This window comes from Burkholderia sp. NLJ2 (assembly GCF_049487195.1).
Lineage (GTDB): Bacteria > Pseudomonadota > Gammaproteobacteria > Burkholderiales > Burkholderiaceae > Burkholderia > Burkholderia pyrrocinia.
The window spans coordinates 173015-230685 of record NZ_CP137809.1 but is presented as its reverse complement, the minus strand read 5'-3'; the positions used below and the strand labels follow the sequence as shown (position 1 = coordinate 230685).

Genomic DNA, 57671 nt, shown 5'->3' with positions numbered 1-57671 from the left:
TTTTGAGAAGGATAAATGCTTTGCTGAAGCGGATTTAAATAAAATGAAATCCGACGAGTCGCCGCCGGAGAGCCGGCCGGCTGCGTGATTGCGTGCCGGACACACTGGAAATCAGCAGGTTTTGACGAACATCAACGCGAAGACACCCAGGCGAAATCCGCCATACATCCCGAAAATACTCCAATCGACATAACGGGAAGAATATCGACAACCCATCTGGCGGGATTCGAAATATGCTCCTACAATTCCGCTCGCATCGATACCGGCAGCCGCGACCATTCACGACGCGACCACGGCAATCGTCCGCGTCTTTACCGGCTCAGTGATCAAAACAACGAACGCCGTGTAATGCGCCAACCGGTTGCCTGCCGCGCAGTCCGGCCCAGTCCGAATACCGATGCGAGCGTGCGATGCGTTTGCGCGTCGTCATAGAGCGGCTTCCGACGATTCCCTCGAACCGGGCAGGCCACCCGCGGGATCGCAGCCAGTCGCCTTTCCAGAACAGGTGCACGATGTCCCCATCGATCTCCGCATTGAGCGACGCCCATCTCCTGATCGTCGACGATCAGCCCGACCAGCTCCGTTTGCTGATCGACATCCTGCGCGGCACGGGCTGCCGGATCAGCATCGCATCCGACGGGGCGCAGGCGTGCCAGCGCGCGCAGGCGCTGATGCCCGACCTGATCCTGATGGATGTCCGCATGCCGCGCATGGACGGTTTCACCGCATGCCGGCTGCTTGCCGCCGATCCGCTGACGAGCGCGATTCCGGTCATCTTCCTGACCGTTGCAGGTGAATTGCACGAGCGCCTCGAAGGGCTCGAAATCGGCGGCGTCGATTACGTGGTGAAGCCGTTCGAGCCGGCCGAAGTGCTCGCGCGGATTCGCGTGCAGCTTGCACGGACCACGCGCGAGCGGCCTGTCGATACGGAGAATCCGTTCGCGGCCGGCAAGGACGACGACATCATCGTGCGCGCGGCGATTCGCCACCTGTCGCGGACGCTGAGCGATCCGCCGACGGTCGAGCAACTGGCGCGTGCGGTCGGCACGCATGAAAAGCGGCTGTCGCGCGCGTTTCGCGACAATCTCGGCCAAACGGTGTTCGAGTACCTCCGGCACGAGCGGCTGCGGATCGCGCAGGATCTGCTGGATTCGACGTCGCTCAGCATCGCCAGCATCGCGAAGGAAATCGGTTTCTCCACGCCGGCGAATTTCGCGACCGCGTTCCGCGAACGTTTCGGCATCACGCCGACTGAGTGGCGGCGCCAGCGCCACGCGGGCCGGCGCGCTGCGAACCGCGAGCCGCAACGCGGCGCATAGCCGGCGTTCTGCGTGCTCGCGACGACCTGCTACCAGTTGTATTTCGCGCTGGCCAGCACGGTCCGCTCGTTGCCGAACACGCACACGGCGTACGACGAGCAGCCGCTGACGTAGCGACGGTCGAACAGGTTCGCGACGTTCAACGCGAACCGCCAGTGCTGCATCTCGTAGTGCATCGCCAGGTCGTACAGCGTCGTGCTCGGCACCGTCAGCGAATTGTCGGGCGCGCCGGCCAACGCGCTCTGGTAGCGCACGCCGGCGCCGATCCCGAGGCCCGACAGCGCACCCGTATGCCAGGTCCAGTCGGCCCACATCGACGCCATCTGCCGCGGCAGCGGCACGGCCACCGGCCAGTGGTTCAGCGAAGCGTCGTTCGCCTGCACGTTCTTGACGTCCTGATACACATACGACGCGACGATCGACAGTTCGCGGGTCACCTTGCCGACCGCGCTCAGCTCGATGCCGCGCGAGCGCACCTTGCCGGTCTGCACGGACGTCGTGCCGGTGGGGTCGAGATTCACCGGCGTCGGCGTCACGACGTTGGTCTGGTCGATCTGGTAGACGGCCGCGCCCAGCATCAGGTTTTGGCCGGCCGGTTGCCAGCGCAGCCCGGCCTCCGTCTGCGTGCCGCGCGTCGGCTTCGGCAAGCCGCCGCCAACCATCCGCACGCCGATGACGGGATCGAACGACGTCGAATAACTCACATACGGCGACAGCCCCGCATCGCCCTGATAGGTCAGCCCGACCCGCCCGGAGAACGCACTGACGTCCTGCCGCGTCTGCGTGCCGGCCGTCCGGCCGTCGAACCGTGCATTCACGCGATCCTCGCGGCCGCCGAGCGTCATCGTCCAGCGCTGCCAGCGGATCTGGTCCTGCGCGTACACCCCGACCGCGTTCATCGCCGTGTACTGGTCGACGTGGCCGAGCGACGTCGGGCCGGAGAAAATCGCGGCCGTGACGGGCCGATAGACGGGGTGGTACAGGTTCAGCGACGGCGCCAGTGCGAGCCATACGCTGTTGGTGGTCGTCTGCCGGTCGAACTGCACGCCGAGCAGCAGCGTATGTTCGAGCGGCCCCGTGCCGAAGCGCGCCTGCGCGTGGTTGTCGATATCGAGCCGGCTGTAGTTGAGCTGGAACAGCCCCGCGAAACGCATCATGTTGGTCGTGCTGCGGGGCACCAGGCCGTTGCCGAACACCGTCGCATCGTCGAGCGACAGGTGCGACCAGCGCACGTCCTGGTGCAGCGTCCATATCGCATTCACGCGGTGCTCCAGCGCGTAGCCGAGCGACCATTGCTTCTTCCGGTAGTCGTTGAACCCGGGATCGCCCATGTAGATGTCCTGCGACAGGCGACCGTTCGGGTTCGGCAGCACCGTGCCCGATGCCGGCAGGAAGTTCGACGAGATATCGCCGTGGTCCTGCAGGAACGACGCGGAGAACGTCAGCGACGTGTCGGCGTTCGGCCGCCATCGGAACGACGGCGCCAGCGCGACGCGACGGTCGCCGTTCGGGCCGGTCACCGCATTGCCGTCGCGCGCCACGCCGACGAAGCGATACGCATACCGGCCATCCGGGTCGAGCCGGTCGCCGACGTCGAGCATGAATTGCTTGCGCGCATCGTTGCCGATCTGCACGCCGGCTTCGCGCACGCGTTCGCCGTCGGCGAGTTTCGTGTGTGCGTCGACGATCGCGCCGGGCTCGCCCGCGCCGTACAGCACCGACGTCGGCCCGCGCAGCACCGCGATCGAGTCGATCGTGTACGGGTCGACACGCCAGTTCGCGATGATGGCCGTATTCGGCGCGGGCACGCCGTCGACGTACAGCGTCGGCGTGAAGCCGCGCAGCGCCGCATACCAGTCGGTCCGGCTGTCGGCGCCGAACGTCGCGAAGCCCGGCACGTAGCGCAGCGCCTGGTTCAGGTCGGCCGCGCCGGTCATCTCGATCTGTTGCGCGGTCACGATGTTGATCGTCTGCGGGATCTCGGCCACCGGCGTGTCGGTCTTCGTGCCGGCGGTGGTGCGCAGCCCGACGAGCCCGACGGACGATCCGCCGGCCTTTCCCGTCACGTCGATCGGCGGCAGCACGGCCGTCGCCGTGCCGGCCTGCGGCACCGCTGCGGCGTTCGACGCCTGCGCGTGCGCGCCGCCCGCTGCGGCCACGCACAACGCTCCCCCGGCAGCGATCGCCCATGTGCGTCGCACCGCCCCTGTCTCCGTCCACATCGTTTCAATACTCCGTCGTGCTGTCTTGGCCCGTTCGGCCGGATCGAGGTACGGTGCGCCGCCGGCGTCCGTCCTGCGCTGTCTTGATTGTCGTGCTGCCGATGTCGGTCGTGCGCGTGTCGGCATGCATTGGCCAACGGCGCCGTTCGCGAGCGCAGCGATCATACCGGTCGAACGTGGCACGGTCTTTAAAAATAAAATGCGTGGCCGTTTGAAAATGCGCATTCTTCGATTCATGCCGTCTCCGATCGCGGCATGACGGCATGACGGCATGCGAAGTCGCACATCGCAAACCTTCCGGGCACGATCCGCCGCCACGCGCCGCCCCCTGGAACGCCGCTCAGCGGAATGGGTAACGTGCCGGTTCGACGGAGAACGCGCCGAACGGACGGCGGGCGCGCCACGCCATCGCCGGCGTAGCGCGCATGCCGGCCGGATCAAATCGGCGAAGTCGGCACGACGGATTTCAGCGTCGTGAACGCGGAGCTGCAGTCGTACGGCGTGGACGTGCCAGGCGTACCCGTGACCGTCACGTCGTTCGCGCTCGACGTGACGATCGAGCCGGAGAAGCTCACGGCGCCCGGCCCGAGCGCGTAGTGCGTCGCGGCGTCCTTCTCGAACGTCGGCTGCGTGCCGTCGAACACGACGTTGTTCAGCGCGATGCCGAGCGGAAAGTGCTGCCCGTTCGCTTCATAGCCGGAGAACGTGACCTTTCCGCCGCCGAATTTCGCGCTGCCGACGTCGTGAAAGTCCTGGACCGCAATGTTCGTGAAATCCGGATACAGCGTGCCGGTCGACGAACTGTAGAACGGATCGAATACGAGCGGCCGTGCAACGTTTCTCATGCAGACCTGCGCGAAACGCACGTTGGTCACCCGGCCGCCGCGCGACGAATCGGACTTGATCCGCAGGCCGTTGCCGTTCGGGCTGTCGAACCCGTCCATCGTCAGGTCGCGCACATCCACGTCAGACACGCCGGCATTCGTTTCGCTGCCGATCGACATGCCGTGCCCATAGTAGAAATGGTTGTGCGCGATCGTCAGTTGCGTTACGCCCGGCGACGCACTCGACTTCACGGCGACATGATCGTCGCCGGTGCTGATGTACGAGAACGCGAGCAGCACCTGGCTCGACTGCCCCGGATCGAAACCGTCGGTGTTCTTCGCCGTGTCGGGCGTGAAGCAGGTGGCGGGTGTCGTCTCGTCGGGCTGCGTGCCGCTCGGGCATGCATAACCGCTGCGCGTGTACACCGCGCTCGGCGTGACGATCTTGATGCCCCACGCGATCACGCCGGTCACGCCGTTCGTCACCACGTGGAAGTTCGGCGAGTTCTGCAGCGTGATCCGGTACAGCGTGAAGTTGCTGCCGCCCTTCACTTCCAGCAGCCGCGGGTTCTGTTGGTTCAGGCCTTGCGTCTTGTTCTGGTACGCGACGTCCCACCACGTGCGCAGGCCCGCATTCGGCCCGCTCGTCAGCAGGCTGCCGCCGCGCCCGTCGATCACGCCGTCGCCGACGATCGCCGCGTTCGCCGTGCCGGACGCGCTGATGAACGGGTTGCACGATTTCTTGCTGCTCGAGGTCGCCGTGCCGCACGTGCCGACGCCGTTGTCATACAGCGCGGGATTGCGCGACGCGAACAGCGTGACGCCCTTGTCGAGCCACAGCGCGACGCCCGATTTCAGCGTCAGCGGCCCGCTGATGAACGCCGTCTGGCCGTTCGCACCGGCCGTCAAATGCACGGCGGAGCCGGCTGCGCAGTGCGTGATCGCGTTCTGGATCCGCGCCGTATCGTGCTCGGCATTCGACGCGGTCGAATCGAGCGCATCGACCGAGCCGCCGACCGGCGCGAGCTGCGCCGCGACGGTGCCGCAGACGCTCGTCGGCAGCGCCGGCTCGCTGACGGTGCCCCATTGCGTATCGACCGTCGTCGCGGCCGTGGCCGGCACCGCCATCGCGCCCACGCCGGCCAGCGCGGCAAGTGAAGCCATCCTTACCGCGCGTCGCGCGAATCGATCGTCAAGGACTGCGATCCTTCTCGTCATCGTGTTGTTCTCCGGTTTTTTCATACGTCGAGCGACGCCGGCCTGGCTGCGCCGGCATGAAGTCGTACCGGCCCGAGAACCGGCATGCGATGCGCAGAACATCACCTTATTGTCAGTTGTGTGATGACATTAAAATAATGGTCTGGCATCGATCGGCACACGTGAAGTGTCTCCTGGTTGCGGGCCGGCGACGATAATATCTCGCAAACGTATCAATCACCATTCTCCTCCGTTTTATTAGCATGTTAATTGACTGATTTGCGGCAATTACTACCGGATCGACGAGTTGTTTCGTAACAACTTTTTATTCTGGAACGGTGATGCTTCCGCTACACTCCGCGCCGTTATGCGATGACTGATTTCATCGCGCCAGAACGCGTACGGCGCGCGCAGCACGAGCGGCCCGAACACGCGTGCGACGGCCGCGCCGATCGTCAGCCAGTAGCACAACCCTCTCCCACACACCTGCGACGAGCACGAGCCCCGTGTGACCGAGCACGGTGCGCGTGATCGTCGCGATGATCGCGCCGCCGATTCCGCCGACGGTCTATGCAGGCACTGCGAACGAATGGGCAATCATGTCGGCAAACGACAGCTCAAGCAGCGTGAATCCGACCGAAATCCACAGGCAGGACACCTGCAGGATCCACACGATCGGCCGCTTGCCCACCCGCCACGAACACCTGCCGGCGATCCGGCACGCATGCAGCAGCACGGTCGCGCCCGCGGCGGCGATCAGCAGACCATCCGGCATGCCGAGCGCGTCCGCAAACCGCGTCAGCGCAACCGCGGCGCGGCGAGATCGTCCACGATCCTGAAACGCCGGACCGTGAAGCCGGCAATGCGCCCTCTTTCGCGCCTCGCCAGATAGTAGGCAACGCATGCGTTCTTTGCGTGTGCGACAGTGGGTGCGCTACGCTCGATCCGGCCTCGCATCGGGGCCTGAAATTTAAGCGCTTAAAACTTCAAAGCCGACGACCCCGTGCCCGATGGGGTCCACACATGGAGGATGACGATGAACAGACGATCGATGTTGCGCTGGAGCGTTTCAACCGCGGCGCTCGCGTGCCTCGACCTGGCCGGTCCGCTGCCGGCCTTCGCGCAACGCACCGCGCGCGCTGCGACGGCGAGCCGGTTCGCGATGGGCGCCGACGTCTCGACGCTGCCGGAACTCGAAGCCCATGGCGCGACCTTCTTCGACCTTGACGGCGCCCCGCGCGACTGCCTGAAAATCCTGCGCGCGCACGGCGTCGACGCGATCCGCATCAAGGTCTGGAACGATCCCGGCAATCCGGACTTCTTCCCTGCCAACCAGAGCGCCGCGGCCGGCTACAACGACGCGGCGCACGCGATTGCGCTCGCGCGGCGCGCGGCCGCGCTCGGGATGCGGATCCTGATCGACTTCCACTACAGCGACTGGTGGGCCGACCCGGGCAAGCAATACCCGCCGCATGCGTGGGCCGGCAAGAACCTGGCCGACACCTGCGCGCTCCTGTCCGCGTATACGACCGACGTGCTGCGCCGGCTTGCACGCGCCGGTGTGCGGCCCGAGTGGGTGCAGATCGGCAACGAGATCACGGGCGGCATGCTGTGGCCGCTCGGCAAGTACGACCAGTGGGACAACCTCGCGCAGTTGCTGAAGACGGGCCACGATGCGGTGAAAGCCGTCGATCCGCGCATCAAGGTGATGCTGCACCTCGACAGCGGCGGCAACAACGCGACGAGCCGCTGGTGGTTCGACAGTGCGACGCAGCGCGGCGTCGCGTTCGACGTGATCGGCCTGTCGTACTACCCGCAATGGCAAGGCTCGCTCGACGACCTGCGCAACAACGCGAACGATCTCGCGGTGCGCTACGACAAGGAGCTGATCGTCGTGGAAACCGCTTACCCGTGGACGACGAGCGACGGCGATTCGGAGCCGAACTCGATGACGAACACCGGATCGACCACGTTCCCGCCGTCGCCGGCCGGTCAGGCGCAATTCCTCTCGGCCGTGCGCGACATCGTGAAGGGTGTGCCGGGTAATCGCGGCGCGGGCGTGTTCTGGTGGGAGCCGGAATGGATCCCGACGCCGGGCGTCGGCTGGAAGCTCGGCGCGGGCGACCAGTGGGACAACAACACGCTGTTCGACTTCCACGGTCACGCGCTGTCGTCACTCGACGCGTTCCGGCAACGCTGACCTGCCGCCGCACTGGCGCACTGCGCGTCAGTGCGGCGCATCGAAGCGGCTGCGCGGCCGCTTCGACGCACCCGTTGCACGTGTCGCACCGGCCCGCGGATTGCGCGCATCGCAAGCGAGCAACACCAGCGCCACGAGTGCGAGCGCGCCGCATCCGGCGAACGTCGCACGATAGCCGAACAGGTCGACGAACGCGCCCGACAGGACACCCGACACGATCGAGCCGACGCGCGCCGTACTGAAGAACATCGCGGTCGCGGTGCCGGGACGCGTCGGCATCAGGTCGCACACGCGCGTCATGCCGAGGCACGACGTGATCGCGACCACGCACGCGCTCAGCAACTGCAGCGGCAGGATCGCATCGACGTGCGTCACCGCCGCGAGCCCGGCGAAGTACGCGGCATACACCGCCGCGCAGCCCGTCAGCCAGCGCGCCTTGTTCAGCCGCGCCGAACGGATGCCGAGCCACAGCATCATCGGGATCTCGAGCAACGCGGCGAGACCGAGCGCGGCCGACACGTTCGTCGGCGTGCCGCCCAGCCCGCGCACGATATACAGCGGCAGCACGATCATCGTCGCGTTCGCCGCGAGCCCGATCAGCATGAGCGCGGCAAGCGTGCGCAGCACGACCGCACGCGGTGCGGCGACCGCCGGCGGTGCGGCGACCGCCGGCGCTGCCTCGTCCGGCGGCACCGGATCGCCGCCGGATACGCTCGCCGCGGCGGACCTGCCCGCATCGGCCGCCGCAGGCCGGCGCGCGGGCTCCGGAATGTGCGCGACGATCACCGCGCACACGAAAAATCCGGCCGCTGCCGCGAGAAAGAGCCCGGTGAAGCCCGTCTGCGCTAGGATCAGCGCGCCGAGCGCGGGGCCGAATACCCATGCGACCGACAGCATCGTGCGCAGCGCGGCCGACGCCAGCTCGCGCTGCGCGCTGCTGTCGACCGGCAGCACCGCACGCGCGAACGAGAAGATCTGCGACAGCGACACGGCACCCGCGCCGAGCAGGATCGTGCCGGCCGCGATCACGGGCGTGGGCGCACGGAGCACGCACAACAGCGCGAACCCGAGCGCGGCGGCCGCGAGCGACACGACGAGCAGCGGCCGGTGCCGGTCGCGGCGATCGGACCAGCGGCCGGCCCACGTACTCGCGACGACGCCGCTCGCCGCGATCAGCGTCATGAACACACCCGCGAGAAACGGCGACATCGCGACCGCCTCGACGCCGAACAGCGACAGGTACGGCGCGGTAAACGACATCGCGACGCCAAGCATCAGCGCCGCGGCGGACAGCGGAACGAAATGCGCGATCCCGGCCAGGCCCGCGAAATGCAACCGTAGCGACCGTAGCGACCGCATCGCGTCAGTCCGGCTCGATCCATGCGGCCACGTCGACCGCGCCGAGCTCCGGGCCGCCGAGCACGAATCGCGCGCCGGCCGGCGCGGGCAGCGTGCACGGTGCGTCGCCGTAGTTCAGCGCGAACACGACGCGCCCGCGCCGGCGCAGTCTCAGGCCGTCGGGCAGCACCGCCACGGGCAATCCGGCACCGCGTGCGCAACGGCCGACGATCGCACGCAACATGGCGCGATCGAAGCACGCGGTCGCCATCGTCACGTGAGCGCGCCGCACCAGCGCGGGCACGCCGTCGTCGAATGTCGCGAGCACGTCGATTCCGGCCGCCGCGTCCGTGTCGACGTGGTCGCGCCACTTCACCGCGTGCCCCTCCACGCCGTCGAACGCAACACGCGGCACGAGCGACGGCCGCAACGATTCGACCTGCGCGATCCGGATCGGCAGCACGTCGCGCAGCTTGCCGGGCGCCAGGCCCGGCACGATCGAGAATTCGGCCGTGCGCGAACCCGTGCGCGGACCGAACAGCCAGCGCGCGCCGCTGCGGGCGACCTGCTCGACGACACGGTCCGGAACGACCGGCAGCGTCGGCGCGACGACCAGCGCATAGCGCGACACGTCGGCATCGGCCGCGACGATATCGACGTCGAGCCCCAGCTCGCGCAGCGCGCGATACCAGTCGAACGCGTGCTGTTGATAATCGAAATCGACGCCGTGCGGCTGGATCCGGATCATCCAGTCGGCCTCGTAGTCGAACAGCAGCGCGACGCGCGCCGAAGTGCGTTCGCCCGCAACGAGCGCGGGATCGAGCGTCGCAAGCTCGTCGGCGACGCGCGCCACTTCGTGCCCGCCGGGCGACAAGCGGTCATCGGGCGTATTGAGCCCGGAATGCAATTGCTCCTGCGCATGCGGATACTGCCGCCAGCGGAAATACGACACCAGCTCCGCGCCGTGCGCGAACGCTTCCCACGTCCACAGCCGCACCGCGCCGGCGTGCGGTACCGGGTTGTACGGCCCCCAGTTGACGGGCCCCGCCTGTTGCTCCATCACCCACATCCGGCCGTTGCCGACCCCGCGATACAGGTCGTGCGAGAACGCCGACACGTCCGGGTGGCCCGTGCGGGCCCAGCGATGCTTGTCCTGCTCGTCGAACGGCAGCACTTCGGTACGCGGCACCGGATAGCTGTCCCACGCGGCGACATCGAGGCCACTGCGCGCGAACGCGTAGTGATCGAATTCGGTGAAGAATCCCATGAAGTTGTGCAGCACGTCGCACCCCGGCGCGTGCGCGCGGATCGCATCGACCTGCACCGCATGAAAGCGCGCGACCTCGTCCGACTGAAAGCGCCGGAAGTCGAGCACGTGGGCGGGATTCGCGTCGGTCGGCGTATGGCGCGGCAATTCGATCTCGTCGAAGCCGCGATATTCCATGCTCCAGAACACGTTGCCCCATGCGCGGTTCAGCGCGCCGATGTCGCCGTAGCGCACGGCGAGCCATCCGCGAAAACCCGTCAGCGCCGCGCGCGTGTAGCTCGGCAACGTGTTGTGGCAGCCGAGTTCGTTGTCGGTCTGCCACGCGATCACGGCCGGATGCGTGCCATAGCGCCGCGCCATCGCGTCGGCGATCCGCACGCAGTGTTCGCGATAGACGGGGCTCGAGATGTCGTAGTGGCGACGCGAACCGAACTGCCGGACGGCGCCGTCCGCGCCGACCGGCAGGATCTCCGGATGACGGTCGACGAGCCATTTCGGCGGTGCCGCGGTCGGCGTGCCGAGCACGATCTTCAGGTGCTGGCGTGCGAGCGTGTCGATCGCTTCGTCGAGCCACGCCCAGTCGTAGCGGCCGGGCTCCGGCTCCATCCGGCTCCACGCGAATTCGGCGATCCGCACGCGGGTCAGGCCGAGTTCGGCCATCCGCCGCGCGTCGCGATCCCATTGTTCGCGCGGCCAGTGTTCGGGGTAGTAGCAAACGCCGAGGTGCATCGTGGATTCCTTGCAGGAAGAGGAAGGGTTGGACGGCTTCAGCCTTTTGTCGCGCCGAACGTGAGCCCCGCGACGAAGTGCTTCTGCATCGCGAAGAACATCGCGACCGACGGCAGCGCGGCGAGCACCGAACCGGCCGACACGAGGTTCCAAGCGGTGGTCCACTGCCCCTTGAGCGCGGCGACGCCGACGGTGATCGGCGCCGCGTCGTCGCCTTGCGTGAGGCACAGTGCCCAGAAGTAGTCGTTCCACACGAACGTGAACACGAGGATCGCGAGCGCCGCGAGCGCCGGCCGCACGAGCGGCAGCACGACGCGCCAGTAGATCGCCCACTCGGACGCACCCTCGACGCGCGCGGCTTCGATCAGCTCGAACGGCAACTCGCGGATGAAGTTGCGCAGGAACAGCGTGCAGAACCCGGTTTGAAACGCGGTATGGAACAGCACGAGCGCCCATACGGTGTTGTAGAGCCCGATGCCGAGCATGATCTGGCGCACCGGAATCATCAGGATCTGGATCGGCACGAAATTGCCGGCGACGAACAGCCCGAGCAGCACGACGTTGCCGCGGAACCGGAAGTTCGCGAGCGCATGGCCTGCAAGCGACGCGAGCAGGATCGATGCGGCCACCGACGGCAGCGTGATCAGCATGCTGTTCGCGAAGTAGTGGAGCATCGGCGTCTGCGTGAGCGCAGCGCCGTAGTTGTCGAAGAATGCGAACTGCTTCGGCCAGCCCCAGTAGTTGCCGGCCATGACCTCGTCGGTCGAACGAACCGATGTGACGAGCACCGCGAGCAGCGGCACGAGCCACAGCACGAGCGCGCACGGCAGCGACAGGCGGTACAGCCAGCGGGACGAACGTCCCCAGCGTGATACGGGCATCGGGTACATGAATCGCAATCCTTATGATTCAACGCGCACCAGCTTGCGCAGCTGCCACACGATATAGACGAGCATGATCGCGAACAGCACCACCGCGATCGCGGCCGAATAGCCTTCGCGGTAATACTTGATCGCCTGGTCCACCATGAAGTACGCGAGCACGGTCGAGCTGTCGAACGGGCCGCCGCCCGTCATCACGGAGATCAGGTCGAAGCTGCGCAGCGCGCCGATCACGGTCAGCACCACCGCCATGAAGGTGGCGGGGCGCAACTGCGGCAGGATCACGTGCCACAGCAGCGTGAAGCCGCGCGCGCCTTCCATCCGTGCGGCCTCGACGATTTCGGCGTTGATGCCCGTGAGCCCGGTCAGGTAGAGGATCATGCAGAACGGGATCTGCGGCCACAGCGCGGCAGCGATCACGCCGTAAGTCGCATAACGCGGATCGCCGAGCACCGGGATCCCGTGTCCTACGATCAGCTTGAGCAGCCCGAACGTCGGGTCGTAGAACCACGAGAACACCAGGCCGACGACGACACCCGGCAGCACGAACGGCGCGAAGAACAGCGACTTCACGAGCCGGATCCCGAACACGTTCTGGTTCAGGTACAGCGCGAGCGCGAGGCCGAGCGGCGGCGCGGCGAGGAACAGCACGAGCCACAGCACGTTGTTCTTCAACGCGACGTAGAACGTGTCGGACTGCAGCAGCTCGCGATAATTGTCGAGCCCTGCGTACGTCATCGGCGTCATCCCGTCCCAGTGATGGAAGCTCAGCCAGATGCTGCTGACGATCGGATACAGCACGAACACGGTGAAGAGCGCGAAACCCGGCAGCACGAACAGCAGTGCGGCACGGTTGCGCCGGCGCGCGAGCGACGCGCGCGCATGCCGCTGCGGGCCGGCGTCGCGACGCGCGACGCCTTCGGACAGGCTGGTTGACATGATGTGACCTTCGACGAAACGAACATGACGACGACAACGGAACGCCGGACCGGCCAGGGCCGATCCGGCCGGCACGCTACTTCCGGTAGATGCGCTTGCGGGTCTGTTCGAGACGCTGGAGGATCGCGTCGAGTTGCGTCGGGTCGGACAGGAACTGCTGCATCGCCTTCATCCCCTCGTCCGCCATTTCCTTCGTCATGTCGCGGTCGTAGAACTGCGCGATGCCGCCCTGCGTCGTCGCCAGCGTATGGAAGCCGATCTTCGAGATGGGGTCCTGCGGCTCGGGCGCCCGGTTGTTCGACGGCAACTGACCCATGCCCTTCGCAAACTCGCCGTTGATCGCAGGCTGTCCGATGAACGCGAGCAGGCGGCGCGCGTCCGTCTTGTTGTGCGCCTTCGCCGGGACGACCATCACGTTGACCGGGCCGTCCTCCGCGAGCGGCACCGACGCGTCGATCACCGGGAAGCGGAAAAAGCCGATCGGGTTGTGCGCCGCGCTCAGCAGGCCCGCCGAATACCACGTGCCCATCAGCGTCATCGCGGCCTGACCGTTGACGATCAGCGGGCTCAGCGAATCGACGTCGTAGGACAGCGCGTTGTCGATGAAATACCTGTCGTCGATCAGCTTCTTCCATGCGGCGTACACGGCACGCACGCGCGGATCGGTATAAGCGACGTCGCCCGCCATCAGCTTCTGGTGGAACGCGTAGCCGTTGATCCGCAGGTCGAGGTAGTCGAACCATGCGGCAAGCGTCCACGCATCGCGCGCGGCCACCGCGATCGGCGCGATGCCCGCCGCCTTCAGCTTGCGGCATGCGTCGAGAAACTGCGGCCAGTCGGCCGGTTCGCCATGAATGCCGGCCTTCTCGAACAGGTCATTGCGGTAGAACAGGCCATAGGCGTCGTAACCGAGCGGCAGGCTGTAGACCTTGCCGCCATAAGTCGACGACTGCTTCACGGCCGCATACGTCTCGTTCCAGCCGTTCTTCTGCCAGTCCTGGCTCAGATCCTCGATCAGCCCGCGCTTCGCGAAATAGGCGAGCCGCTCGCCGTTGTTCCAGCTCAGCACGTCGGGCGGATCGGTCGCGAGCCAGCCGGACATCTGCACCTTGTACGCCTCCTCGCTGACGTAGCTGACCTTCAGGTCGATGTCCGGATTCGCCTTGCGGAACTGGTCGAACACCGCTTGCCACGTCGCGCGCTGGTTGCCACGCGAGGCTACATTCACCTTGAGCGTGCCCGCGTCGACCGTACCCGCCGTCAGCGCGGCGGCGGTCGTCAGGGCAAGCAGCACTCGGCTCGCACGAAGTCTCATCGTTGTCTCCTGGTATTGGTGTGATGGATGCCGCGTCGCGCGCGGCGGATCGGCGCCGCGCCGCTAGGCGAACATCGCCTCGGCACGAACGGCCGGCACTGCGATGCCCGCCTCGTCGAACAGGTGGCAACACGACGGCGGCACGCGAAACGCATGGCGCTCGCCGCGCCGCAGCGTGGCCTGCCCCGGCAGCTTCGCGAGCAGCGGCACGCCGCCGGGGTGGTCGAGATGCACGTAGGCGGCCTCGCCCAGTTGCTCGACCAGCGCGACATCGCGCACGATCGCGGGCAGCCCGGCGTCGCCGGCCGGGCCGGCGGACAGATGCTCGGGACGGATGCCCAGCGTCATGCGCGCACCGGGGCCGATGCCGGACGGCAACGGACGGTCGTGCAACGTCAGCACCTCGTCCGTGCCGTCGACGCGCAGGCGGCATCCGTGTGCATCGCTCGATACGACGGCCGCCGGCAGGAAGTTCATTCGCGGCGAGCCGATGAAGCCCGCGACGAAACGGTTGGCCGGCCGGTGATACAGCTCGAGCGGCGCACCGGCCTGCGCGATGCTGCCGAAGCGCGCGACGTCGTCGCCCGCGTGCAGTAGCACGATCCGGTCGGCCAGCGTCATCGCCTCGATCTGGTCGTGCGTCACGTAGACGGAGCTCGACTGCGAGAAGCGTGCATGCAGGCGCGCAATCTCGACACGCGTCTGCCCGCGCAGCGTCGCGTCGAGATTCGACAGCGGCTCGTCGAACAGGAACACGCGCGGCTCGCGCACGATCGCGCGGCCGATCGCGACGCGCTGCCGCTGGCCGCCCGACAGCGCCTTCGGCTTGCGCTCGAGCAGCGCGTCGAGCTGCAGCACGCGCGCGGCCTCGGTCACGCGGCGGCGAATCTCGTCCTTCGGCACACCGGCGATGCGCAACCCGAAGCCGATGTTGTCGAACACGGTCATGTGCGGAAACAGCGCATAGCTCTGGAACACCATCGCGACACCGCGCTCGGCGGGCGGCGTGTCGTTCATGCGCGCGCCGCCGATCCGCAGTTCGCCTTCGCTCGCGTCCTCCAGCCCTGCAATCATCCGCAACAGCGTGGATTTGCCGCAGCCCGACGGACCGAGAAACACGCAGAACTCGTGCGACGCAATCTCGAGGTTCACGTTGCGCAGCACCGGCGCATGGTCGCCGTAGCGCTTCGAGACGTCCTTCAATGAAATGGCGGTCATCGCGCCCTCCTCCCCTGAATCACGCGCGTTGAATTGGAAAATTTAAACGCTTAAATTCCGATGGCGCGATCGGCCCGGTTCGCCGTACCATGTCGTCTCCTTCATGTGATGTGTCGAGAAATTAGCGTATCGCCTGTCCCTGCGCAACTTGTGGGACACACTCCCAGAATATGAGCAAACATACCCCCGCTTCTCCCTCCCCGTACGACGCTGCCCGACCGGCCGGGGGCCGCGCATGGTGACGCTCGCGGAAGTCGCGCAACGCGCGAACGTCACCGCGGCGACGGTCTCGAACGTGCTAAGGAATCCGCAGAAAGTGAAACCGGCGACCGTCGAGCGCGTGATGGCGGCGATTCGCGAACTCGGCTATCGACCGAATCTCACCGCGCGTGCGCTCGCCGAAGGCCGCACGTCGACGCTCGCGCTGATGCTGTCGAACATCACGAACCCGTTCTATCCGGAATTCGTGCTCGCCGCCGAGCGCGAGGCGCGCAAGCGCGGCCATTACCTGCTGGTATCCAATACCGACGACGACCCGGCGATCACGCGCAACTACCTCGAGCGGATCGCCGGCACGCTTGCGGCCGGCGCGATCGTGATGAACACCGACCTCGCCGAGGCCGAACTTGCCGACATCGCGCGCCATGGCGCGTCGATCGTGCTGTGCATGTGGGAGCACGTGCATGCATCGCGCACACTCCCCTGCGTGACCGTCGATTTCGCGGCGGCGGGCGCGCTCGCCGCCGCGCACCTGTCCGGGCTGCGGCATCGCACATTCGGCGCACTCGTCGGCAAGGGTTCGGGCGGCCCGCAGTCGATGCGGCTGCGCGGCTTCATCGACGAACTCGCGGCGCGCGGCCATGCGCCGGACGCGGTAACGACCGTGTCCGCACACGATTCGATCGAGGGTGGCTACGAGGCGGCCGCCGCGCTGTTGCGTGCGAAGCCCGGCCTCACCGCGCTGTTCGCGACCAACGACCTGATGGCGATCGGCGCGATGCAGGCGGCGGCCGATCTGGGCCGGCGCGTGCCGGACGACCTTTCGATCGTCGGCATGACCGATATCCAGCTCGCCCACCAGTTCCGCCCCGCGCTGACGACGGTCCGCTTCCCGACATCGTTGATCGCCGCGCGCGCGATCGCGCTGACACTCGACATGATCGACGGAATCGAGCCGACCGCGGCGGTGCATACGATCGGTACGCCGGAGCTCGTCGTGCGCGAATCGACCACCACGGCGCCGGCCCGATGATCGGCGGACGGGCGCGCTGAATGCGAGCCCGCCGCTTCCTCCATCAAACCCGCACCCGCCGCATCCTGAGCGTCGCCGACGGCGACTCCCCGAACGCCCGCTTGTACTCGATCGCAAAGCGCCCGAGGTGCGCGAATCCCCATTTCAGCGCGACGTCGGTGACCGACGCGAGCCCCGGCGTATCGTCGGCCAGCAGTTCCTCGCGCACATGTTGCAGCCGCAACTGCCGCACGAAACCCATCGGCGTGATTCCGTGGCGATTGCGGAAGCCGGCGAACAGCGTGCTCGGGCTGACACCGGCAAGCTCGGCGAGCCGTTCGATCGTCAGCGGCTCGTCGAGATGCGCACGGATGTATTCCTCGACGCGCCGCACGTAGAACGGCGCGAGCGCCATCGGCAGGTGCCGCGTGCCGTTGCGCGCGCTGTTCGGCTGGCCGTGCAGCAGCAGGTTGAGCAACGTCGATTCGAGCTGCTCGAACGCGAGCGGGTGACGCAACGGATGCGTGTCCGTCGCGATCGCGCCGGCGAGGATCGGCAGCATCTGGGCCAGACACGTCCCCTGCGACGACGACAGGCTGAACGCCGGTTCGAATTCGACCGGCGCGCGCCGGTCGTCGCCGAAATGCCGCTGCGCGTGGCGCTCCATCACCTCGCGCTCGATGCGCAGGATGACTTGCGGGCATGCATCGCCCCACCGCATCTTGAGCGACAGCGTCGGCGAGATCAGCGACGCGGTGCCCGGCGACGACACGAAGCGCGTCGCGCCGCACTCGATCTCCGCGTCGCCGCGCAGCGGGATCTGCAACAGGAAGAAGTGCTCGAGCGGCCCGGGCTCGATGCTGACGCCGCCGCCGTAATCGAGCAGGTTCAGCGACAGGTTGCCCCAGCGCGCGTGATGCATGCAGCTGTGCAACGCGCGCGACTGGCCGGTCGGCGTGAGCCGGTGCGGCTTGAACACATCGGCGACGCGTGCGCGTACCTCGTCGACATCGTCCGACTGCAGCATCAGGTTGTCGTGATTGAAACAGGCGGCGTCGGCAAGCCAGCCGGTTTCGGAAATTTGCGCCATCGAAGTTCTCCCGTCATGCTCGATCGCACTCGCGCCGTGCATGCGTTCCCGGTATTGGGGAATCCCGTTGCACGATCCGGATGGCGCCCGGAGTATCCGGACAGTCCGCCATCGGAACACGCAAGTCCCGCGCAAACGACGCAAGAATCGGACCGTTCGCGCATCGTAGAAAACTGTGCGGGGCTGCCGTATCCGCACATACCCGCAGTCGGCCGCGCGCCCGCCCTGGCGCGGCGGCCGGATCGTCAGGTTTCCGGAATTCGCGGATACCGGCCGAAGAAAGCGGATAGAAGCGCACGTTTCGTCCGCCAATACTGGGCCCGTCACTGAAACGAACAGCATGGAGGGACAGATGAAAGGACGTCACATCGAGATTCCGTCGCAGGACGGCGGAACGTTTCGCGGATACCTGAGCACGCCGGCCGGCGGCAGCGGGCCGGGCATCGTGCTGTGTCACGAGATCTTCGGCGCGAACGCGACCATGCGCGAAACGGCCGACTACTACGCGGAGGAAGGCTACACGGTGCTCGTGCCCGACCTGTTCTGGCGCCAGTCTCCGGGGATCGAACTCGGCTACGCCGCGGCCGATGCCGAGCGCGCGATGGCGCTGTATCGCGAATTCGACGAGGACAAGGGCGTCGAGGATATCGGCGCCGCGCTGGCCGTGCTCACGCAACGGCCGGAATGCACGGGCGAAGCCGGCGTGCTCGGCTACTGCCTCGGCGGCAAGCTCGCGTATCTCGCCGCGTGCCGGCTGCCGCGCGTGGCCGCCGCGGTCAGCTATTACGGCGTCGGCATCGAGCATGCGCTGGACGAGGCCGCACACCTGCGCGGGCGGCTCGTGCTGCAGATCGCGGGGCAGGACCGCTTCTGCCCGCCCGACGCGCAGCAGCGCATCGCCGACGCGCTGTCCGGGCGCGACGGCGTCGAAGTGTACGTCTATCCGGGCGTCGATCACGCGTTCGCGCGCATCGGCGGCGACCATTTCGACAAGGCCGCGGCGGTCATGGCGCATCAGCGATCGATCGCCGCATTCCGCGCCGCGCTCGGCCCGCACTATGACCTCTCGGCGCTGTGGGAGAAGCATCTGCTGCACGAATTCGACACGCGCAACGTCGACGCGACGATGGCCACGATGGTCGCCGAACCGTACGTCAACCATATTCCGACGCTGACGGGCGGCGTCGGCTACGACGAGCTCAAGCGCTTCTACACGCATCACTTCGTGCATGCGAATCCGCCCGACACCACGATCACGCCGATCTCGCGCACGGTCGGCGCGAGCCAGATCGTCGACGAGCTGCTGTTCTGCTTCACGCACACCACCGAGATCGACTGGATGCTGCCGGGCGTCGCGCCGACCGGCAAGCGCGTCGAGATCCCGCTCGTCGCGATCGTGAAGTTTCGCGGCGACAAGCTCTATCACGAACACATCTACTGGGATCAGGCGAGCGTGCTCGTGCAGGTCGGCCTGCTCGATCCGGCCGGCCTGCCGGTCGCGGGCGTCGAAACGGCGCGCAAGCTGCTCGACGAGACCGTGCCGTCGAACGGCCTGATGCGCCGCTGGCAAGACAGCGAGCCGTCGACGGGCGCGCGTTGACGCGGCCCTTCCCTCACCCAACGACAGATACCGGGAGATACCCCATGACAGCCCTTGCTGGCAAAGCCGCGATCGTCACCGGCGGCGCCACGCTGATCGGCGCCGCGGTCGCGCAGGACCTGACCCGCGCCGGCGCGTGCGTCGCGATCCTCGATCTCGATACGGAGAACGGCGCGCGCGTCGCCGATTCGCTCGGCGAACGCGCGATGTTCGTCGCGATCGACATCACCGACGACCGCGCGATCGAGCGAGCGGTGTCGGCGATCGCCGAACGGTTCGGCGCGATCGACGTGCTCGTCAACCTCGCGTGCAGCTACGTCGACAACGGCATCCACGCGACCCGCAACGACTGGCTCGCCGCGATGGACGTGAACGTCGTGTCCGCGGCGATGCTGGCGAAGGCCGTTCACCCGCACATGGTGCGGCGCGGCGGCGGTGCGATCGTGAACTTCAGCTCGATCTCGGCCCAGTGCGCGCAAACCGGCCGCTGGCTGTATCCGACGTCCAAGGCGGCGATCCGCCAGCTCACGCGCAGCATGGCGATGGATCTCGCGCCCGACCGCATTCGCGTCAACTCGGTGTCGCCGGGGTGGACGTGGTCGCGCGTGATGGACGAGATGACGCGCGGCGACCGCGCGAAAACCGATCGCGTCGCCGCGCCGTTTCATCTGCTCGGCCGGGTCGGCGATCCGTCGGAGGTCGCGCAGGTCGTGACGTTCCTGTGCAGCGACGCGGCGAGCTTCGTGACGGGCGCCGACTACGCGGTGGACGGCGGCTATGCCGCGATGGGCCCCGAACAGGCGGTGCCGGCCATTCCGCGCCTGGCGGAATGATCGCTGCCCGCCGCCGCTTCCCGCAACCATTCCGGCCGGAATCCGGCCACCCGAGGACACTCTCATGAGACGCATCGCTATCGTCGGCGCCGGCCAGTCCGGCCTGCAACTCGCCTTCGCCCTGCTCGACCGGGGCTACCACGTCACGCTCGCGACCAACCGCGACGCGGAGCAGATCCGCGCGGGCAAGGTCATGTCGAGCCAGTGCATGTTCCATACCGCGCTGCAGATCGAGCGCGATCTCGGCCTGAACACGTGGGAGGAAGCGTGCCCGTCCGTCGAAGGCATCGGCATCGCGGTGCCGCACCCGGACGGCAACGGCCGCAAGGCGATCGACTGGTCGTCGCGGCTGACCCGCTATGCGCAGTCCGTCGACCAGCGCGTGAAGATGGCCGACTGGCTCGACGGCGTTCGGCGCCGCGGCGCGGACGTGCGCATCTGCGACGTCGGCGTGCCCGAACTCGAGGAACTGGCGCGCAGCCACGATCTCGTGCTGCTCGCGGCCGGCAAGGGCGAAATCGTCAACCTGCTCGGCCGCGACGACGTGCGCAGCGCGTTCGACCGCCCGCAACGCGCGCTGGCCCTCACCTACGTGAAAGGGATGACGCCGAGCCAGCCGTATTCGCGCGTGCGCTTCAACCTGCTGCCCGGCATCGGCGAGTACTTCGTGTTCCCCGCGCTGACCACGACGGGCCCGTGCGAAATCATGGTGTTCGAAGGCATTCCGGGCGGCCCGCTCGATTGCTGGGCCGACGTGAAGACGCCCGAGCAGCACCTCGACAGGAGCCTGTCGTTCCTGCAGCAGTATCTGCCGTGGGAATTCGAGCGCTGCCGCGACGTCGAGCTCACCGACCCGAACGGCACGCTGTCCGGGCGCTTTGCGCCGACGGTGCGCAAGCCGTTCTTCCGGCTGCCGTCGGGCCGCACGATCTTCGGGATGGCCGATGCGGTGGTGGTCAACGATCCGATCACCGGGCAAGGATCGAACAACGCCGCGAAATGCGCGAAGGCCTATTTCGACGCGATCGTCGCGCGCGAAGCCGCGCCGTTCGGCGAGGACTGGATGCAGCAGACGTTCGAAGGCTACTGGGCCTACGCGCAACATGTCGTGCGCTGGACCAACTCGCTGCTCACGCCGCCGCCGCCGCACATTCTCGAACTGCTCGGCGCGGCCGGTCAGTTGCCGTCGCTCGCCGCCGCGCTCGTCGACGGCTTCGACGATCCGCGCCGGTTCTCGCCATGGTGGTTCGAGCCGTCGGCGTGCGCGGCGCTGATCCGCGAACACAGTACCCGTTCGGAGTAACCGACATGGAAACGACCGTTACCTGCAGCCCAACCATCGACCCGAAGCAGTTGCGCGCCGCGTTCGGGCAGTTCCCGACCGGCGTCACCGTGATCACCACGTGCGCGGCCGACGGACGCAAGGTGGGCCTCACTGCCAACTCGTTCTCGTCGCTGTCGCTGGATCCGCCGCTCGTGCTGTGGAGTCTTCGCAAGGTCGCGCCGAGCCGGCCTGATTTCGTCGCGGCCACCCACTTCGCGATCAATATCCTCGCGCACGACCAGATCGACCTGTCGCGCCGCTTCGCGACGCCCAGCGTCGACAAGTTCGACGGCGTGCTTCACGTGGATTCGGACAGCGGCGGCGTGCCCTGCCTCGACGGCGCGAGCGCGCGCTTCGTGTGCCGCAACGTCGGTCACTACGAAGGCGGCGATCACCTGCTCTTCATCGGCGAGATCGAGCAGTTCGACGCGTTCGGCAAGGCGCCGCTCGTGTTCCATGCCGGCCAGTATCGCGCGATTGCCGATCATCCCGATCTTTCACGCACCATTTGATTAGTTATACAAATAAATATCCAGGAGGTGGTGAACATGAAATTCGGCTCTCGCCTGCTCGTCGTCGCAGGCCTCGCGATCGCCGGCATGGCCGGACACGCGCCGGCCCACGCGACCGACCTGCCGTCGGTCAATCTCGGCATGACCAGTTTCCTCGACGGGATGCCGCCGGCAGGATCCGGCTGGTACGGCACGCAGTACCTGCAGTACTACACGGCCGGCCGCATCAACGACAATGCCGGCAACAAGGTCGGCCTGCCGAAGCAGGACATCGACCTGTTCGCGGGCTTGAGCCAGCTCGTCTATCAGTCGCCGCTGACGTTCGCCGGGATGCATCCGGGCCTCGACGTGATCCTGCCGTGGATTGCATCGGCGCGCACCGACGACGGCATCGGCAACGTCGCGCTGAATTCGCGGGCCGGTTTCGGCGATCTGCTGATCGGCCCGTTCATCCAGTTCGACCCGGTGATGGGCGCGCAGGGCCCGCGCTTCGCGCAGCGCGTGGAATTCCAGTTCATCGCGCCGACCGGCGCGTACGATCCATCGCGCGCGATCAACCCGGGCAGTCATTTCTGGTCGTTCGACCCGTACTGGGCGGCGACGCTGTGGCTGACGCCGAAATGGACCGTGTCGTGGCGCCTGCACTATCTGTGGAACGCGACCAACCATCGGCCGGCCACGTCGCTCGGCCCCGACGTGACGTCGACCCGGGCCGGCCAGGCGATCCATGCGAACTTCGCGACCGAGTATGAAGTGCGCCCGGGCTTGCGACTGGGGCTCAACGGCTACTGGCTGCGCCAGACCACCGACATGAAGGAAAACGGGCAGGACGTGCCCGGTACGCGCGAGGCCGTGCTGGCGATCGGCCCGGGCGCCATGTATAGCTTCTCGCCGCACGATCACCTGCTGTTCAACACGTACTTCGAGGTCCATGCGCGCAACCGGCCGCAGGGGACGCGGATGGTGTTGCGTTATGTGCATCACTTCCAGTGATGCCCGCGACCGGATGAACGGGCTGCACGGCTATCGTCAGACAAAAGCAGTGCGTGCTGCCGGCATGGACGCGCCTGTCCTATAGTTTTGGAGAAGGCAAGGAAAGAAATCCGTCACGAACAGGGAGGTCCGCGCGATGGTGACTTCAACACTCTCCCGGTTCGTGTCGAGCGCGTCGAAACGGCTGGTGCACGGCATGGTTGCCTTCGCACCGGCCGCGATCGTCGGCATCGCCCTGTCCTCGTGCGGCGGCGACGGTTCGCCGACGTCCAGCGGGCCCGCGTTCGCCAACGCGGCGCGCCCGCAGATCAACGCCTTGCTCGCGGACACGTTGACGTCCGGCGCGGTCGTCTATGTGCAATCGCCGCAGGGTAACTGGCTCGAATCGTTTGGAACGGCCGTGCGAGGCACGAACACGCCGATACCGACGAACGCGCACTTTCGGGTCGGCAGCGTGACGAAGACGTGGACCGGCACGGTGATCCTGCAACTCGTACAGGAAGGCAGGCTGAGCCTGGACGACACCGTCGGCAAGTACGTCGCCAACGTGCCCAACGGCAATACGATCACGATCGGGCAGTTGCTGACGATGCGCAGCGGCCTCTATAACTACTCGACCAGTCTCGCGTTCAACCAGACGCTCGATTCGCAGCCGGACAAGGTGTGGAGCACGGCGGAACTGCTGGATATCGCCAAAGGGCAGCCGGTCTATTTCGCGCCGGGCGCCGATTTTCGCTACTCGAACACGAACACGGTGCTGCTCGGGCTCATCATCGAGCAACTCACCGGCATGCCCGCGGCCGATGCGATGAACGCGCGACTTTTCGTGCCGCTCGGCCTGGCCAATACGTTCCTCCCGCCGCAGCAGAACACGGCGTTGCCGGCGCCCGCGCCGCAGGGCTATCAATGGGGCACCAATGCGGAGACGACCAACAGCGACGCGCTGTCGACCGAACGCCAGGCGGCCGCGAAAAACGGCACGCTGCAACCGACGAACGTGACGAACGTCAATACGTCGTGGGCGTGGACGGCCGGCTCCGGCATTTCAACCGTGACGGAACTGGCCGCCTACGTGCAACGGATGGTCGGCGGCGGCTACCTGAACGCCGACCTGCAAGCGCAACGGCTCGCCAGCTGCACGCCGCTCGATCCGTCCGACCCGAGGTCGGCCAGCTACTGCATGGGCCTGGCCAAATTCGGCACGTTCTACGGGCACACGGGCGAGATACCGGGCTTCAATACCTTCATGGGCTACGATCCCGCAACGAAAACGACGATCGTCGCGTGGGCGACCACGGCTGCCGCGCCCGACGGGCGCGCGCCGGCCAACGTGATCGCGCAGATCATCATGGGCGAGCTCAGCAAGGCAGCGGAAGTGCCGAGCGAGGGACGGCCGTGAGGCGGTAACGCGGACCCGACCTGCTTCGCCACCTGCTTGCCGGTGCTTGCTTGTTCATGTTTCCCCCGGCCTTGATCGCGCGTGACTGGCCTGTTTTCCGTATTGTCGGGCAGTCGCTTGAACTGGATTAATTCAGCGGCGGGCGTTCATCGTATTTCCGTCGCCTTTAACCGCGCCGGCGCAATGCCGGCAACGGCCTTCAGCGTTAGCAGTAGGGGGCAGCCGATGAAGGCGGTGGACTACGGCTTGTTCCATGGCCAACCATGGGTCCAGGATGCATTGACGCCGCTATGGTCAACCTGTCTCGCGGCGCCGCCTGGGGAGGGAGCCTCCATGAAGCCGGTGGCCGTGCCGGCCGACGCGTATGTCAGGGCCGGCACGCAAAAACCTTGTCGACGCATGCGAATCGGCGCGCGTCCGCCGCTCACGGCGCGATGCTGACGAACGTCGGCAACAGCACGCGATAGACGTGAATCATCGCCGGCCCGAGCAGCACCATCATCAGCGCCGGAAAGATGCAGAAGATCAGCGGGAACAGCAGCTTCAGCGCGATCTTCGCGGCACGCTCCTCCGCGCGCATGCGCCGCCGCGTGCGCAGCATGTCCGACAGCACGCGCAGCGATTCGCTGATGCTCGTGCCGAAACGGTCGGCCTGGATCAGCATCGCGCAGAACGACTCGATGTCCTCGACGCCGGTGCGCAGCGCGAGATTGCGCAGCGCCGTCTCCTTCGTGAAACCGGAACGCATCTCGAGCAGCAGCAGGTCGAGTTCGCTTGCGACCACCTCGCTGTTGAACCGCAGCTCCTCGCTCACCTTCATCAGCGCCGCATCGAGCCCGAGCCCCGCTTCGACGCACACCGTCAGCAGGTCGAGCGCGTCCGGAAAATCCTCGAAGATCTTCTGCTGGCGCACCTTGACCCGCTGCGACAGCACGATGTTCGGGATGTAGTAGCCGATCCCGGCGAGCATCACCAGGATGACGGACAACAGCGCGCGCTCGTCGCCGAGCGCGGTCGTGATCAGCGCCAGCAGCGCCACGCACGGCAACGCGAGCGCGAGCATCGTCTTCGCGGTGAAATACACCGCGGCCGCGCTCGGGCTGCGCCACCCGGCATTCATGAGCCGGATGCGCAGCGGCGAATTCTCCCAGCCCTCCTTCGGCACCGACAGCTTCGAGATCGGGGTGGACAGGTCGACCAGCTTCGCGACCCAGCGCGACGTCAGGTCGTCGCCGTCGCCCGGGCCCGCAACGGCACCCGTGCCCGCACCGGCCCCGCCGGCCTGCTGGAGCCGGCGCTGAATGCTGCGCGGCGCGAACAGCAGCATCGCGACGAGCACGCCGCCGGCCACGAAGATGAACAAGCCGCCCAGCATCACGGCCTGGACCACGCTCAGGTTTTGCATGACAGCCTCGCAACGGTTCGTTATTCGATTTGCACGTCAGACGCGAATCCGGACAATGCGACGGATCCAGAACAGGCCGAACAGCATCGACACCAGCATCGTGCCGACCATCCGGATCCCCGCCGGATCCTCCCAGAGCACGGACAGGAACTCGCGATTCACCAGCGCCATCACCGCGGCGGTGCCGAACGGCAGCAGCCCGAGAATCCACGCCGACATCCGCCCCTCCGCCGACAGCACGCGCACCTTGTCGAACAGCTTGAAGCGCTCGCGGATCAGCGCGGCGATGCTGTCGAGCAGCTCGGCCAGGTTGCCGCCCGTCTCGCGCTGGATCAGCACCGCGATCACGAAGTAGCGCAGGTCCTGCACCGGCACGCGCGTCGCGAGGTTCATCAGCGCGTCGTGCAGCGACACGCCGTAGTTGACCTCGTCGAACGTGACGCGGAATTCACCGCCCATCGGATCGGGAAACTCGTCGCCGACCATCCCGAGCGTGCTCGTGAACGAGTGACCGGAACGCAGCGCGCGCGCGATCATGTCGCAGATGTCCGGCAACTGCCGTTCGAGCTTGCGCATCCGGCGCGCGCGGCAGCGCAGCACGTACATCGTCGGCACGCATGCGGCAAACAGCGCGATCGGCAGCGCGGCGAGCTGCGGCAACGTGGCGAAGCTCAGCGCGAGCCACGCGAATGCCGCGAACACCGTGCTGAGCACGATCAGCTTCGGGAGCGTCCAGTCGAGGCCCGATTGCTGGAGCACGAGATCGAACGAGTGCACGCGCGGCATGCGCAGCAGCAGCCGGTCGAACGGCTTCGAATCGTCGAGCATCCGCTTCTTCAGGATCGACAGCCGCTCCTGCTGCACGTTGCCGCCGGCCGACATCGCGCGAATGCGCGATTCGATCCGGCGCGCGGCGGTGCCGTGCCGCGCGTTCCACCATTGATAGACGCCTTCGATCGCGAGCACGACCGCGACGAAGGTGAGAATCACAAAACCGTAAAAGATCGTGTTCATGTAGCCTCCCCGGCAGCAAACGGCGCCATGTCGTCAGTTCGACTCGTAGCGCTGGGACGGGTCGTACAGCGAATCCGGCAGGTTGATGCCGAATGCCTGCAGCCGCTCGACGAACTTCGGCCGAACGCCGGTCGCGCAGAAGTGGCCGCGTACCGTGCCGTCGCGATCCACGCCCGTGCGCTTGAACGTGAAGATCTCCTGCATGTTGATGATGTCGCCTTCCATCCCGGTCAGTTCCTGGATGCTGACGATCTTGCGCTTGCCGTCCGTCAGCCGCGCCGCCTGCACGACCACCGAGATCGCCGACGCGATCTGCTGGCGCATCGTCTTCGGCGGCAGCGACAGGCCGGCGACGCTGATCATGTTCTCGAGCCGCGTCAGCGCATCGCGCGGCGTGTTCGCGTGGATCGTCGCGAGCGAACCTTCGTGGCCGGTGTTCATCGCGTTGAGCATGTCGAGCGCTTCGGCGCCGCGCACTTCGCCGAGGATGATCCGGTCCGGCCGCATCCGCAGCGCGTTGCGCACGAGCGTGCGCTGCGTGATCTCGCCCTTGCCCTCGATGTTCGGCGGGCGCGTTTCGAGCCGCAGCACGTGCGGCTGCTGGAGCTGCAGCTCGGCGGCGTCCTCGATCGTCACGATCCGCTCGTTGCGCGGAATGAAGCCGGACAGGATGTTGAGCAGCGTCGTCTTGCCGCTGCCCGTGCCGCCCGACACGAGCACGTTCACCTTGGCGCGCGACAGCGCGTCGAGCAGCTCCGCCATCGGCGGCGTCAGGCTCTGGTAGCGCACCAGGTCGTCCATCTTCAGCGGGTTGACCGCGAAGCGCCGGATCGACATCAGCGGCCCGTCGATCGCCGACGGCGGGATGATCGCGTTCACGCGCGAGCCGTCCGGCAGCCGCGCGTCGACCATCGGGCTCGATTCGTCGATGCGACGCCCGACGCGCGACACGATCTTCTCGATCACCTTCATCAGGTGCGCGTCGTCGTAGAACGTCACGTCGGTCAGTTCGAGCTGGCCGCAGCGCTCGACATAGACCTGCCGGTACGTATTCACCAGGATGTCGGAGATGCTGGGGTCGCGCAGCAGCGCTTCGAGCGGGCCGAAGCCGAACATCTCGTCGTACACGTCGATCGCGAGCTGCCGCCGCTCGATGTCGTTCGCGGGCATCCGCTCGTCGTCGAGGATGCGCGAAATCAGCGAGGAGATTTCATGGCGGACCTGCTCCTGCGGCAGCCGCGACAGGCGCTCCAGTTCGACGCGTTCGAGCACGGCCTGGTGAATTTCGCGGCGCAGCTTCTGGTATACGTCGCGTACCGACGAATGCGCCGGGCCGGCCGGTTCGCTGCCCGCCGACAGCGGCAGGGCCCGGTGCAACGACATCTGTTCGCGCAATGACATGATGGTTCCCCGAGAGATTTACATGGACTTGAGCTTCGGCGCGGCCTTGCGGCCGAACAGCCGGGACATCAACGGTTCGCTGCGCGCCGCGCTGTGTCCCGCGCGCACTTCGCCTTCGACGAGTTGTTTCGCGCAACCCTGCAACGCACGCGCGACCGCGGTGCCGCGCGCCAGCCGCGACACCGGATGCCCCTGGTTGATCGCTTCGAGCACGGTGTCGGCGTCGTCGGGAATCGTGCATGCGGCATGCAGGCCGAGCACCTCCTCGAGCGCGGTGCGGGTCCGGTCGCTCGCGCGCGTGGCGCGGTTCACGATCAGACGGAGCTGGTCGGTCGAGTAGCCGAGCGACACGAGGATCTCCAGCAGCCGGCGGCCGGCGCGCACATGCGGCATCGCGGGCTGCAGCACGATCTGGATCTGGTCGCTGCGATCCAGCGCGACCATCGACAGCGGATTGATGCCGACGCCGACGTCGAAGATCACGAAGTCGTAGCGCGGCGCGGCGACGCCGAGGATCCATTCGAGCGCGTCCTCGCGCATCTCGGCGGCCTTGACCGGGTCACCGGCGCCCGCGAGCACGTGGAAGTTCTCGGTCACGTGCGCGACGCTCGCATCGAGAAACGCGCTGTCGAGCCGCTCGATCTGCGCGCAAAGCTGCGGCAGCGTCGACGGCGGGGTTTCGTCGCTGACGAGGAACGCGGCGTCGGCGAACTGCTGGTTCAGGTCGATCAGCAGCACGCGGCGCTTGAAGCCTTCGGCGATCTCGAACGCGATGTTGCTGGCCACGAAGCTCGTGCCGGCGCCGCCCTTGCACGACATGAACGACACGATCCTTGTATCGTCGGTGTCGCTGCGCGTGCTTTGCGCGGCGGCGCGTTCGAGCGCGTTGCCGAGCGCCTGCGGATCGAGCGGCCACTGCAGCACGTCGCGCGCGCCCGCGCGCATCGCGTGCAGCAGCACGTGCGGCGACGCGTCCGCCGTCACCAGGATGCAGGTCAGGCCCGCGTGCGCGCGGCAGATCCGCTCGATCGCCGACAGCTCGGACGAGTCGATCGACGTGCCGTCGACCAGCAGGATGTCGAATGCGTCGAGCCCGTCGGTGCGATGCTCGATCTGCGACGGGCGGCCGGTCGCGCGCGTCGCGCGATAGCGTCCGCAGTCGGCCACGAGGCGCGCGATCTGCGTGAGCCGCGCGGTATCGTCGGAAGCTACGAGGATGTTGATCATGTCGTGTGCCTCGTCTGTTCGATTAGTTGCAGGCGGTGCCGCCGGTCGCGGAGTTCAGGCTTTCGCGCGGCAGCGTGGTCGTGAACGGCGGCATCGTGACCGTGACGTTCACGAACGGGATCATCGTCTTGACCGTGACGTTCGTGACGCTGACGGTCACGAACGCGCACGAGGTCACATCGCAGCTTGCCGGCGTATAGCTGACCGCCACGTTCGCGTCCGACAGCAGCGGCAGCAAGGACTTCACGCGCTTCACGACACCTGCCGCGTTCACGTCGCAGACCACCGCCGTGCGTGCGCCGAGGCGCACGGCCTCGCTCGCGGTGTTCCAGTAGAACAGCACACGGCCGAATTCGAAGATGCCGATCAGCAGCATGATCAGCACCGACGCGATGAGCGCGAACTCGACGACCGCCGAGCCGCGTTGGGCGCGCCGGCGCGACAGCGGAAAGTGGCGCGCGTTCATGACACTTGCCTCATCACGGTAATGATGTTGCCGAACGTGATCGACTTCAGCCCCGGGTACGCGGGAATCGGCTGGTACTTGTAGCCCGTGACCTTCACTTCGACGACGTTGATCGCGCCTGTCGCCGTGCCGCTCGCCGCGTTGTTGTTCGAGTCGTAGGTCGGCAGGTTCGCGAACTGCGCCGGGTCGGACGCATCGCTGCAACCGGTCGTATGCTGCGCGTCGCAGATGGTCACCATCGAGGTCGTGAGCCCCGGCACCAGCTCGGTGCCGGATTTGCCGCACGTCGTGCTGCCGTAGACGACGAGACACTGCGCCGCCGACACCGGATACGCGCTGTCGGTCGGCAGCCAGATCGACAAGTAGCGCGCCGCGTCGCGCGTCGCCTTGGTCAGCGTCTCGTACTGGTAGATCGCGCGGCCGAACTCGGCCACGCCGGTCGCGAGCAGGATCATCGGCATCAGCACGAGCGCGAACTCGACGGCGACGGCGCCACGGGTGCGCGAACGGCGAAACGGGGGCCTTTTCATGATCGCCTCTCCCTATTGAACGAGCATCGGCACCTGGACCCCGGACGCGCTGCCGTCGCCGGGCAAGCCGTGCGTCGCGCACGGATTGCTGCCGGAGACGGACGAGCCGAGGTATTCGAGGTGGGCTATGATGGCGCCGCTGCCGGCGCTGAACGGCAACGGATCGAGCATCAGCACGCAATCCCATTGCGTGACGTGCACCGTGCCGCTGCTGCCCTTCAGCGACGAGCAGTCGCCTTCCGGCGCGAGCGCGACACGGCGGTCGCCGCCATAGGTCTGGTAGTTGCTCGCCGTCGCGGTACCGTTGGTGGCGACCCCGCTGCCCCCCGGCGGCGCGCCGTCGCCCTGGTAGGACTTGAAGGTCGTGCGGTCGGTCACGAACTGCGTGTACGCATCACCCTTGATGCCCGCCGTTCCGGGCGGCCCGTAGTTCGGGCCGACATACGCGTAGCCGGTGAAGTCGGGCTGGCCGCTGGACCCGTTCGCGCCGTTCGTATAGACGCCGAAGCGCGTATTCCAGGCGCGCAGCGACGCCGACTTCAGGCCGGTGGTGCCGAGGTCGGGCGGGCTCTTGATATTGCAGGTGTTGCCCGACAGCTCGCCCGCGAGGGTCGTTTCGCTCGTCGAGCCGTCGAGCGCCGCCCAGCCGAAGTTGCCGGGCCCGTAGCTCGAACCGGACGGCGACGTGATCCAGTCGCCGACGTTGTAGGACGGCGCGCCCGTCGCACGGCACACGAACACCGGGATCGCGCACGCTGTCTGCCCGCCGCCGACCGTCGCGATCGCTTTCGCCGACACTTCGGCCGCGTTCGCGAGCTTGGTGCCCGGCAGCACGTTCAGCACTTCGATGAACCAGTGCGCGATGTTGCTCAACGTCGCGGTGCATTGCACGTACTTGATGTTCGCCGGCGTCGTGACCGAGTTCTTCGCCAGGAACGGATTGGACAGCGAGTCGCTGAACGTGACGTTCGAGTTCGTCGCCATCTGCACCGACTTGTTCTGGAAAAACACGAAATTCAGGTGGCCGGCGGCGATGCCGTCGGCCTCGGCCACCTGCAGGCTGATGGCCGAAGTCAGGTCGCGCGCGGCCGACAGCGCGCACGCATCGGCGCTGTTCTGCAGTTCGCTGCGCGTGACGTACAGCTTGCCGAGGTCCAGCGCGAGACCGACGAACCCGATCATCACCGCCAGTGCGAGACCGACGATGATCGCGACGGCGCCGCGCTGGCGCTGGAGGCCGCGACGCGTGACTTTCGGATAGCGAGCTGCGCTGGACATGGCGTTCTCCCTGAGCGTGCTGTCGTTACTGGCTGGCCTTGCCGATGCCGATGACGAACGCATTGGCAGGCGGCTGCATCTGCTTGAACGACTTGTCGTAGTTGTCGAGTGCGGCCGCGGCGGCACTGCCGTCGACGCCGGACACCGACGCCGATGTCGCGTGTTCGGCGGCATGCGGGTCGATGATCTGGGCCTGCATCACGGTGCGGACCGAGTCGCCGAAGCGGCTGTCCCACACCGGGCTCGACGACATGCAGCCGGCAAGCGCGAACGCGAGCGGTGCGGCAAGCGCCGCGCGGCGCACGAATACGAGGTAGGCGGATTTCATGAGCTTCCCCTTGGATGGCTTCAACGATCGGTGGAATGGGGTTCCGAGCGCGCGACCTGCGCGCGGGCAACCGCGGGCACCCGGTGCTTCGGTTGCGCCGCCGGCGTGGCCGACGCGTCGGGGCCGGCCGCCGCGAGGCGCGCGGCGGCGGCTTCGATGCGGGCGATACGGGCCGCGTTTGCCGCGTCGGGCCGCGGCGCGGTGGCCGCTACCGGCGCGGGCGCCTTCTGCGGCTCGGCCGGCACCGGCGGCTGTGCGTCCGTGCCTTGCGGCGCGCGCGGTGCGGGCAGCGCGGCGGATGCGGCTGGCGCGTCCGATTGCGGTGCCGGAGCCGGCCCCTGCGCGGGCGCCTGAGCGGGTGCCGGTGCAGGTGCCTGGGCCGGTGCCTCCGGTGCAGTCGCCGCGCCTTTTGCCGGTTGTGCGCCCAGCGGGCGGACGCCACGCCGGCCTTCCATGTTGCCCGTCGCGTACACGTCGACTTCGTTCGGCTTCGAGAAGCTGTCGGTCGGCAGCGGCACGTCCGCGGTCTGCAGCGGCCTCACCAGGTGCGGCGTGATCAGGAAGATCAGCTCGGTGCGGTCCTGCTGGAACGACGTGCTGCGGAACAGCGCGCCGAGCACCGGCACTTCGCCGACACCCGGGATCGCCTTCAGCGCGCCGCTCGCGTTGTCCTTGATCAGCCCGCCGATCGCGAACGATTCGCCGTCGCTCATCTGGACCGTCGTCGACGCACGCCGCGTCGTGATCAGCGGCAGGATCGACGTGCCGCCGATGTTGGACGCACTCAGCGTGACGCCCGTCTGCGACAGCTCCGACACTTCCGGTGCGACCTTCAGGCTGATCCGGCCGTTCGCCAGCACCGTCGGCGTGAACTTCAGCGCGACGCCGAACTCCTCTTCCTGCAGCGTGATCGTCGAAATGCCGTTGCCGCTGCTTTGCGGGATCGGGATGAAGATCTTGCCGCCTGCGAGGAACGTCGCTTCCTGGCCGCTGATCGTCACGAGATTCGGCTCCGCGAGGATCTTGACGAGGTTGTCGGTGTTCTGCGCGTCGGCCGCGATGCTGAACGGCTTGTTGTTCGCCTTGCTGAAGGCGACCGCGCTCGAGACGCCCGCAAGCAGGCTGCTGACCAGCGCGCCGCTCCACGAGCCGAACCCGCCCTGGATGTTGAGTGCGCTGCCCATCTGGTTGATCAGCGTCTTCGACACCTCGGCCACCTTCACCTCCAGCATTACCTGCTGCGGCGACGTGACGCTCAGCATGTTCAGCACGCCGCCGCCCGACTTGCCGCCCCCGGCGGGGTCGCCCGCGCTGTCGCCGTAGGCGTGCGCGATCTGCACGGCCTGCTGCGCGGCCTGCGAGCTCGACACGCTGCCCGCCAGCACGATCGTGCCGGCGGCGGTCGACACATGGATGTCGCGCTCGCTCGGCATCAGCTGCTGCAGCGATGCCTGCAGGCCGCCGGCGTCCGCGCCGACCGCGACGTCGATCACGCGGCAGGCGCCGCTCTTGCCCTGCACGATCATGTTCGTCGTGCCGACCGACAGCCCGAGGATGTACAGCGTCTGCGGCGACACCATCGTCGCCTGCGCGACGGCCGGATTGCCGATCGTCCGATTGCGGACCGGCTCCGGCATCGGCACCAGCAGCGACTTGCCGAGCGGCACGCTGACGCTGGTCGACTCGCGCACGGCACCGATGCAGTTCGGCCCGCGCAGCGGCCCAGCCGTTGCGGCGGCCGCGGCGACCGGTGCCGGCGCCATGCTGATCGTCATCTGCATGGGCCCCTTGCCGACCGCGGCCGGCGCGCTGGCGCCGCCCTTCGTCAGCACGCCCGCCTCGATGCCTTCCTGTGCCAGTGCGCCGTAGACGGTCAGCCATCCTGAACAGAGGATCGCGGCCATCATCGTGCCCCGTGCGACGCGCGTCCGCAGTGGGCCGGTACCTGTACGTTGCGGTTTGATCTTCATTTTGTCTGATCCCCCGAGAGACCGGCGCCATGCCGGTTGTCGACTTCCAACGCCGCCGTGCCCTGCTGGCGGCCGATCTGTTTATCTGGCTGTGTTGATCTGCTTCAGAAACATTCGACGCTGCCCTTCACGCCCGACAGCACGCCGACGCAGTCGCGCCGCGCTTGCGGTGCCGCGTGCGATGCGACGTGCACCGTCCGCACGCGTGTGGCAACGGGAAGCGGCGGCAGGTCGGGTACGGGCGGCTTGCCGAGCAGCGTCAGCTTGGTCGCGCCATCCGTGTTCAACGTCTTCTGGTCGACCTGGTTGCGCAGCACCAGCGACAGCGTGCCGACGCTGCGCGCGAGGTCGAGGCGTTCGGCCTGGTCGGGCGTGACTTCCAGCGTGACCGCGTTGACGACCTTCGGTGCGGTGTCGTCGCGGCTGACCTGCTGCGCGACGGCCAGCACCAGGATGTGCTCGAGCACGATCTTGGAGATGCTCTGCCCGTCGGTCTTGCCCTGCTGCTCCTGCGTGTTGACGATCACGTCGACGTAGGTGCCCGGCAGCGCGAAGCCCGCGACGCCGACCACGTCGTTCACGCGCACCGTGATCGCACGGCTGCCGTCGGCGATCACCGCGGACAGCCCGCCCTTCGTGCCGAGCGGTGCGAGCTTCGACTCGATCACCGGCTCGCCGCGTGCCAGGCTGGTCCGAACGACGCGTCCTTCGAGCGCCTTCGTATCGGTGAATGCGCCGGTCGGCACGCTGCCCGACGGCCAGCTCACCATGTGGATCTGGTTCGCCCCGAGCGGTTCGCCCAGGTTCAGGTCGATGGCCGCCACCGCAACCGGCGTCACCGAACTCGTGGATGTCTGCACCAGCCAGTGGGACGCGAACACGACCGCGGCAAGACCCGCGACCATCGCGACGACCAGCATCATGAGCGCTCGACTGTTTTTCATGGCAATGCTCCTCGACGAATCGTGAAAGAAACGGCTCAACCGGTAATGAACGTACGTCCACCCCGCTCAATGGGCGGCGGATGGCTGCCGTCCCGTTCGGGCGCTGCGCCGAAATAACTCGCCCACGCGTCGTACAGCGCGTCGTGCGTCACCTCGAGCGGATCGCCGCGGTAACGCGCGCCGGCGGCCACGAGGCGCAGCAGGTCCGCCGGAAAGCACGCGAGAAACGCCTTGCCGGTCGGCAGATGCAGCCGGTGCAGCAGGAACTCGAACGCATCGTGCGCCGATACGAGACCGAGCGAGGCGCAGGCCGCGTCGTACACGGCGCGGTAGTCGTCGATCGACATCGCGCCGACGTGAAGCTTCGAGCCGAGGCGGCGCAGGAACGCTTCGTCGCAGAACTGCTCCGGCGCGATGTTGCTCGAGAACACCGGCCACACGTCGAACGGCAGCACGAAGCGGTTGCCGGATTCGAGCGTCAGGAAATCGACGCCGCGGTCGAGCGGGCGCAGCCAGCGGTTGAGCAGGTCGCGCGGCTCGACGCGCTGGCGGCCGAGATCGTCGATGACGTACATGCCCATGTTCGCCTTCATGTGCGGCGGCGCCTGGTAGAAGCCGGCGGCCTCGTCGCGGCGCAGGTCGAGCTCGGCGAGCGTCAGTTCGCCGCCCGACATCACGATCGGCCGCTGGCACAGGCGCCAGCGGCGATCGACCGACTGGCCGCCGGATTGCGGCCCCGCGTCGACATGCACGAGCGGGTCGTAGATCTGGATCACTTCGCCGGCCGCGCAGATCGCGTGCGGCACCGGCACGCGGCCGTGCATCAGCGCGCCGAGCCGCTCGGCGAGGAAGGTCTTGCCGCTGCCGGCCGGGCCGTAGATCAGCAGCGGACGGCCCGCGTTCAGCGCCGCGGCCGCCGCGTCGAGCACCGACGTGTCGATCACGATGCCTTCGAACGCGGCCCACACGTCGCTCTGGCCGATGTGCAGCTTGCGCACCGAATGCGTGCTCAGGCATTCCAGATACGCGTCGAGCGTCACCGGCGCGGGCCCGCTGTAGCCGCTGCGTGCGCGTTCCTCGAGCGCGAGCACGCGGCCCGCGTCGGTCAGGCGGAACGTCACGTCGAGATCGGTCGCGCCGCGATGGGTGAGCTCGACGAGATGCTCGCGCACCAGGAACGCGAAGACGTCGTCGAGCACCGCGAGCGGCAGGCAATGCCGCTCGACCAGGTCGCCGTACGACGGGCGGCCGAGCACCAGCGTCGACTTCAGCACGAGCCCGGCGACGAACGCCATGCTCAGCCCGGTGTCGTCGAGCGAGCGCGGCGCCGCCGGCAGCTGCGCGCCCTTCTTCGTATTGGCTTCCCGCGACGGCAACGGATCGGGCAGTTTGGATACCTGCGCGTCGCGTCTCGGTTCGGTGTGGTTCGTGGTCATGTTCGTTTCGTCCTCGTTGCGGGCTCGTCGCGCTATGCGCACGTCGCGAACAGCATGCCCAGCGTGCCGGCTGCGATTGCCACGCCGTACGGCAGCGTGCCCACCGACGCGATGTCCGCGGGGCCGTCGGCTGCCCCTGCGCGCGCCCCTTGCGAACGGCGTGCGATCAGCACGCGGACGTTCGCCCACATCTGGCGCATCCGCCCGCGCAACAGCGCGAACGCGATGGCACCGATCCCGCCGGCCACGAAGGTGGCCAGCACGATGTAAAACGTCATTTCCGCGCCGACCCAGGCGCCGATCGCGAGCATCAGCTTCACGTCGCCGGCCGCCATCCCGCGCAACAGGTAGAACGGCATCAGCAGGCCGAAGCCGGTCGCTGCGCCCGCGAGCCATCCGAGCGCACCTGCCAGGACGCCGTGCAGCATGCACTGGGCGACCAGCGCGCCGGCCAGGCCGACCGCGACGAGGCGGTTCGGAATGCGGCGGGCCGCGATGTCCGTGCTTGCCGCGGCGACCGCGAGCAGCGTCACGCACAACGGAACCGGGTAAGGCGGCGCAACAGGTAACATGGCGAACCTCACGGATCGAATCGATGGATCAGGACATCATGCCCAGCGCGGTGGTCACGGCAGCCGACACGGCCGTGGCGATCGCCTCGTACGTATCGTTCAGCGAGTCTTTCAGCGTGACGACGCTGCCCAGCACCGCGACGGCGAACATCGCCCCGAGCAGCGCGTATTCGATCGACGTCACGCCCTGCTCGTCGTCGATCCAGCGACGACATACGACACGCACCTTGGCTTGCATGATGGTCTCCGGTTCCGGGTTGATCAGATGACCGGGGACGGCTCGAGCACTGCACCGGCCGAGCCGTCCACGGCATGGTCCATCAGAGACCGGCAACCGCCGAATCCAGATCGGCCGCGATCGTGCTGAACACGGTTTTGAGGTCCTTGCCGACCGTCGTCAGCGCGGCGATGATGCCGATCGCGATCAGCGCGGCAATCAGGCCGTATTCGATGGCGGTCACGCCGTCTTCATCGCGGACGAAACGGCTGGCTTGTTGAATGAACTTGGACATGATGATCTCCTTGCGTGGTGACTTTCAAAGCCCTCGCGTGTCGGCTGGATCGATTGATCTGGCTTCGATACGTCGAGGAAAGGTGTTGATGCCGTGTGGTGCCGACCAACGATTCGGACGAGCCGTTCGTCGTACCGTCCATCAGATTGCTGCTACTGCCGAATCCAGAGAGGCGGCGATCGTGCTGAACACCGTCTTCAGATCCGTACCGATCGTCGACAACGCGGCGATGATGCCGATTGCGATCAGCGCAGCGATCAAGCCGTATTCGATGGCCGTCACACCGCCCTGATCCTGGATGAACCAGGCAATCTTCTCGATGACTCTTGACATGAGCTTCTCCTTTCGGACTACTACTAAAAACCCTTCGTCGGTCGAGACGTCGGGGGTGGCACCACCGGCACTACAAGAAAATCGAAACGCGACGCTCAGCTGCGAGGACAGGGATGCACACACCTGTCCGTGCGAACGGATTTCAGAAAGAGGGAACGCAAGAGATGCGCGTACGGTTCGACCAGCCGGATAAACCGGGCAGGCAGATCGACCTGAACGGCGTGACTGCCGGTCGGCGCATGGAATCCAGTTGAACGGGAGACAGACTCCCGGCAATGCGGTAATTCGTGTCTAACGCGGCCAGCCGGCCGCGTTGTGCTGTGGTCTTTCATTTTTATTCCCCATATGCTGCCATGCCGATCTTCTTGTTGCCCCTGACGCTACCGGGTCTCATCGATCGATCGACGAAGTTCTCGCGGTTCATCGACCTGGAGCTGCGTGTTCCCCGACGCGCTCCGGCCTTCCTTTCCGCAGGTGATTCCGAAGCCGGTTCCGTCCGTCTGTTCCTGGAACCGCCCGGTCGTCACGCCGTCGACTGCCGTGCCAACGCTTACGCAAAGAGCGGACCATCCCGAGCGAAATCGAGGCGTATCAAGGGTTCCGGCGATCCGCGGGGGGGCGCGTCAAGGGCACGACGGTCGAAATGTTTCAATCTTGATATAGGTTTCCCACCAGGCGAGGTGCACCGAAACGCGCGTCGTCGCGTTGCACAAAGGGTCCAAAAAATTTTCTCGGGACTTTCCCGAACGCGCGCAGCCGGTTGCGTTTCACGGGATCGGCGGGACGCGACACCGCTCGAAAACGCGGAATGTTTCAAGCCAGAAACATGAAACCCGGCCGGGTCGTTTTCTCATACCTGAAAACGCGGCTTTCGCGCCTGTCACCGAATGATCGACGTCCCGGCTCTCGGTGCGTGGTTTGCATCACGCGATTTTTTCTCCAACAATGGGTTCACCGGACAACGCCATTCAGAGCGAGTCGATCCGGATGCAAGACAACATGAAACGGCTGCGACTGACCAAGCAGCCTTCACCACAGACGGGGAATCATGTACACAGCCAATCGTGGGACGCGCGATCGCGCCATACGCTGTGCTCAATGGCTGACAGCCGACCGGATCGTTCCGTACAGCTGCATCATGCTGATGCTCTTCGCCGCGCTGCTGGCCGTGTGGGGCGTCGTGACGAACGGCTTCACGTCGAGTGCCATCGCCCGCCCGGGCGTCGACTTCTCGGTCTTCTGGACCGCATCGCATCTGGTGTTGCAAGGCCATGCCGCAGCGGCCTACGACCCTTCGTCATTCCTGCAGGCCGAGTTCGCGCACTTCGGTGCGTATCTGCAGCATCGGCCGCTTCCCTGGCTCTATCCGCCGACGATGTTGCTGTTCATCGCGCCGGTTGCCCTCGTGCCTTTCCTGCCCGCTTATTTCCTCTTTTTCGCGGGCAGTCTTTTATGCTACGCGTTCGCCGTCTCGCGCTTGTCGGGATTGCGCGCGCATCTTCCCCAGCCGCGCGCCGCGGCGCTCGTCGTGGTCGCGTATTCGGCAGTGTGCATGTCCACGCTGTTCGGCCAGAACAGCGTCCTGACCGCCGGCCTCGCCGCGCTCGCGCTGCATCTGCTCGGCAAACGTCCGATTGTTGCCGGCGTGCTCATCGGGCTGCTCGCGATCAAGCCGCAACTCGCCATCGTGTTCCCGTTCGTGCTGATCGCGGCGCGGGCGTGGCGCACGTTCGCAGCCGCCGCGATCAGCGCGGCGCTGTTCGCGGCGGCCGGGATTGCACTGGCCGGCCCCGGCGCGCTGCACGGACTGGCCGACACCATGTCGACCGTACGCGACCAGCATTTCATGCTCCCGTCGTACTGGCTCGCGTCGCCGACGCCGTTCGCCGCGTTGCGGCTCGCGGGTGCGCCGGTGGCAGCCGCGCTGGCCGCGCAAGCGGCGGTCGCGCTGCTCGCGATCGCCGCGGCCGTCGACGTATGGCGCCGCACGCGCGACATGCGCCTGCGCGGCGCGGTGCTGGCGGTCGCGACGCTGCTGACGACGCCGTATCTGTGGAACTACGAACTGACGTGGCTCGGCATCGCGATCTTCTGCCTGATCGCGCACGGCCTCGACGAAGGCTGGCTGCCCGGCGACCAGGGCATCCTCCTGCTCGCGTGGCTGCTGCCGATCTTCGAGATGTTCAACCGGTTGATGAAGCTGCCGCAGATCGGGCCGGTCGTGCTGCTCGCGGTACTGTTCGTCGTCGTGCGTCGCACGGCGCTCGCGTCACGGAGCGCGCGATGAAAGCGCCTTCGTTCGCCCGCCACGCGCATTCCGCCATCGATCTGCACCCGGAACTCCCGATCGCGGGCCCGCACCGCTATCCGCACTGGCTCAATCGCGAGCGCGTGCGCCTCTATGCCGGTGCCGTGCTGCTGGCCGAGCTGCTGTTCATCGGCATCTACCTGGTCCGTCTGTTCCTGTCGCACAAAACCGCACTGGAACCGCTGTCGCAGGATTTCTCGCCGATCTGGAGCGCCGCGTGGCTCGCCGCGCACGGGCACGGCGCCGACGCGTGGCATTTCCCCGCGCTGTTCGCGGTACAGAAGCTGGCGGTCCCGACGATGACGCTCGCGGACGGCACGCTGCCGTGGCTCTATCCGCCGACGACGCTGCTGCTGGTACTGCCGCTCGGCTGGCTGCCCTACAGGCTGGCGCTCGTGCTGTGGCTCGGCGTCACGTATGCGCTGTTCGCCGCGACGATCCGCGCGACCGTGCAGCGCGATGCCGCATGGCTGTGCGCGCTCGCGTTCCCCGGCGCGTTCATCACCGTGATCGTCGGCCAGACCAGCCTCTTTACCGCGATGCTCGCCGGTGCCGGCCTGCTCGCGCTGAATCGCCGCCCCGTCTGCGCCGGAATCTGCTTCGGCTTGCTGACGATGAAGCCGCAGCTCGCGGTGCTGTTCCCGCTCGCGCTGCTGTGCGCGGGCCAGTGGCGCGCGCTGGCCGCGTGGGCCGCGACGATCGCCGGCAGCGCCGCACTCGCGACGCTCGCATTCGGTGTCGGCCCGTGGGTCACGTTCGCGCATGTGATCGGCAACGTGTACGCGATCGTCGGCACCGGTCACGCGAAGCTCGCCCGTATGCCGACCATGTTTGCGCTTGCGACGATGGCCGGCTGGCCCGCGATCGTCGCACGAAGCCTTCAGTTGCTGTCGGCCGCGGTCGCCGCGGCCGCCGTCGTCTACGCGTGGCGCGGCGCATGTTCGTACGCGCTGCGCGCCGCGACGCTCGCCTGCGCATGCCTGCTCGTCAGCCCTTATCTGTACGACTACGACCTGACCTGGTACGGCATCGTGATCGCGTGGTACGCGCGCTATGCATGGACGCACGGCTGGCGGCGCTTCGATCGCGAATGGCTGATGCTGCTGTGGCCGATGCCGCTCGCGGGCCTCGCGGTCGTGCCGCATCTGTCGTTCCAGCTCATGCCGCTCGTGACGCTCGCCTCGCTCGCACTGCTCGTCAGCCGGATCGCGCAGGAACGACACGACATGCCGTCGATGCCCGACGCACGCGACGACTCGACCGAGACCGGCTTCATGCATCCGGTCAGACAACACCACCGCCCGGCGTACGGAATGCGCTGCACCGGCCGCCCGATCGCCTGCGCCGACCGGTGACGCGACATCACAAGGGGAATCATCATGCGGGAATCACTGTACAAGCCGCTCGTCTCGCTGGTCGTGCCGTTCTATAACGAAGGCGAAGCCGTCGAGCGCTTCTTCGACGTCGTGATCCCGTTGCTGACGGCGATCGACGCGATCCGCTTCGAGATCATCTGCGTGAACGACGGCAGCCGCGACGACACGCTCGAACGCCTGATCCGGATCAGCACCGGCGAGCGGCGCGTGCGCGTCATCGATCTCACCCGCAACTTCGGCAAGGAGGCCGCGCTGACGGCCGGCCTCGACGAAGCCACCGGCGACGCGGTGATTCCGCTCGACGCCGACCTGCAGGACCCGCCGAGCCTGATCCCGGTGATGATCGAACACTGGCGCGACGGCGCGGAAGTCGTGGCGGCGAAGCGCAGCAACCGCGCGTGCGATTCGTTCGCGAAGCGCACCGCAGCCGCGATCTACTACCGCGTGCACAACCTGCTGTCGGACGTGAAGCTGCCCGAGAACGTCGGTGATTTCCGGCTGATGGACCGCAAGGTCGTGAACGCGCTGCGCAGCCTGCCCGAGCGGCACCGCTTCATGAAGGGGCTGTTTGCGTGGGTCGGCTACAAGACCGTGATCGTCGAATACCAGCGCGACCCGCGCAGCGCCGGGCACTCGAAGTTCTCCGGCTGGAAGCTGTGGAATTTCGCGCTGGAAGGGATCACCAGCTTCAGCACGGTGCCGCTGCGCAGCTGGACCTATATCGGCGTCGGCATCGCCGCGCTCTCGTTCCTGTACGGCGCGTTCATCATCTTCCGCACGCTTCTGTTCGGCAATCCGGTGCTCGGTTACGCGTCGCTGATCTCGGTCACGCTGTTCATCGGCGGCATCGAGCTGATCGGCATCGGTGTCGTCGGCGAATACATCGGGCGGATCTACGACGAGTCGAAGCAACGGCCCGTCTACCTGATCCGCCGCCGCTACCAGGCGCACGGCAAGGTGATCGAACTCCCGGTCGCGCGCGATGCGCGCCGCCAGATTGCACGCCGGCGCGTGCAGCCGACCCGGGTGCGGATCGACGCTCGCTGACACGCGCAAGCAACCATGATCGACCTGCTTCATGCGGAGCGCACGCGGCTCGTGCGCTTCGGCTTGTCCGGGCTCTGTTCGACCGCGATCCATACGCTGGTCGCGTCGGCGCTGTTCGCGCTGTTCGATGCGACGCTGGTCGCCGCAAACGCAGTCGCGTTTCTCTGCGCCACGGCGTTCTCGTATCTCGCGAATACGCTGTGGAGTTTCTCGTCGACGGTACGCACGCGCAACGCGCTGCGTTTTCTCGTCGTCACGCTGGCCGGCTTCGTCGAAACGCTGCTGCTCGCGCGTGCCGCCGAGGCGCTCGACGTGTCGCGCGCGATGAGCATCGTCGCGATCGCGCTGCTGATCCCGCCGACGACGTTCGTGCTGCATCGGCTCTGGACCTACCGGTAAGCGCTGGATCGCCCGCCGCCCGGCGGCCCGATACCTGCCGCGAATCGCCCCCTTCCCGCTCCCGAATCGTCACGCCGCCGCGGCGGCGATCGCGCTGTTCATCGGCCCCTTTCGCGTTCCGAAAATAATCGGCCAATCAATTAACAGATTCAATGCCGCTCTATTTATGCAATACATCCATTGGATTGAATCCGATTTTCGGATTAACCGTCGAAAATTATTTTCTCGACCCTGTTTACCTTTACAGCTTTCATAATCAACCGAACGGGATAATCTGCATTCGCCGTCGCGCCTGTACGTGCCGTATCACGCACAAAGTCTTGCAGGACAAGGAGATGGCGGCTGCACGAAGCAATTCGAGCAACGATAAGTCCCATTACTTCAAACGGGAGCTTCTATGTCACGCATTACCGATGTGCTCGTCTCGATCGACACCGAAACCATTCTGAAAAATTATCCGAATCCCAGCAAGAATCCGAATAGTCCGACGCTGATCGACTGGAAGCACGTGTACATGGTCACGAACCAGGACAACGTGGTGTCCGGGCAGGCGGGCGGCGAACTCGACCTGAAGGCGCAGGTCGGCGACCTGATCCGCTGGCGCGAAACGAGCCTGTCGCTGGGCTTCGAGAAACAGGTGGTCTTCTACGGCTTCATCGCCAACCAGGGCAAGGACCTGATTTCGACGCCCACGCCGCGCAAGGCCACCGCATCGGTTCCGATTCCGAACCCGAGCTCGCCGTCGACGCCGACCTGCCAGAAGGTCGACAACTATTACTGGTCGTCGGAAACGCTGTCGGAAGGGCGCGTCACCTACCACTTCTACTTCCAGATCATCAACCGAGACTGCCAGTCGCTGGGCTGCTACCAGTGGGATCCGTTCATCTCGATCCACAACTGATCGCGGCAGGCGGGCGGCCGCGCCGCGGTCGCCCGCGTCATTCCCTTGTTGCGGAGGAAGCGTCCATGTCTGGTCTTCGTTGCGATGTGCTCGCGATCGTCGATGCCGTCACGCTGCTGTCGGTCTACCCCGATGCGAGCTCGAACGCCGACGCGCCAACCGTGATCGACGGCCGGCACATCTACGTGGTGAGCCCCGGCGAGACCGGGCAGCTCGGCCACAACGACAGCCGCCTCTTCGCCGGCCTGTCGCCGGGCGACCAGCTCCACCTGCGCGAAACCGCGCTGGCGCTGCGCGCGGAGGTGAGCGTGCTGTTCGTCCGGTTCGCATTGAAGGACGCCGGCATCGTCGCGCCGATCGAACCGGAAGTGCGCGACGCCACGACGCCGGTGCCGAATGCCGACGACCTGCTTCATCCGCCATGCCAGCCGATGAAAGACCACTACTGGCGCAGCGACGTGCTCGCCGCGGGCACCACCACGTGTACGGCCGACTTCGCCGTGCTCGACCGCGACGGCGCCGTGTTGGGCTATTTCCGCTGGGAAACGTCGGTCGAGATCGCCGGCAGCCGGCCGGATACGAAATAGCCCGGTTTCTAGCCGTCGTGGACCGAGACGGCAACTTCAACCTGCCGCTGAATACCGCCTTCAAGGCGATCTTCTACGCGAATGCCGCCGACCGGCAGGACCTGAAGCTGTTCATCGACGACGCGCCGGAACCGGCCGCGTCGTTCGTCGGCAACGGCAACGACGGCGTCAGGCAGTTCACGCTGAACTCGAAAGGCGGCAAGATCCGGATCGACGCATCGGCCAACGGCAGGAAATCCGCGACCGATGCGCGCCTCGCGCCGCTCGCCGCGGGCGACCAGGCGTGGCTCGGCTGGCTCGGCGCCGAGGACGGCGCCGACAGCAACTACAACGACGGGATCGTCATCCTCCAGTGGCCGATCACCTGAGCGTCCGGGCGGCATCGCCGCATGCCGCGCTCAGGCTTCACGCAAGTACCGTTACGCCGGGTTGCCGCTGCCGCCGCTGCCGCCGGTGCCGCCGGTCGGCTTGCCAGCCGCCGCGCCGGCCGTCTTCACCTTGTCGAGCAACGTCGGGGACGGCTGGCCGGTGCTCGTGAGCGCGCCGTTGGACTTCAAGGTTTCGAGGTCCGTATCCTGGCCGGCCTGGCCGGGCTTGAATGGCGTCGTCAGAAACGAGGACGCCGACACCGTGACGCCCGTTTCGTTCTTGATGGTCTGGATGACCCCGTTCTGCGCCGACGCGACGGCCGATGGACTCGTCAACGCGCCCTGATACGTCGGATTGGTCGTGAGGCCCGTCAGCAGCCCGTTCAGGTCCGTGCCGAGTTGCGCCGCCATGAAGGTCAGCAGCATTTCGGTCAACGGCGTCACGTTGAACGTGCCGCCGCCGCTCGCGAACGAGTGCTGCGTGGTCGTCCCGTCCGTCCCCGTGATCGCGCACGGTCCCGCGAACACGAACGAGATCGAGAAGGCACCGTTTGCGTCGGCCGTCCCCGAACCGTTGCCGCTCTTGCAGGCGATCGTGATCGCCGCGTTCGCCATCGGTGCACCGGTCGCGGCCGTGCCGCTGATCGTGGCCTTCGACGCATTCGAAGGCGTCGTGCTGTTGCTGTCGCTGCCCCCGCCACATCCCACGAGCGTGCCCGCCGCGAGCGCAACCATCCCGGTCTGCCATGCTCTCAGTGCCGCCTTCTTCATCGTCTTCATCGATTTTCTCCAGTAGGTCGACTCGATCCGCCAGGGGCCCCCCGGTCCCTCGCTCATTGAATGCCTGCGTCACAGCCCCGTCTGGGGCCGTGGGGCACTTCCCGGTAGCTGCGCCGCCTGCGTGGCGGGCGGCACAGCGCGTGCGGATGGTGCATAGCGCTTGTACGCGTCGCGCATCCGGTAAAGCTGTGTCGCAAAGTATTCGGCGCTGAAGCGCCCCCGGTTGAGAACGAATTGCTGCGTGTTGTAGGCAAAGCCGAGGTTCTCGGCACCGTCCTGCGACAGGTAGTTCGTCGATCCGATGCGCGTGCGGAAATTGAGCGAGAACTGCTCGGCGCCGTTGACCTGCACGATCCCCGGCCTCATGCCCTGGCGCGGCGTCAGCGGGAAGCTGACCGATGCCCCGGCGAACGAACCGCGCCCGCTGTGCCAGCCCTGCACGCTGAACGAAACGTCGTCGAACCAGCGCGTCAACGTGATCAGCGGTCCCTTGTCGCCGCCCACATAGCGCGCGACGCCCGCCTCGATCCACATCTTCCACGCGGGCTCGACCCACCGGTACGTGAGCAGCGCGTTCTTCTCCGCCGGCAGCGCGTCCTTGCCCGGCTCGCGATGCAGATACGCGAGCTTCAGCCGCACGACGTCAGGGCGGCCCGGCACGAATGCGGTCGTCTCGTTCTCGATGCCGAGGTACTGGTGGTCGAACTTGCCGAGCGCGGTCACGTTGAACACGCGTGGCGCGATCCAGAAGCTCTGCACGAGCGCGACCGTCGACAGTCCTCCGCGCAGGCGATACCGGTCGTACACGTGGCCGTCGTCCATGTTCTTGCTGTTCGCGATCGGCACGATCACGCTCGAATACAGTTCCGCACCGCGCCACAGCGGCACGAATCCCTGAAGGTTCGCGCCGATCGAGTAATCGAAGTTGCCGTACTCCGTGCCGTACAGGTAGGACGTGACGGGTGCGATCTGGATCCGCACGAGTCCATGCTTGCGCGCGTTGCCCGACCATGCGATCGAATCCGCGTCATGTGTTGGCTGCATGCGCATCGACAGCGACGTGCCGGCCGTTGTCGATGCGCCGCCCGCGACGAATTGCGCGTAGTCCGTCCGGTCGACGCTCACCTCGCCCACCGGCTCGTTCGCCTTCTTGATCACGACGCGCACGGTCTCGATGCCCTTTGGCGCGTACTGCGCGGCCGCGCCGAGCGCGATGCCCAACGCGTCCGCCTCGTTCTGGTTGTAGCGGTGGTTTTCGTATTCGACGACGAGATCCGTGCCCGCAACGCCGGCCCGCACGCGCTCGAGCCCCGCGTCCGTCAACACGCCCACGATCGTGTCGAGCGCCGCTGGATCAGGCACCGCCTGGATTGCCGGCGCGACGGTCGGCACGATTGCGGGCGCCGTGCGAAGCGATGGCATGGCCACGTCACCTCGCGCTGCATCCGCCGCTGCGGGCATCAATGCGGTCGGCTCGACGCGCGTGAACGTGCCCAGCGGCGCGAGCACGGCGGCCGGTTGCAGCGCATCGCCGTCCGCGGCGTGAACGCCGCCGGGCGATGCCGCATTCGCCGCCGCATCCGGCGCACCGTCGCACAAGCCCTTGCTGCAACGCGTCGCGTCGAACCGCTTGCCGAGCGGAATTTGCACGCCGATCGCAAACGACGTGCGCGGCGCGACCCCGTCCGTATGCTTGAGCGAGCGTGTCACGGTGCCGACGAGGCTCGCGTCGGCGAGCCACCTGATCGGCGGCGACTGGTAACGTATCCCCGCATACGGCGTTTTCGAATCGTGTTCCGCGAGCAGCGACAGCCCCGTTTGCCACAGCCGGAGCTCGGCGCCGCCGAACACACCGTCGAGCCGGTCGCCGTGCCCGTAGCCGACCGTCAGTGTCGCGGGCCCGAGCGCCTGCGACACGACGCCGTAGGTGGACCGGAAGAAATGCGTCTGCCCGCCGACGTCGTTGATGCCGATCGCGATATCGGGCTGGTATGCGAAGAACTTCGGAATCGAAACCTTCGCGTTCGCCATCAGGTGCCGAAGCACGAAATGGTCGTAGCCCGGCACCGTCGTGCGCACGTTGCCGGGGTAGTCCGCCAGGCCGCCCGATACCTCCACGTACGGAAACAGGCCGACCGCGCCCCAGACGATGTCGGAACTCGTCGTGTTCTTCCCGTACCGCGGATCGATGTAGTTGTTGTATTGCCCCTCGAATGTCCCTTCGGGCAGCGTGAATCCGTATGGAATCACAAGCCCGCCGGACACACCCATCGACGTCAGCACCGGCGAGCCCGCCGCACCGGCCGGCAGGGAAAATGCCAACGCTGCCCCAAGGGCAACGGCCGTCGGCTTGTTCGTGGCCACCTTCGCACGCAACTTGATTGTCATTGGTCGTGTCCTTGGTTGTCCGAATCGTGTCGCGACACCCAATATCGCCGAACGGTGACGCGCACCGCCGAGGTGCTCGTATCGCTCGCGGCCGCTAGCATCCCGACTGCAACAATGCAACCGAAGCGCCGTCCTGGGCATCGAATCCATCTGGTTGGCCTCACCCGTCTCATCGCCATTCGCGATGCAATCTCCACGCTCGCCGACTTGTCGCGGCAGACCCGCGAGTTGTCGCCCGATTCCGCTACAGGAAAAAGGCGTAGACCCCGGCGAAATAATTCTTGATGGCGTCGTACATGACCATCGTCACGACTGCGGACAACAGCAACAACCCGAGTGGCTGCTTCACCTTTGTCTCGGGCAAAAGGATGGCTATCATGGCCGGCGCATAGTAGCCAATCCGGCTCATCGCAAAAGGAAAGACAAAAAACGACGTGACCAGAAAAACGATCAGCCCGACGTGCATCACCGCGATCTGATCGATGACCAACTCGTGAACGTCCTGCTGCTTGTCGAGAAACCATCGATGAATGATCATTGCAGGCACAATCGAATATATGAGCAGCGCCAGCACGTAAGTCGCGTTGAACATGCGTTCGAGATCGCGATACTCGTCGACGCGCCGCCCCCCGACTGTCGCGAACAACAACGGCGATGCGAGGGCAAGCAGCAACCCGGCGCCGGCGCTCGCGGATGCGGAGACAATCGCCCCCCGCCGTCGCAACAACCGGGCAACCAACAGAAGCAGTGCCGGGAACGCGAAGGTCGTGTGAATGGTTCCCGCGATCAAGGCGCCGGTTGCCGGACGCTTCCACCGCAGCGCGACGTACATGGCAACGGCAAACGCCATGCCTTGCCGGATCTGGAACAGCCCCATCGTCGCCAGACCGACCGGGATCACCGCCCATAGACACAAATCCAGTATCGGACGTCGCGTATTCCAGAGTGCCGAGATCATCGCGACGTTGAGCACCACGACCGTGATCCGCACGCCATCCTCCGGGTCCACACCCAGCGCGTTGATCGCCAACACCCAGGTTCGCCAGCCGAGTTCCTCCGTCATCATGCTGATGGCAAAGCTCAGGAACGACGATCTGTCGGCCCATATGTCCGTGAACCAGCCGATGTCGGTCAGGCGGAAGTAATTGATGTAATTGTCCTGATCGAGAAGCTGGCTTCTGTCGCCAACCACCATGATGCTCAGGACCACGCCAGCCAGTCCGACAAAAGCGAATGCCGACGGCCGCATCCATCTTTTGTCGATCGAGATCGCGATTTTGTCTTGCGAGATGAAGAGTTTCATCGCAGCTGTGTCTTGTCGCGGGAATGTTCAGCCGCACGGGAATCCGTTTCACATGTCGCCCGCCGCGGCGGGCGCCCATGATCGGCACCGCTCAGGCCCATGCTCAAGAAAACTTGCTCCCAAAGCGGAAGGATGCGCGACGGTGCGAATCTCGCAGCCACGTCGTTCGCCATGCTCGCCATTCGCTCCCGCTCCCGAGTGTCGACCATCAACTTCAGCAAAGCGTCGGCGAGCGCACCGACGTCACCGGCCGGACACACCAGCAAACCGTCGATGCCGTCACGAATGATGTCCCGCGGCCCCACGTCGCAGTCGAAACTCACTGCCGCGCACCCGCTTCCCATCGCTTCCATCAGCGTCATCGGCAACCCCTCGAATCGGGAACTCATCACGTAGAGGTCGGCACGGCCGTACCACTCCCCGATATTTCCGGCTCTGCCCGGCATCAGGACCAGGTCATCCAGTCCATGCTTCGAGATCGCCGATTGCAGCGTCCCGCGTGCTTCCCCCTCGCCGAGAATGACGAGTATCCAGCCTGGCCCACGTTCGCGAATCCTTTCGAATGCCCGAATCAGCAGATCGAATCCCTTTTGCGGTGTCAGGCGCCCAACGGCCAACAACAGCCGCGTATCGGCCGATATCGTGTCCGCTGGCGCAAGTCGAGGCTCCATGACCTCCATCGGCAACGCAACAGGATTGGGAATGATGCTCACGTTCCGGCACCTGCATTGACGCGCAAGCCATGCGCCGGTCTCCGCCGTCAGTGCGACCACGGCATCCGCGTGCCTGAACGTGAGGCGCCGCAGCGTCTCCCATACCGCATTCATGCGAAGCATCGGCGGATGATTGTGCTCGGTGGCGATCACTTTCAGCCGTAACCCGATACCGCCGAGTATGCAAAGAACGGACGGCACCGTCATCACCCCGATCACGACATCGGGGCGCCGATCCTTGAAGAGCCGGCGAACGGCCGCGAGACGCCTGACGTTCGCGAGCATTCCGCGAAGCACCCCTGATGAAGCGCCCGCCAACGCCAGGTCGACACGCGCCACCCGACTGTCCAGTTTGTAGAAATCCGCGTCCGCGGATACGAATGTCGCGACCGCGACATCACATCCGCGCTCGGCCCAATGGTTGGCGAGATTGGCCGTGACGCGCTCGGCTCCGCCGCAACGCATGGAGTGATTGAGCAACACTATCTTCATCGGCATTTGGCGTCCGTTCTCGAGAGGACGAGGTAGCAGCCCAGCGACGACGCATGCATCAGCGCGCTCGCGAGCAGGACGCCAGCGATACCCATCCAGCCAATCAATACGTAATCGCCGAGCGCCTTCACGCCGAAATTGATCATCGCAATCGCGGCCATCGCCCGAAAGCGCCCTTCGCTGGCGAAGCACTGAACCAGGACGAGCACGGCGAAATAAAACGGAAGCTGGATCAACCCCCATCCGACAAGGGCCGATACCGCGAGCGTGTCATGTGCACTGAAAGCACCGTGCTGGAACATCAACCGCACGCCCTGCGGCGCGCCCAGCCAGCCCACGATCGCAACAAGACCGCCACCGACGAACATCACCGCTGCCCACTTGAACGCCGTTGTGCGTGCCCTGTCCGGGTCGGCGCTGTTCAGGATGTCCGCGAAAACGGGCAGCGTCGCCCGGCCGATCGCGAGCGCGCCCATGCTCATCAGCAGGCCCAACATCCGATTGGCGTAGCCGAGCGTTGCGATCGCGCCGCTGCCAAGGTTCGCGACAAAATACTGGTCCATCGGCGTGACGAGGCTCATCACCATCTGCCCCACCATGAAGACCCCAAGCGCGCGATACAGGGTCCGCCATTGCGAAGACCGGAAACCAAAGCGCAGGCCCGGGCGGATTCCGTCGGCACGAGAGGCCAGCACGGTCACGCAGGCCGCTTGCAGCAGGAAGCCCGTTGTCGTGCCCCAAGTCAGCGGGACAGCGGTGTTCCTGTTCGGCGTGAGCACTATCCAGACGAGGAGCACGCCCGCCGGAATGCATTCCAGCAACGTATTGACGTGACGCTCGCGCGCTTGCAGGCGTGCGCCCGACACGCAGATCAGCAACGTAAAGAATGAAATGAACGACATGCCCCGCGCCATTTCACGGGACAGCTCGGCCGTCTGGTACGGCAAATGGGCATCCATCACCGCCAGGACAGCATCCCATGCACCGTAAAGCGTGCCGGCAAGCAGGACGCCCAGCACCAGGCTCGCTCCCTGCAATTCGCCCAGAAACAGCGTTCGCTCCCTTTCCGGGAGCTTCTGCAGGCGAACCAGCGTCGGGACGAGCACGACACCCAATACCGTCGCCACGGTCCCCGGCACCCACGTCATCATCGTGAGTGTGAGTTGGTACGCGTCGACCGTTGCGCCGATGCCGTAGCGATACGCAATGACCATTTCCTTCATTGCGCCTGCCGACTTGCCGACAAGCACGAACAAGGAAACGAGCATCGCGCTGCGCAGGATGCGCTTGTGATCGGCATGAACTGCCGACAAACGGCTGCCGATTCGGTCGATTACGGGTGTCAATGTATGCGCTCTGAAACAGGCCGAGGGCCCGTGAATCCGAAAACGTGCGTGAAAGTCGTCTCGCCCGGTGGATCGGCCACGATCCCCCAAACGTCCGCATTCACCCCAGATAGTCGATATACCAAGGCATCGCGCGCTCGATTCCATCGGACAGGCGAACCGAACCGCCATAACGCAACAGTCTTCTTGCTTTGTCGATGCTTGCTTGCGAGTGCCTTACGTCCCCGGTACGAAAGTCCCGGTAAGCAGGACGCGCGTCGTTCCGGATACCGTTCTTCACCAATGCCGCCTGCAACGCGTCGAACAGCTCGTTCAGCGTCGTCCGATCGCCGATCGCCACGTTGTAAACCTCGTTCTTGCTCGCATCGTCTGCCGTCGCGGCGAGAAGATTCGCTTCAACGACGTTATCGACGAAACAGAAATCGCGACTCGTTTCGCCATCGCCGTTGATGAACACAGGCTCGTTCCGAATGAGCGCAATCGTCCATTTCGGAATCACGGCGGCGTAAGCGCCATCCGGATCCTGACGCTTTCCGAATACGTTGAAATACCGCAAGCCGATCGTCCGGAACCCGTAGTTCCGCGCAAAGACTTCCGCGTACATCTCGTTCACGCACTTCGTCACCGCGTAGGGAGACAACGGCTTGCCGATCCGGTCCTCGACCTTCGGCAAGCCCGGATGATCGCCATAGGTCGAACTCGATGCCGCATACGTGAAACTCTTGACCCCGGCATCGCGACCAGCCACCAGCATGTTCAGAAAACCGCTCACGTTGACTTCGTTCGTGGCAATCGGATCGATGAGCGAACGCGGCACCGAACCGAGCGCCGCCTCGTGAAGCACATGGTCCACGCCACTGCACGCATTCCGGCAATCCTCGATCGAACGGATGTCACCTTCGATGAGTCGGAAGCGACGCCATTGGTCCGGCGTGACGAGGCCGCGGACCTCGTCGAGGTTACGTCGATAGCCCGTCGACAAATTGTCCAGGCCGACAACCTGCTGATCGAGGTTCAGCAATCGCTCGAGCAGATTCGAACCGATGAACCCGGCCACGCCCGTAACGAGCCAGGTCTTCGGATCCTGTTTCAGCGCTTGGCTGGTTCTGGCGTAGCAGTCGGACATGTCGGTGTCGGGTCGAATTGACCGGAAGCGGATTGAACGGTTATGTCTTACAGACGAATATCGGTCGAATCCATGTGAAAGACGAACTTCAGATCGTAGAAGACGTGGTCGGGCCTGCCGAATTCGTGAATGGCGTCCGCGCCGAACTCGGCAAACTCCCGATGGGCGACCGCCAGCACGATGGCATCGTATTTGTTCTTGAACGGTCGATCGATCGGATCGATGCCGTATTCCTTCCGCGCGGCCTCTTTCGATACCCACGGGTCATAGACGTCGACGTTGACGCTGTACTCCGCGAGTTCCTTGATGATGTCGACGACCCGGCTGTTCCGCAGATCGGGGCAGTTTTCCTTGAAGGTCAGCCCCAGGACCAGCACGCGTGCGCCCTGAATATGGATGCGCCGCTTCGTCATTGCCTTGACGAGCTGGGCCACCACATACCGCCCCATTCCGTCGTTCAACCTGCGTCCGGCCAGGATGATTTCCGGGTTGTATCCGATCGACTGCGCCTTGTGCGTCAGATAGTAAGGGTCGACGCCGATACAGTGCCCGCCGACAAGGCCCGGAACGAACGGGACGAAATTCCACTTGGTGCCGGCCGCGGCGAGCACCGACTCGGTGTCGATGCCCATCTTGTTGAAGATGATCGCCAATTCGTTGACCAGCGCGATATTGACATCGCGTTGCGTGTTCTCGATCACCTTCGCCGCCTCGGCCACGCGAATGCTCGGCGCCTTGTGCGTGCCGGCAACGATGATCTCCCTGTACAGTCCGTCGACGGTATCCGCCACTTCCGGCGTCGAACCGGAAGTCACCTTGCGGATCAGCGGCAGCCGGTGGATCCTGTCACCGGGATTGATCCTCTCGGGACTGTATCCCGCGAAGAAATCCACGTTGAACGCCAGGCCCGAAACGCGCTCGAGAACGGGCACGCAAACTTCCTCCGTGGCCCCGGGATAGACCGTCGATTCGTAAATCACGATGTCGTTCTTCTTGAGTACGTGGCCGACCGTCTCGCTCGCACCGATCAAGTGGCGCAGGTCCGGCTGCTTGTGCTCGTCGATCGGAGTCGGAACAGTCACGATGAAGACATTGCAGTCCGCGAGGTCTCCTCCGTCGGCGGTGATCGTCAGGTGCCGGGCCTGCGCCAACTCCTCCGCGCTCACCTCGAGCGTCGTGTCGCGCCCCTCGTTCAGGGAATCGACACGCGCACGACTGATGTCGAATCCGACCACCAGCAGTTTCTTGCCGAATTCCACGGCCAGCGGCAGGCCGACATACCCCAGGCCAATCACCCCGATCTTGAATTTGAGATTAGACATACGCCCCCAAAGCGAAGCACGGCTTCAAGCCGAAATCCCGTAAATGAGGATCTTCTTGAAACTGGTTAAGTATTTTCATAGTTATACGAAGCATATCGGTAGCTTCCGTACTTTCCGCCATACCTGTAGTTGCCGCCGCGTGTCTTCATTCCGTTGAAGATCAGCCCGTTCACGCGCGAACCGCTTTGCATCATCTGCTTGACGGACTCCATCACTTCGCCGACGCGTGTCTTGCCGAAGCGTGCAACCAGGAAGACGGTACCCGCGATCGTCGCCATGATGGCTGCGTCCGCGACGGCGAGTACCGGCGGCGAATCGATCAGCACGATGTCGTATTCGGCGGATGCGCTCTGTATGAACGAAAGCCAGTTCCTGTTCAACAGCAAGGTCGCGGCATTCGGCGGCAGCGTTCCCGTCGTCACGAGATCGAGGTTGGGCACGTTCGTCCTGCGGATGACGTCGGCGGCGGAATGCGTTCCCGCGATGAGATCCGCGACGCCGGCCCCGCGCGCTTCGCCGAAGTACTTGTTCAGAATACCTCGACGCAAGTCGCCGTCGACCAGCAGGACCCGCTTGTTTTCGGCCAGCACCACTGCCAGATTGGCCGACGCAAACGACTTGCCGAGTCCTGGCGACGGCCCCGTCAACAGCACCACGTTGTTATTGGCGTCCAGCATCGCGAATTGAAGTGCCGTGCGCAGGCTGCGCAGACTTTCGACGGCCGGGTCTCCCGGGTACAAATTCGCGAGCAGGCTCGCTTGACCGGCTGCCGTCGAATCCGCCAGGTTGGTCGCGAGCTTGCGTTGCTGCTCGCTGTGCGGAACCGTTGCATAGACGGCCAATCCACTGTGTGTCTCCAGCGAGCGCACGTTCGTGATACCGGTGAAGAGCTTGTCACGCAGGAACGCCGCACCCGCGCCGAAAAACAGGCCCAGCAGCGTCGCGACGACGACCACGATCGTCTTCCTGGGAAACACCGGCCGCTCGGACAACGAAGCGGTGTCCACGAGACGAACGCTGCCGATCTTCCCCGCCTTCAGCAGGCGCAATTGCTCGATGTTGTTCCTCAACGCCAGGTAGAGATCCGTATTCACCTGCACATCGCGCTGGAGTCGAATCGCATCGCGTTGCGCGGTCGGCATGCGCTTGATCTGATTCGTCAGTTCGACGATATAGCCCAGCGCTCCGGCAATTTGCTCGTCGATCGCCACGACGCCCGGATGCATGGGACCAAAGCGCGTCAACAGTTCCTGACGCTTCTGCTTCAGCATGAAAAGTTGCTGCTCTGCGTCCGACGACTGCGCAAGAATGGATTTCCCTTCTTCCGTCAGATCAAGGACCTTGTGCGTGTTCCGATAATCGTTCAGCCGATTCTCGGCCTGTTCAAGGTCGCGTTTCATCTTCGGTTCCTGACTGGCGAGGAACTGCAGGGAGTTCTCCGCTTGCGCGGCTTTCCGATCCACGTTTTGCCTGACGTACTGATCGCCGATTTCGTTCAGGATCGCGCTGAGCTGCACCGGATCGTCGGATCGAAGCGTGGCGCTGATGACGCCCGACTGCTTGCCGAGTTCCTGAATCCGCAGTTGCTTCTGCAGGTCTTCGATCGTGTCCATGCGTGATTCGCGGACAAGATCGAATCTCGCCCCTGCCGTGCCGTTGATTCCGCGCACGAAGAGGGTGATCGGGCCTGCCGACGCCGGGAACGTCTCGGCCATCCCGACACGACCGTTGACCGGCTGGTCAAAGCCCGGACCGCTCAGTTCATAGCGGCCGCCTGCCAACGCGACGAGCTTGTACGGCTTGCCTTCGAGTTGCTTCGGCACGTCGAATGTCGCGACGTCGATCGACTCCCTGCCCCACGTGTAGCCGCCGACACCGAAGAGTCCCGGCACGGACAGGCCGTCCTGGCGACGCGCAAGCCATCCGCCGATCACCGGAAAGCGATGCGGCTTCGCATGGATAAAGAGCTTGAGCTTATCGACCGCTCGCGACACGACGAGTCGCGAGCCGAGAATCTGGATTTCCGCATCGGCAGTCGATTTGACGTCGAACATCGTCGACAACGTGCCGAGCAGATCCTTTGCCGCCGATGCATCCGGGCTGTCCTCGATCTGAACCAGGATGTTCGACTCGTAGATCGGCGTCACGAGTAGCGCGTACAGCCCGCTGATGAAGATGAATACCGCGGCAATCGCAGCGATCAACAGCCGGTTGTCGAGCAGGATATCGAGAACCGATGCGAGATCGAGTTCTGTCGTCTCGACGACGTTCGCGTCTGCGGGTTGGTTCGATTGGGTCATGAGTACGGCCGATTCCTTCAAGTTATGATCCTGGTTTGCCGGGGCGACCTTCCTCGCCTCGCGACCACCCGTGCGAGGCATCGAGCCACGGATTAGCTAAGCTTCCGGATTCGTTGCACCCAATCGTCGACGCCCGTCTCGATCATCTCGAGGCACTCCCGAAACTTCCGTCGCTCCTGCCTGAACGGATCGGCAATGTCGAAGCGTCCGTAGTGCCCGAGCGTGAAGACCCGCCCGCGCGCGAACGCATAGGCGTGTTCGATCGCCCGGCGGTGCCCGTCCTCCACCGCAAGAATGAGATCCGCCCGGCGGCACTCATGCTCCACGAGCTGCCTGGCGCGGTGCGGCCGGATGTCGATCTCGCGTTCCTCCATCAGTTCGATGGAGTGGCTGTCGGCCGGCTGTCCGACCAGCGCATCCAGGCCGGCCGACCGGACTTCGACATTCTTCAGGCGCTCGCGCAGCAGCCCCTCCGCCATCGGGCTGCGGCAGATGTTCCCGACACACACGACAAGTATTGAATGCATGGCAGTATCAGTTCACGGCGCCGCGGGCAGCATTCGCACCGGTCGTCGTCGGCACGATCTGATTGATCATCCGGCTCCAGCGGGTCAAGCCGGTCGCGTCGACGTACACGACATCCTTCGGCTTCAGCTCGAAATGTTCCGCAAGTGCATAGGCGACCGGCGACTTGCCGTTCAGGCGGAAGACTTCCGGCTGAGCGGGATCATCGGTCGCACGGATCACGTAGACCGCGGCCGGATCGGCGGAATTCGGATCCACGCCCTGCACGCTCGCCAGCGCATCGCTCAAGGTCAGGCGTCCGTCATGCATCGGGAGCCCGGTCGGCTTGCCGACCTCGCCCGTCACGAAGACCTGGTTGTAGGTCTGCGGCACAATGCGGATGACGTCACGATCCTTCAGCATGATCTGCGCGGTGTTCACGCCTTCCGCCGCCATCTCCCCCAGGTTCAGCCGGAATCGCTTTCCATTCCGAAGCAGTTCGATCCGGCTGAGGTCACCCACGCCGGATTGCACGCCGTTCGCCTCGCCCAGCACCTCGGCCAG

General features: G+C 65.8%; 51 protein-coding genes (1 of these 51 cut by a window edge). 16 read left to right on the top strand and 35 right to left on the bottom strand.

Annotated features, from left to right (window positions below; all coding sequences use genetic code 11):
- The first annotated feature begins 512 nt into the window (after positions 1-512).
- Complete coding sequence (locus R9B84_RS17670; RefSeq protein ID WP_423760668.1) at positions 513-1319, top strand: response regulator; 807 nt, start codon at positions 513-515, stop codon at positions 1317-1319.
- Between the two features lie 29 nt (positions 1320-1348).
- Here R9B84_RS17670 and R9B84_RS17665 read toward each other — a convergent pair whose 3' ends face one another.
- From R9B84_RS17665 to R9B84_RS17655, 3 genes are all read right to left on the bottom strand, one after another.
- Positions 1349-3541, bottom strand: coding sequence for a TonB-dependent siderophore receptor (locus R9B84_RS17665; RefSeq protein ID WP_423760667.1), 2193 nt, complete (start codon positions 3539-3541; stop codon positions 1349-1351).
- Between the two features lie 437 nt (positions 3542-3978).
- Entirely contained in the window at positions 3979-5529 is a 1551-nt protein-coding gene (locus tag R9B84_RS17660; RefSeq protein ID WP_423760666.1) for a glycoside hydrolase family 28 protein, read from the bottom strand.
- 601 nt (positions 5530-6130) lie between these two features.
- Positions 6131-6337 carry an NnrS family protein gene (locus R9B84_RS17655; protein ID WP_423760665.1) on the bottom strand — a complete coding sequence of 69 codons (207 nt, stop codon included), beginning with the start codon at positions 6335-6337 and terminating at the stop codon, positions 6131-6133.
- A 261-nt stretch (positions 6338-6598) separates the two neighbouring features.
- Here R9B84_RS17655 and R9B84_RS17650 point away from each other — a divergent pair, with 261 nt between their 5' ends.
- On the top strand, positions 6599-7762 hold the full coding sequence (locus R9B84_RS17650) for a glycoside hydrolase family 53 protein (RefSeq protein ID WP_423760664.1): 1164 nt from the start codon (positions 6599-6601) through the stop codon (positions 7760-7762).
- A gap of 27 nt (positions 7763-7789) precedes the next feature.
- Here R9B84_RS17650 and R9B84_RS17645 read toward each other — a convergent pair whose 3' ends face one another.
- The 6 genes from R9B84_RS17645 to R9B84_RS17620 form a co-directional block, all read right to left on the bottom strand.
- Positions 7790-9121, bottom strand: coding sequence for a sugar efflux transporter (locus R9B84_RS17645; protein WP_423760663.1), 1332 nt, complete (start codon positions 9119-9121; stop codon positions 7790-7792).
- 4 nt (positions 9122-9125) lie between these two features.
- A complete protein-coding gene (locus tag R9B84_RS17640; protein WP_423760662.1) occupies positions 9126-11096 on the bottom strand; it encodes a beta-galactosidase in 1971 nt (656 codons plus the stop codon).
- 38 nt (positions 11097-11134) lie between these two features.
- A complete protein-coding gene (locus tag R9B84_RS17635) occupies positions 11135-11986 on the bottom strand; it encodes a carbohydrate ABC transporter permease (RefSeq protein WP_423760661.1) in 852 nt (283 codons plus the stop codon).
- A 12-nt stretch (positions 11987-11998) separates the two neighbouring features.
- Entirely contained in the window at positions 11999-12916 is a 918-nt protein-coding gene (locus R9B84_RS17630; protein WP_423760660.1) for a carbohydrate ABC transporter permease, read from the bottom strand.
- Positions 12917-12992: 76 nt separating this feature from the next.
- Positions 12993-14231, bottom strand: a complete 1239-nt coding sequence (locus R9B84_RS17625; protein WP_423760659.1) for an ABC transporter substrate-binding protein — start codon at positions 14229-14231, stop codon at positions 12993-12995.
- 63 nt (positions 14232-14294) lie between these two features.
- Positions 14295-15449, bottom strand: coding sequence for an ABC transporter ATP-binding protein (locus tag R9B84_RS17620; RefSeq protein WP_423760658.1), 1155 nt, complete (start codon positions 15447-15449; stop codon positions 14295-14297).
- 235 nt (positions 15450-15684) lie between these two features.
- On the opposite strand from R9B84_RS17620, the gene R9B84_RS17615 reads away from it, so the two are divergent.
- The gene (locus R9B84_RS17615) at positions 15685-16701 is read left to right on the top strand and encodes a LacI family DNA-binding transcriptional regulator (protein ID WP_423760657.1); all 1017 of its coding nucleotides are present in this window, start codon (positions 15685-15687) and stop codon (positions 16699-16701) included.
- Between the two features lie 43 nt (positions 16702-16744).
- On the opposite strand, the gene R9B84_RS17610 is transcribed toward R9B84_RS17615, so the two are convergent.
- Positions 16745-17770 carry an AraC family transcriptional regulator gene (locus tag R9B84_RS17610; RefSeq protein WP_423760656.1) on the bottom strand — a complete coding sequence of 342 codons (1026 nt, stop codon included), beginning with the start codon at positions 17768-17770 and terminating at the stop codon, positions 16745-16747.
- Positions 17771-18122: 352 nt separating this feature from the next.
- Between R9B84_RS17610 and R9B84_RS17605 the strand changes: the two genes are divergently transcribed.
- The 6 genes from R9B84_RS17605 (at position 18123) to R9B84_RS17580 (ending at position 24431) form a co-directional block, all read left to right on the top strand.
- Positions 18123-19370, top strand: coding sequence for a dienelactone hydrolase family protein (locus R9B84_RS17605; protein ID WP_423760655.1), 1248 nt, complete (start codon positions 18123-18125; stop codon positions 19368-19370).
- Between the two features lie 44 nt (positions 19371-19414).
- Positions 19415-20203: an SDR family oxidoreductase gene (locus tag R9B84_RS17600; protein ID WP_423760654.1), complete on the top strand. Its 789-nt coding sequence runs from the start codon at positions 19415-19417 to the stop codon at positions 20201-20203.
- Between the two features lie 64 nt (positions 20204-20267).
- The gene (locus R9B84_RS17595) at positions 20268-21506 is read left to right on the top strand and encodes a styrene monooxygenase/indole monooxygenase family protein (RefSeq protein WP_423760653.1); all 1239 of its coding nucleotides are present in this window, start codon (positions 20268-20270) and stop codon (positions 21504-21506) included.
- Between the two features lie 5 nt (positions 21507-21511).
- A complete protein-coding gene (locus R9B84_RS17590) occupies positions 21512-22039 on the top strand; it encodes a flavin reductase family protein (protein ID WP_065504136.1) in 528 nt (175 codons plus the stop codon).
- Between the two features lie 36 nt (positions 22040-22075).
- Positions 22076-23032, top strand: coding sequence for a SphA family protein (locus R9B84_RS17585; RefSeq protein ID WP_423760652.1), 957 nt, complete (start codon positions 22076-22078; stop codon positions 23030-23032).
- Positions 23033-23168: 136 nt separating this feature from the next.
- Positions 23169-24431, top strand: coding sequence for a serine hydrolase domain-containing protein (locus R9B84_RS17580; RefSeq protein WP_423760651.1), 1263 nt, complete (start codon positions 23169-23171; stop codon positions 24429-24431).
- A gap of 424 nt (positions 24432-24855) precedes the next feature.
- On the opposite strand, the gene R9B84_RS17575 is transcribed toward R9B84_RS17580, so the two are convergent.
- From R9B84_RS17575 to R9B84_RS17505, 15 genes are all read right to left on the bottom strand, one after another.
- Positions 24856-25836: a type II secretion system F family protein gene (locus R9B84_RS17575; protein WP_423760650.1), complete on the bottom strand. Its 981-nt coding sequence runs from the start codon at positions 25834-25836 to the stop codon at positions 24856-24858.
- 36 nt (positions 25837-25872) lie between these two features.
- Positions 25873-26850: a type II secretion system F family protein gene (locus R9B84_RS17570; protein WP_423760649.1), complete on the bottom strand. Its 978-nt coding sequence runs from the start codon at positions 26848-26850 to the stop codon at positions 25873-25875.
- Positions 26851-26883: 33 nt separating this feature from the next.
- Entirely contained in the window at positions 26884-28251 is a 1368-nt protein-coding gene (locus tag R9B84_RS17565; RefSeq protein ID WP_423760648.1) for a CpaF family protein, read from the bottom strand.
- An 18-nt stretch (positions 28252-28269) separates the two neighbouring features.
- Positions 28270-29478 carry an AAA family ATPase gene (locus tag R9B84_RS17560; protein ID WP_423760647.1) on the bottom strand — a complete coding sequence of 403 codons (1209 nt, stop codon included), beginning with the start codon at positions 29476-29478 and terminating at the stop codon, positions 28270-28272.
- Positions 29479-29500: 22 nt separating this feature from the next.
- Complete coding sequence (locus tag R9B84_RS17555) at positions 29501-29944, bottom strand: TadE/TadG family type IV pilus assembly protein (RefSeq protein WP_423760646.1); 444 nt, start codon at positions 29942-29944, stop codon at positions 29501-29503.
- Positions 29941-30474 (bottom strand): TadE/TadG family type IV pilus assembly protein, encoded by a 534-nt coding sequence (locus R9B84_RS17550; protein ID WP_423760645.1) that lies wholly within the window; start codon positions 30472-30474, stop codon positions 29941-29943. Before R9B84_RS17550 ends, R9B84_RS17555 begins: the two co-directional genes overlap by 4 nt.
- Before the next feature lie 12 nt (positions 30475-30486).
- Positions 30487-31752 (bottom strand): pilus assembly protein TadG-related protein, encoded by a 1266-nt coding sequence (locus R9B84_RS17545; RefSeq protein ID WP_423760644.1) that lies wholly within the window; start codon positions 31750-31752, stop codon positions 30487-30489.
- A gap of 25 nt (positions 31753-31777) precedes the next feature.
- Entirely contained in the window at positions 31778-32080 is a 303-nt protein-coding gene (locus R9B84_RS17540) for a hypothetical protein (protein WP_423760643.1), read from the bottom strand.
- A 20-nt stretch (positions 32081-32100) separates the two neighbouring features.
- Positions 32101-34050 carry a type II and III secretion system protein family protein gene (locus R9B84_RS17535; RefSeq protein WP_423760642.1) on the bottom strand — a complete coding sequence of 650 codons (1950 nt, stop codon included), beginning with the start codon at positions 34048-34050 and terminating at the stop codon, positions 32101-32103.
- A gap of 104 nt (positions 34051-34154) precedes the next feature.
- The gene (gene cpaB, locus R9B84_RS17530) at positions 34155-34994 is read right to left on the bottom strand and encodes a Flp pilus assembly protein CpaB (RefSeq protein ID WP_423760641.1); all 840 of its coding nucleotides are present in this window, start codon (positions 34992-34994) and stop codon (positions 34155-34157) included.
- A gap of 35 nt (positions 34995-35029) precedes the next feature.
- Positions 35030-36430, bottom strand: coding sequence for an ATP-binding protein (locus tag R9B84_RS17525; RefSeq protein ID WP_423760640.1), 1401 nt, complete (start codon positions 36428-36430; stop codon positions 35030-35032).
- A 32-nt stretch (positions 36431-36462) separates the two neighbouring features.
- Complete coding sequence (locus R9B84_RS17520; RefSeq protein WP_423760639.1) at positions 36463-37002, bottom strand: A24 family peptidase; 540 nt, start codon at positions 37000-37002, stop codon at positions 36463-36465.
- 28 nt (positions 37003-37030) lie between these two features.
- The gene (locus R9B84_RS17515; protein ID WP_423760638.1) at positions 37031-37240 is read right to left on the bottom strand and encodes a Flp family type IVb pilin; all 210 of its coding nucleotides are present in this window, start codon (positions 37238-37240) and stop codon (positions 37031-37033) included.
- An 82-nt stretch (positions 37241-37322) separates the two neighbouring features.
- Positions 37323-37514 carry a Flp family type IVb pilin gene (locus R9B84_RS17510; protein ID WP_065504126.1) on the bottom strand — a complete coding sequence of 64 codons (192 nt, stop codon included), beginning with the start codon at positions 37512-37514 and terminating at the stop codon, positions 37323-37325.
- A 141-nt stretch (positions 37515-37655) separates the two neighbouring features.
- On the bottom strand, positions 37656-37847 hold the full coding sequence (locus R9B84_RS17505) for a Flp family type IVb pilin (RefSeq protein WP_423760637.1): 192 nt from the start codon (positions 37845-37847) through the stop codon (positions 37656-37658).
- Positions 37848-38895: 1048 nt separating this feature from the next.
- Here R9B84_RS17505 and R9B84_RS17500 point away from each other — a divergent pair.
- The 7 genes from R9B84_RS17500 (at position 38896) to R9B84_RS17470 (ending at position 44833) form a co-directional block, all read left to right on the top strand.
- The gene (locus R9B84_RS17500; RefSeq protein ID WP_423760636.1) at positions 38896-40134 is read left to right on the top strand and encodes a glycosyltransferase family 87 protein; all 1239 of its coding nucleotides are present in this window, start codon (positions 38896-38898) and stop codon (positions 40132-40134) included.
- Complete coding sequence (locus tag R9B84_RS17495; RefSeq protein ID WP_423760635.1) at positions 40131-41510, top strand: glycosyltransferase family 87 protein; 1380 nt, start codon at positions 40131-40133, stop codon at positions 41508-41510. The genes R9B84_RS17500 and R9B84_RS17495 overlap by 4 nt, the downstream gene beginning before the upstream one ends.
- A 24-nt stretch (positions 41511-41534) precedes the next feature.
- Positions 41535-42578, top strand: a complete 1044-nt coding sequence (locus R9B84_RS17490) for a glycosyltransferase family 2 protein (RefSeq protein WP_423760634.1) — start codon at positions 41535-41537, stop codon at positions 42576-42578.
- 15 nt (positions 42579-42593) lie between these two features.
- Positions 42594-42977: a GtrA family protein gene (locus R9B84_RS17485; protein ID WP_338642057.1), complete on the top strand. Its 384-nt coding sequence runs from the start codon at positions 42594-42596 to the stop codon at positions 42975-42977.
- Positions 42978-43374: 397 nt separating this feature from the next.
- A complete protein-coding gene (locus R9B84_RS17480; RefSeq protein WP_423760633.1) occupies positions 43375-43878 on the top strand; it encodes an inclusion body family protein in 504 nt (167 codons plus the stop codon).
- Positions 43879-43943: 65 nt separating this feature from the next.
- Entirely contained in the window at positions 43944-44465 is a 522-nt protein-coding gene (locus R9B84_RS17475) for an AidA/PixA family protein (protein ID WP_423760632.1), read from the top strand.
- 17 nt (positions 44466-44482) lie between these two features.
- Positions 44483-44833: a fucose-binding lectin II gene (locus R9B84_RS17470; protein WP_423760631.1), complete on the top strand. Its 351-nt coding sequence runs from the start codon at positions 44483-44485 to the stop codon at positions 44831-44833.
- A 51-nt stretch (positions 44834-44884) separates the two neighbouring features.
- Here R9B84_RS17470 and R9B84_RS17465 read toward each other — a convergent pair whose 3' ends face one another.
- The 10 genes from R9B84_RS17465 to R9B84_RS17420 all read right to left on the bottom strand — a co-directional run.
- On the bottom strand, positions 44885-45613 hold the full coding sequence (locus R9B84_RS17465; RefSeq protein WP_423760630.1) for a carboxypeptidase-like regulatory domain-containing protein: 729 nt from the start codon (positions 45611-45613) through the stop codon (positions 44885-44887).
- A 69-nt stretch (positions 45614-45682) separates the two neighbouring features.
- The gene (locus R9B84_RS17460) at positions 45683-48001 is read right to left on the bottom strand and encodes a YjbH domain-containing protein (RefSeq protein WP_423760629.1); all 2319 of its coding nucleotides are present in this window, start codon (positions 47999-48001) and stop codon (positions 45683-45685) included.
- Positions 48002-48245: 244 nt separating this feature from the next.
- Positions 48246-49304: a hypothetical protein gene (locus R9B84_RS17455; protein WP_423760628.1), complete on the bottom strand. Its 1059-nt coding sequence runs from the start codon at positions 49302-49304 to the stop codon at positions 48246-48248.
- Positions 49301-50515, bottom strand: a complete 1215-nt coding sequence (locus tag R9B84_RS17450) for a glycosyltransferase family 4 protein (RefSeq protein WP_423760627.1) — start codon at positions 50513-50515, stop codon at positions 49301-49303. Before R9B84_RS17450 ends, R9B84_RS17455 begins: the two co-directional genes overlap by 4 nt.
- Positions 50506-51855, bottom strand: a complete 1350-nt coding sequence (gene murJ, locus R9B84_RS17445; RefSeq protein ID WP_423760626.1) for a murein biosynthesis integral membrane protein MurJ — start codon at positions 51853-51855, stop codon at positions 50506-50508. Before murJ ends, R9B84_RS17450 begins: the two co-directional genes overlap by 10 nt.
- Positions 51856-51955: 100 nt before the next feature.
- Positions 51956-52981, bottom strand: coding sequence for an NAD-dependent epimerase/dehydratase family protein (locus tag R9B84_RS17440; RefSeq protein WP_423760625.1), 1026 nt, complete (start codon positions 52979-52981; stop codon positions 51956-51958).
- Between the two features lie 47 nt (positions 52982-53028).
- Entirely contained in the window at positions 53029-54303 is a 1275-nt protein-coding gene (gene tviB / locus R9B84_RS17435; protein WP_423760624.1) for a Vi polysaccharide biosynthesis UDP-N-acetylglucosamine C-6 dehydrogenase TviB, read from the bottom strand.
- A gap of 65 nt (positions 54304-54368) precedes the next feature.
- Positions 54369-56603 (bottom strand): polysaccharide biosynthesis tyrosine autokinase, encoded by a 2235-nt coding sequence (locus tag R9B84_RS17430; RefSeq protein WP_423760623.1) that lies wholly within the window; start codon positions 56601-56603, stop codon positions 54369-54371.
- Between the two features lie 92 nt (positions 56604-56695).
- Positions 56696-57130 (bottom strand): low molecular weight protein-tyrosine-phosphatase, encoded by a 435-nt coding sequence (locus R9B84_RS17425; RefSeq protein ID WP_423760622.1) that lies wholly within the window; start codon positions 57128-57130, stop codon positions 56696-56698.
- A gap of 7 nt (positions 57131-57137) precedes the next feature.
- Positions 57138-57671, bottom strand: the 3' portion of a protein-coding gene (locus tag R9B84_RS17420) for a polysaccharide biosynthesis/export family protein (protein WP_423760621.1). It continues 528 nt past the right edge of the window; 534 of the gene's 1062 nt are visible here — the last part of the coding sequence; the start codon falls outside the window, past its right edge; the stop codon is at positions 57138-57140.

Coding starts and splice junctions, on each gene's coding strand:
- R9B84_RS17670 (WP_423760668.1), top strand. CDS start 513: ATGTCCCCATCGATCTCCGCATTGAGCGACGCCCATCTCCTGATCGTC.
- R9B84_RS17665 (WP_423760667.1), bottom strand. CDS start 3,541: ATGTGGACGGAGACAGGGGCGGTGCGACGCACATGGGCGATCGCTGCC.
- R9B84_RS17660 (WP_423760666.1), bottom strand. CDS start 5,529: ATGGCTTCACTTGCCGCGCTGGCCGGCGTGGGCGCGATGGCGGTGCCG.
- R9B84_RS17655 (WP_423760665.1), bottom strand. CDS start 6,337: ATGCCGGATGGTCTGCTGATCGCCGCCGCGGGCGCGACCGTGCTGCTG.
- R9B84_RS17650 (WP_423760664.1), top strand. CDS start 6,599: ATGAACAGACGATCGATGTTGCGCTGGAGCGTTTCAACCGCGGCGCTC.
- R9B84_RS17645 (WP_423760663.1), bottom strand. CDS start 9,121: ATGCGGTCGCTACGGTCGCTACGGTTGCATTTCGCGGGCCTGGCCGGG.
- R9B84_RS17640 (WP_423760662.1), bottom strand. CDS start 11,096: ATGCACCTCGGCGTTTGCTACTACCCCGAACACTGGCCGCGCGAACAA.
- R9B84_RS17635 (WP_423760661.1), bottom strand. CDS start 11,986: ATGTACCCGATGCCCGTATCACGCTGGGGACGTTCGTCCCGCTGGCTG.
- R9B84_RS17630 (WP_423760660.1), bottom strand. CDS start 12,916: ATGTCAACCAGCCTGTCCGAAGGCGTCGCGCGTCGCGACGCCGGCCCG.
- R9B84_RS17625 (WP_423760659.1), bottom strand. CDS start 14,231: ATGAGACTTCGTGCGAGCCGAGTGCTGCTTGCCCTGACGACCGCCGCC.
- R9B84_RS17620 (WP_423760658.1), bottom strand. CDS start 15,449: ATGACCGCCATTTCATTGAAGGACGTCTCGAAGCGCTACGGCGACCAT.
- R9B84_RS17615 (WP_423760657.1), top strand. CDS start 15,685: ATGGTGACGCTCGCGGAAGTCGCGCAACGCGCGAACGTCACCGCGGCG.
- R9B84_RS17610 (WP_423760656.1), bottom strand. CDS start 17,770: ATGGCGCAAATTTCCGAAACCGGCTGGCTTGCCGACGCCGCCTGTTTC.
- R9B84_RS17605 (WP_423760655.1), top strand. CDS start 18,123: ATGAAAGGACGTCACATCGAGATTCCGTCGCAGGACGGCGGAACGTTT.
- R9B84_RS17600 (WP_423760654.1), top strand. CDS start 19,415: ATGACAGCCCTTGCTGGCAAAGCCGCGATCGTCACCGGCGGCGCCACG.
- R9B84_RS17595 (WP_423760653.1), top strand. CDS start 20,268: ATGAGACGCATCGCTATCGTCGGCGCCGGCCAGTCCGGCCTGCAACTC.
- R9B84_RS17590 (WP_065504136.1), top strand. CDS start 21,512: ATGGAAACGACCGTTACCTGCAGCCCAACCATCGACCCGAAGCAGTTG.
- R9B84_RS17585 (WP_423760652.1), top strand. CDS start 22,076: ATGAAATTCGGCTCTCGCCTGCTCGTCGTCGCAGGCCTCGCGATCGCC.
- R9B84_RS17580 (WP_423760651.1), top strand. CDS start 23,169: ATGGTGACTTCAACACTCTCCCGGTTCGTGTCGAGCGCGTCGAAACGG.
- R9B84_RS17575 (WP_423760650.1), bottom strand. CDS start 25,836: ATGCAAAACCTGAGCGTGGTCCAGGCCGTGATGCTGGGCGGCTTGTTC.
- R9B84_RS17570 (WP_423760649.1), bottom strand. CDS start 26,850: ATGAACACGATCTTTTACGGTTTTGTGATTCTCACCTTCGTCGCGGTC.
- R9B84_RS17565 (WP_423760648.1), bottom strand. CDS start 28,251: ATGTCATTGCGCGAACAGATGTCGTTGCACCGGGCCCTGCCGCTGTCG.
- R9B84_RS17560 (WP_423760647.1), bottom strand. CDS start 29,478: ATGATCAACATCCTCGTAGCTTCCGACGATACCGCGCGGCTCACGCAG.
- R9B84_RS17555 (WP_423760646.1), bottom strand. CDS start 29,944: ATGAACGCGCGCCACTTTCCGCTGTCGCGCCGGCGCGCCCAACGCGGC.
- R9B84_RS17550 (WP_423760645.1), bottom strand. CDS start 30,474: ATGAAAAGGCCCCCGTTTCGCCGTTCGCGCACCCGTGGCGCCGTCGCC.
- R9B84_RS17545 (WP_423760644.1), bottom strand. CDS start 31,752: ATGTCCAGCGCAGCTCGCTATCCGAAAGTCACGCGTCGCGGCCTCCAG.
- R9B84_RS17540 (WP_423760643.1), bottom strand. CDS start 32,080: ATGAAATCCGCCTACCTCGTATTCGTGCGCCGCGCGGCGCTTGCCGCA.
- R9B84_RS17535 (WP_423760642.1), bottom strand. CDS start 34,050: ATGAAGATCAAACCGCAACGTACAGGTACCGGCCCACTGCGGACGCGC.
- cpaB (WP_423760641.1), bottom strand. CDS start 34,994: ATGAAAAACAGTCGAGCGCTCATGATGCTGGTCGTCGCGATGGTCGCG.
- R9B84_RS17525 (WP_423760640.1), bottom strand. CDS start 36,430: ATGACCACGAACCACACCGAACCGAGACGCGACGCGCAGGTATCCAAA.
- R9B84_RS17520 (WP_423760639.1), bottom strand. CDS start 37,002: ATGTTACCTGTTGCGCCGCCTTACCCGGTTCCGTTGTGCGTGACGCTG.
- R9B84_RS17515 (WP_423760638.1), bottom strand. CDS start 37,240: ATGCAAGCCAAGGTGCGTGTCGTATGTCGTCGCTGGATCGACGACGAG.
- R9B84_RS17510 (WP_065504126.1), bottom strand. CDS start 37,514: ATGTCCAAGTTCATTCAACAAGCCAGCCGTTTCGTCCGCGATGAAGAC.
- R9B84_RS17505 (WP_423760637.1), bottom strand. CDS start 37,847: ATGTCAAGAGTCATCGAGAAGATTGCCTGGTTCATCCAGGATCAGGGC.
- R9B84_RS17500 (WP_423760636.1), top strand. CDS start 38,896: ATGTACACAGCCAATCGTGGGACGCGCGATCGCGCCATACGCTGTGCT.
- R9B84_RS17495 (WP_423760635.1), top strand. CDS start 40,131: ATGAAAGCGCCTTCGTTCGCCCGCCACGCGCATTCCGCCATCGATCTG.
- R9B84_RS17490 (WP_423760634.1), top strand. CDS start 41,535: ATGCGGGAATCACTGTACAAGCCGCTCGTCTCGCTGGTCGTGCCGTTC.
- R9B84_RS17485 (WP_338642057.1), top strand. CDS start 42,594: ATGATCGACCTGCTTCATGCGGAGCGCACGCGGCTCGTGCGCTTCGGC.
- R9B84_RS17480 (WP_423760633.1), top strand. CDS start 43,375: ATGTCACGCATTACCGATGTGCTCGTCTCGATCGACACCGAAACCATT.
- R9B84_RS17475 (WP_423760632.1), top strand. CDS start 43,944: ATGTCTGGTCTTCGTTGCGATGTGCTCGCGATCGTCGATGCCGTCACG.
- R9B84_RS17465 (WP_423760630.1), bottom strand. CDS start 45,613: ATGAAGACGATGAAGAAGGCGGCACTGAGAGCATGGCAGACCGGGATG.
- R9B84_RS17460 (WP_423760629.1), bottom strand. CDS start 48,001: ATGACAATCAAGTTGCGTGCGAAGGTGGCCACGAACAAGCCGACGGCC.
- R9B84_RS17455 (WP_423760628.1), bottom strand. CDS start 49,304: ATGAAACTCTTCATCTCGCAAGACAAAATCGCGATCTCGATCGACAAA.
- R9B84_RS17450 (WP_423760627.1), bottom strand. CDS start 50,515: ATGCCGATGAAGATAGTGTTGCTCAATCACTCCATGCGTTGCGGCGGA.
- R9B84_RS17440 (WP_423760625.1), bottom strand. CDS start 52,981: ATGTCCGACTGCTACGCCAGAACCAGCCAAGCGCTGAAACAGGATCCG.
- tviB (WP_423760624.1), bottom strand. CDS start 54,303: ATGTCTAATCTCAAATTCAAGATCGGGGTGATTGGCCTGGGGTATGTC.
- R9B84_RS17430 (WP_423760623.1), bottom strand. CDS start 56,603: ATGACCCAATCGAACCAACCCGCAGACGCGAACGTCGTCGAGACGACA.
- R9B84_RS17425 (WP_423760622.1), bottom strand. CDS start 57,130: ATGCATTCAATACTTGTCGTGTGTGTCGGGAACATCTGCCGCAGCCCG.